Origin of the sequence: Paenibacillus campinasensis (genome assembly GCF_002272015.1) — a bacterium.
GTDB classification, from domain to species: domain Bacteria; phylum Bacillota; class Bacilli; order Paenibacillales; family Paenibacillaceae; genus Paenibacillus_AQ; species Paenibacillus_AQ campinasensis.
Genome location: NZ_NPBY01000036.1, coordinates 1 through 57,671 on the forward strand (window position 1 = coordinate 1; position 57,671 = coordinate 57,671).

Below are 57,671 nucleotides of genomic sequence, written 5' to 3' on the forward strand. Positions count from 1 at the left end.
ATACTAGATGACTCGCTATGACTCGCTGCTTATGGTGATGCCCTTCTAGCCCTCACTCCCGGCCGCTTCCCGTATAAAACGTCCAATTCGCCGGGCAGCTTCACGCAGCTTCTCCTCGTCCTGGACGAGCGCAATGCGCACATAGCCTTCACCCTCGGAGCCAAAGGCATCCCCCGGAATGACTGCGACGCCTGCGCTGAGGAGAAGCTCACGAGCAAAACGCCGGGATGTCCAGGCGTCCGCCCCCGTCCTCAATGTATCCGGGATCCTGGCCCATACAAACATCGTTGCTTTCGGTTTATGCACATGCCAGCCTTCAGCTGCAAGGGCCTCAACCAGCACGTCTCGCCGATGCTCATACAGTGTCCCTGCATACAGCGCGTCGCCAGTGGACGACATCGCCTGCTGAATTGCCGTAACCGCAGCCTTCTGAACCGGCATGAACACACCGAAATCGATGTTGTTCTTCAAATCCCGTAAAGCTCCGACCGCCTCCTCATTCCCGACCAGAAATGCGATCCGGCAGCCTGCCATGTTAAAGCTCTTCGAAAACGAATGAAATTCCACGGCGATGTCATCCGCTCCCGGCACCTGCAATATGCTGATCGGACGATAACCGTCAAAGCCCATTTCGGAATAGGCCAGATCATGCACAATAAGAACATTCCATTTCCTCGCAAGTGCGACCAGCTTCTCAAAAAAATCCAAATCGGCCGATACCGCAATCGGGTTGCCGGGAAAATTGAGCAAGATAAACGAAGCCTCTGCCCACACCTCATCCGGTATGCTGTCCAGATCCGGGAGAAAATCGTTCTCCTCCTTCAGCGGAAGATACCACGGCTTCACTCCGGCAATCGCCAATGCTCCCGCATAGATCGGGTAGCCCGGATTCGGCACGATCGCCACATCCCCGGGGTTGCACACAGCTTGAGCCAAATGCGCCAATCCGTCCTGTGAACCCATCAGCGCTAGCGTCTGGGTTGCAGGATTTACCTTGACTCCGAATCGGTGCTCCATCCAGGCGACAACATGCTGCCGGAACTCCTCACTTCCCCGCGTCCCCGGGTAGCGGTATTGATCCTCCTTCAGCACTTCGCCTGCAAGGGCCTCCCGGATGGCCAAGGACGGCCCCTGATCCGGACTGCCGATGCTGAGGTCAATCAAATCCATGCCGGCTTGTACCGACTCCGCTCTCCATTGGGCGACCTCAGCAAATATGGAAGAGCCGACATGCGATAACTTGTCTGCCCGCCATGTGCGTTTGATTCTGTTTTGCTCCACGATGCCCCACCCACTTTTTTTCTTTACATTATACATGAATTTCGCCTCTTGCCGCCTCACAGAATCCCAGGATCATACCTGCGATTGGATCATGAGGCAGCCCCCTTCAAAGTTAGGTCTTGACCTGTAAACCTTTTCAACCTGTAAAATCAACTATACCTTATAGAGATCAGGAGTAGAGACCATGTCGAGAAAAATCGAAAACCTGCTTGTGTTTGCCTTCACCTTTGCCGCCTTCATTCTGGGCACCACCGAGTATGTCATAGTGGGCCTGCTGCAGGACATCAGCACCAGCTTGAACGTTTCGCTGGCTGCAAGCGGAATACTTGTGTCCGGATTTGCTATCGCTTATGCGATGGGCACGCCGTTTGTTGTTGCCTGGCTCGGTCACATCCCGAGACATATGACCATCGCCGCCGCATATGCCGCCGTGCTGATCTTAACGGCTGTGACATCGATGGCCGCTTCTTTCCCCGTAATGTTAACGCTTCGTATCAGTACAGCCATACTTTGCGGACTGACACTTTCCCTCGCCATTGCGATGCTGAGTGAATTTATGAGCGCCGCAAGAAGAGCCGCAGCCGTTGCCTGGGTGATCGGCGGCTTCTCGATCGCCAACGTCCTCGGCGTACCGCTTGGCACGCTCATCGGACGTGCCACAAGCTGGCAAGCCTCCTTCCTGTGGACCGCGATTGTCGGCATCATCCCGCTCATCATTATGATGGCCATCATGCCCAAGAGCTTGACCCGAAGTGTCGTTCCGGTCGCCCAGCAGCTCGCGCTGTTTAAAAACCGACGCATTGTGCTCGCCTTTATGATACCGGTGCTGGGCGTAGGATCGGTGTTCATCATCTATACATATATCACTCCATTTCTCGAGGATGTGCTCGGCTTTCCTCAGCAATGGACCAGCTCCCTGCTGCTCGTATACGGAGCGCTTACGATCTTCAGCAACTGGCTTGGCGCCAAAGTCGCCCAAGGGAATTCCCGCGTCAAGCTCAAAATCATCTTCTTGATCCAGACCGCTCTAATGGCAGCACTGGCGCTTACCGTCCAGCTGTCATGGACAGCTCTCGTACTGCTGATGCTTGTGGCCTGCTTCTCCTATGCCATCAGCGCGGCGGCGCAGCTGTATCTGATTGACTTGTCCGACAATGCAGCGCCGGGTTCCAAAGACTTTGCCGCCTCGCTCATGCCCGTCGCTTCCAACCTCGGCATTGCCGGTGGTTCCTTTCTCGGCAGCTTTGTCATCGATATCGTAGGCGTCGCCTATCTGCCATGGGCCGGAGCGCTGTTCGCCGCTGGCGCTTTTGCGGTCACCGCCCGCTGTTACCAGCTGGATCAGCTGGAGGCGAAGCACAGCATGCAGCCGGCCCAGTCCGCATAACGCTCGCTCGCCTGGCTGGCTGAGGGCTTGACAGCCCGGCTTAGCTCCGCGACACCTGCAAACAACCAGCTGTTGAACGAACAAGGACTCCACATTCCCTGATGAAGCTTGATTCCGGTGTACCGGATTAAGCTTTAGGGAAGTGGAGTCCTTATTATGCTGGCGCCGCCTATGCTGTAAGGCGGCGCCGTTTACAGTAGATTCAATTATTCAACCCGGCTAGGCATTGGGGTAAACAGCAGGTTGATCGGCAGATTGCTGCCAGGCGCAGCCGTCAGCAAAATTTCTACCTTCTGCTCGAAGTTGCCTGTTCTGTGCAGCACCGCCTGCTCGGTTGGCGATACCTGTCCGAGCGAATAGATCGGTACGATCTTGCCGTTGACCATTGCGTAACCGGAGTATTTGCCGCCACGCGGATTGAAGGAGATCAGTACGTTCGGAGCCACGCGGTCCAGTGTGATTTTGTACAGAACACCGAAGTTCCCCGTATTATGCGTAATGTCTCCCACCATCGGGTCGACGCCCACGAGGTTAGGATCATCTGCATTATCTCCGAGAGCGAGCCGTTCCGGCTGACGCCCGATAAGGTCGGCGTAGCGGATGACACGGGTCGAATCCTCGTAGGTACCACGGTTATGGACGCCGTCACGGTCCAGGATAGGCAGCTGATCAAGCACCTCCAGCGGATCGGCCTGGTCATCAATCATAATGACATCGAATTGAACCGGCAAATCACTGTACATATCCGAGTAAAGGGAAATGACATGCCCCTGTCTCATCCGGATCGCGCTCAGCTCGGTCATAACCAGCTTCTGTTCACCCGGCTCAAGTGTAACCGAGGACTGCTTCGATCCATCCAGCATGGACTGGAAGTAATTCTGCACCGAGCGTTTGCCCGCTGCTGTCGCAATCGGAGATGGACCGGCAAATCCAAGGTAGTCAGTTCGCAGTGTGACCGGCGCATTGTTAATGTTGGTCGCCACAACATACATCTTCACATCTTTATTCACGTTGTTGACATGGTGGATCATAAACCGCATATCCCCGGAAGCCGTCTCGCGGTATACAATGCCTTCGCTGTTCACCGTCTCCGGACTGTTGCTCCGGATCAGCGTGCTAGGCTCATCATAGAAGCTGTAGTTCAATTTGTCTCTGCTCATCACATTGCCAATGAAGGTGTATTTCTCGCCTTCCGGGATGAACAGCATATTAAAGTTTTCCTCGCTGTACAATGTTTCCGACGTAATGTTCACCGTATGCTCATAAGTGGTGCTCAGCCCGCCTCTGTCCGTCACGGTCAGCTTGATCGTTTGAGGCCCTGGCGTGAAATAGGCATAAGCACGATTTTCCCATTTGTAAGTGAGCAGCTCTTTCGGATCACGGTCATCATAGCTGAAGTCCGTAATCGTAATCAGCTCACCCATCTTGTACTCCGGCTTGTCGGTCTCGAAGCGAGCTACCGGCGGCTGGTTCGGCTGAATGACATTCAGTGTCACGCTGTACGGGGCGCTCCATGCGCCGCTCGAATCCTGTACCGAATAAGTAACCACATATTGTCCCGGCGCGTTGAAGACATCCTGTCTTCCTTCCCAGCGCTCATTGATGATGGTGCCTTCCGCAGCCTTGGACTCCGTTATGTACACCACCGGTTCACCGACAAATATCTCCTTCGGCTCCACCGTGAATTTGGCGACCGGTTTAGCCTGCAAATTCATGATGACACGCTTGCCTTGATTATCCACCTTGTATGGAATTTCAAGCGCCTGCATAATGGCTGTTAGCGGTACCATGAACGTATTGTTCGTCTGGTATGAAGTGCCTTTCATCGTCTTAGCCACACCGTTTACCAAGTACTGGTCGCTGTCGGTTTTGAAGCGAAGCTCCGTACCGTCTTTTTGGATGAGGGTTTCCTTCGTCTTCTGATCGTAGCTGACCTTAAAGCCAACACGGTCTACAAGCGCCCGGATCGGAACATAAGAGACGCCCTTCTTGACCTGCATCGGCTGCGGCGCGTGATAGGTCGTTCCCCCGTGAACCATTTTTGTACTGTTAAAATAAAGAATGAGTTCGTTAGGATTTCCGGCTGTCTCGGATGTGGCAGGTTTCTCTGTCGTCTGATTTCCCTCGCCGTCCGGGTTGCCTGCGCTAGCGGAATCCGCTCCCCCCTGGTTCTCTGTTCCAGGCTGATTCTCTTCCCCTTCGCCTTCAACTACTTCAGATGCAACAGCTTGATCCGTTGTCGCATCGGTCTGACCGCCCTGAGGCTGTTCTTCGGTTGTTTGTACTCCTGAGGATGGATTCGCCTGCGTCGTCACCTCAGCGCCGGATACGGCTTCCTGTGATGCTGGCGTATTGCTTGACTCCGCGCTAACCGGCAGAGTCCCAGCTACTTGAGAGATAATAAGTACGGTTAGCAAAGCAGCTGTCTTCAATTTCATGCTTAAACTCCTTCTGATTCCGATTTTTATAACTCCAATAATGCCATACTATTAGACGTAATTTATGGTAAATAGTTTCTATAATTCGCCAAAATATTTTGAACTTTTTAGGCCTTTCGGCATTCTACCGCTCTTCCCCCCTTTATTCATGTGTAATCACATTCGCAAAAAAGGCAAGAAAAAACCGAAGAACACAGTCCCAACCGTGTTCTTCGGCCTTTACTTAGTTATAAATAGTCACACCACTCTTGACCAATACCGATGCTCGGCAATGGCTTCGATCAGCTCCTCCGCAAACAACGGGCTGTCCTGTTCAGCCGGAGCCACCACAACGCCGGGACTTGAAGGCTCAAGAAGCAGCTCCGCGCCCTCGGCCATCGCACCGATCGGCTTGTAATGCTGGAACGCTTCTTTGACAAAGTCCAGCGATTTCGGATTAGCCAGCAGTTCATCGACGCTTTGTCTGCCGCCGGCTACAAGAACGGCGTCGAACAGAACGGAGTCCGAGTTCAACATCGAACGCTGCACCTCCAGCTGGCTTCCGGCCTCACCGGATATGACGCCCAGTTTGGTGCTCACGATTTCGGCGATGATGCCAGACTGCTCAAGCTGCTCGAGCACGCCCGTCAGCGCTTCGCTGAAGCCGTTGTCCGCCAGAACGGCAACCTTGCGGGATCGCGGACTCTTCACTGTATTCATCATGCTGAGCGCCGGAGAGGACAATGCGGAAGCCGCGCCCTGGCCGCCAGGGGAAACCGTTCCGATCCCTTCGGAGATCCGGGAAGCCAGCTCCTTATCCACGTTCGCGAACATGTCAACGACCCGCTGGCGGATGTCCTTGCTCTTCACCTTTCCAAGTTCGAACTGGAAAGCGGACACAATATGCTCTCTCTCCACCTCCGACATGCTGTTCCAGAACATGGATGCCTGGCTGTAATGATCCTTGAAGCTGTCGCTTCGCTCCCGGATTTTGCGTCCGTCCACCTTTTCCGTATAGTGCGCGTAACCGCCTTCTTCTTCAGGCACCGGGGACGGCGAATTGCCGGCCAGCCCGTTCTTGTGATAGCTGACCTGCCCCGGATTGATGGTCATCCGGTGCATACCGTCACGCTGGTTGTTGTGCACGGGCGCGACCGGGCGGTTGATCGGAATCTCGTGGAAGTTCGGCCCGCCAAGACGCGAGAGCTGTGTATCCGTATACGAGAACAGCCTCCCCTGAAGGAGCGGGTCATTCGTAAAGTCAATCCCGGGCACCACATGACCCGGATGAAAAGCAATCTGTTCTGTCTCGGCAAAGAAGTTGTCGGTATTGCGGTTCAGCGTCAGCTTGCCGATGATCCGCACAGGCACGATTTCTTCCGGCCACAGCTTGGTCGGGTCCAGAATATCAAAATCAAAGGTAAATTCATCTTCTTCCGGAATGAGCTGAACCCCCAGCTCGTACTCCGGATAGTTTCCGGATTCGATGGCGTCCCACAGATCCCGCCGATGGTAGTCCGGGTCCTTGCCGGCCAGCTTCTGCACTTCATCCCAGACATGCGCGTGCATGCCGAGCACCGGCTTCCAGTGAAACTTGACAAAATGCGCCCGTCCCTCGTCGTTGACGAAACGGAATGTATGCACACCAAAGCCCTCCATCATGCGGAAGCTTCGCGGGAGTGAGCGGTCAGACATTTTCCACATCATCATATGTGCACTCTCGGTGTTGTTCGAGACAAAATCCCAGAAGGTATCGTGGGCCGACTGCGCCTGCGGAATCTCGTTATGCGGCTCAGGCTTCACGGCATGCACCAAGTCCGGAAATTTCATCGCATCCTGAATGAAGAAGACCGGCATATTGTTTCCAACCAGATCATAGTTGCCGGCTTCGGTATAAAATTTAACGGCAAATCCCCGGACGTCCCGGACGGTATCGGCCGATCCCCTTGAGCCTGCAACAGTTGAGAAGCGAACGAAGACCGGCGTCGTTTGTTCAGGATCCTGGAGAAATTGTGCCTTCGTATAAGCTTTCATCGACTCATATACCTGAAAATAACCGTGAGCCCCGAATCCGCGTGCATGGACGATCCTCTCCGGAATCCGCTCATGGTCAAAATGGGTCATTTTCTCCCGAAAATGAAAATCCTCCATCAGGGTGGGGCCGCGCACGCCGGCTTTCAGTGAATGCTCATCCTCCGATACCGGCACGCCCTGGTTGGTCGTCATCGGCTTGCCGTCATTGGATACGGTGAATTGCTCAAGCTGCTTCTCCTTGCTTGTTTGCTGCCTGTTGTTGCGAGATTGCTGTTCCTTCATTGTCCAAACCTCCCGATTCGCAGTTGTTGGTACTTCAAGCACGGTAAGATGGGCAACAAGTGACCTGTCAATTCGCCCCCTTATTACCCGTCAGGCCATAATGCGAATCTAGGTTCACGATTCTTTCACAATAAAACTCGCGCTCTTCCGAAATACAAAAAAAACCGCCTCGCGGCGGCGTTCCCCCTCGCAAAGCGGCTTACAATACGTTGACCCTCTGCTGTAACCCTCTCCTGTTACGGGCTTACGGTACGCTATCATTACGCAAAGGTATAGAAGGTGTCTGAGCGAAGCCCCAGACGAAGCGTTTCCAGCGAGATCGGGTCCGAGAACGGAATGTTGGCCAGATTCACGTCAGATCCGACTAGCTGGATGAAACAAGTCTGCATGCGCTTGTTCGGCGCTTCGAATATGATCCGGTCCAGACTGATGCCTGACTCGACGATATCGTTGATGATATCAAGCCGCATCTCGCCTGTGCTATGGCATATGCCGCTCGTTCCGCTCTCCCTCGCTTCGGTAATGACCTTGTAAGCCCCGGCATCCAGATCTTCCAGAATCGATTCAATCCATTCGGATGAAGTCAACGTCTCGGACACCTCGTCATCTTTATGTCCTACCTCGCTCATAATGAGAAAATCATCACTGAACTGTTTAATGTAATTCGCCTTTTCCCGGTTGGAAATCGGCAGGGTGCCGTTGGAGATTTCAATGTAGGTCGCTTTGCATCGCAGGCAGAAATCCCGGTAATCTTCCAGCTTCCGTTGGCTTAAGTATTTCTCGAACAACGTTCCGCCGAAGAAAAATTCAACCTGGTGATCCCGAAGGATGGCAATCTTCTGTTCCAGCTGCGGTGTGACCAGCGATGTGCCCCAGCCGAACTTGATAAAATCGATGTATGCTGCAGCGCTTTCCAGAGTATCGCGAAAGAACTGGAGCGGAACTCCGTTGTCAATCAGCACCGTCAAGCCCGATTGCCTTGGTTTGGACTGCCTCTCTGGCAGATGTAGCCCGGTATTCCTCATGCTTGTAGCCTCTCAATCGTTGGAATATGGTTGTCGAGACTCACGTTCATCACAAAATCCGAATTCAGTTCCTGGACACAATAGCCGATATCAGCTTCATCAAACTCTGGACGTTTCGGGTCATAAAACTTCTTCGCCGCTTCCGAAGCCCTGATCCTTGCGATGGTCTGCGCTGCCGTTTGCTCATTCGTGCCCTCGATTATGCCTTTCATATACAGCGCACATGCGAGATCATCATCACCGGTCGGATGTGAAGCCACGATAACGACAGAAGGATCGTCTCGCCTTGTCATGCACTGCTGCCTGACATACCTCGCCGTAGTTCGGGCGTTGGAGAAGCCTGTGACCAGAACCTGCTTCGCATGCAACGCCTGGAGCGTAGCCTGGACGCCGTTCGTTGTTTTCTGGATGAGATACTTCCCCGCCACATCGCTGTGATCCAATCGCTTCGGGGAGTTATCCAGATCAAAGCCCGGAATCGGAAGGCCCCCGACTTCCCCTGCCAGTAAATAATCCGGATGCTCCTGCTTATAACGGAACGCCTGCTCCAGCGACGGCGCCAGCAAGATCCCTTTCACTCCGTTCAGAAAAGCATAATGGGCCACCGTAAACGCCCGGATGACATCGATGACCACATGAATATCCGAGGACCCCGGCACGCGGCTGCTCCCTTGTATGATGCTGACCGCCATGGCTCCCTCCTTGACAAAGACTTGTGCCTAACGCATTGCTTTCTTTTGGGCTGTGAGTTCACTCCCAGTATATTCGCCTAGTTCAAATCGGTTCGGGGAAAAGTGATGCCACCCTTCATCTCCTCCGCAATCCCAATTAGCCGGCGCAGCCCTTCCTCCATTTCAGCCTCGCTGATATAGGAGTAACTCAGCCGAATCCAGGACTTCATTTCACCGAGCGGATCGCAGATTTCTCCCGGGACAAACGCCACCGATTGCTCCAGACAGCGTTCGAGCAGCAGGTCAACCGGCACCTCCTCCGGCAGGTTAATCCACAGGTTCAGACCGCCACCCGGACTTGCCCAGCGAAAGCCGGTCCCCGCCAAAATACGCTCCATCCGATCCTTGCGCAGCTCCAGCGCAATTCGAAGCTTTGCCACATGCTCCTGCAGCCTGGCCGAGAAGAAATAATGCTGGAAGATCTTCTGTGTGAGCAGCGGCGTGCCGTTATCCGCCAGTGCCTTCACCGCTATAATCGAATCCATCAGCGCCGGCCTCGCAGCCAGCAGCGAAATTCTCAGTCCCGGAGCTACAAACTTGCTGAAGCTGCAAATGTAGATCGCATACCCCTCCGTATCATAATAAAAAAGCGGCGGCGGTGGCGGATCCTCAAAGTAAATGTCGCGGTACACATCATCCTCCACCAATATGCACTTATAGCGTTCCGCCAGCTCCAGCAGCTGCTTTCGCTGCGACGCCGGGACCGTGTATCCCGTTGGATTCTGAAATGTCGGGTTCATGTAGAACAGCTGCGGCTTTTCCGTACGCATCAAATATTCGATCCGATCCAGATCATAGCCCTCCGGCGTAATTTCCACGGGAAGCAGACGGACGTTCTGCCTGAGAAACACATCGATGGCCGGGCTGTAGGTCGGTCGCTCGATCAGCACCCGGTCCCCAGCCTGGACAAGCGAGCGGGAGATCAGATCAATCGCTTGCTGCGATCCTGTCGTGACGAGCAGTTCATCCGCTGATAGAGACAGGCCGTACTTTTCCGTAAAATATCTGCTCATTTCCTCACGAAGCTCCTCGTCGCCGGATACGGAAGAATAGGTGGACAGCACTTTGGGATGCAGGTCGAACACTTCCTTCACATGCCCGGATAAAAAGGCGTTCGGCAGCAGCGCCGGATCGATGAGCGCTTCGGACATTTTGTACGCGACCTTCTTGCGATGAATTTCGAACAACCGGCTTCGCGGGGCACGCACAGGCTTGGCCTGATATTCCCAGGGCGGATCGTCCAGAAACCTTGAACCGGGTCTGGGAGCAGGCTCGCTCGATACATAATAGCCTGATTTATAACGGGCCTGAACAATCCCCTCCTCAGCAAGACGCTGGTACGCCTTGTGTACTGTCAGCCGGTTCACCTGCATGCGCTCCGCCATTGCACGAACGGATGGCAACTTCTCGTATCTCTTCCATTCGCCGCTTTGGATGCCCAAGATCACCTCATCATATACAGATTGATGCAGCGTTCCCCTTGGCCTGCCCGAACCCGGCTCCAAATAACTCATTTCTCCATCCCCTCTCCGTCCTTCTGCAATCTGTTCTACTCTTCACCATCTGTTCTATTCATAATCCATTATAGTATACAAAAAAGGAGGAGAGCCCTACATGATTCTGTTGAACTACATACTGATGTGCGCCATATTCAGCACCACCTTCCTGGCGATCAAGGTCGGTGTTGAGGCAGGCCTGCCTCCATTCTTCGCGGCAGGGTTTCGCTTCTTCACCGCAGGCCTTCTGATCATGCTGTGGATGATCGTCACCAAAAAAATCCGCCCTTCCCTGCTGCTTCGCAAGGATTGGATCCTTGTCGGTCTGACCAGCACCTTCGCTACCTTTGCGACCTTGTACTGGGCCGAGCAATACGTAGATTCCGGGGTGGCCGCCGTCCTATCGGCAACGGGACCGATGATGATCCTGATGCTGCAGACGACCATCGCAAGAAAGTCGGCCAAACGAAGCGAGTACTGGGGAGCGGCCATCGGATTTGCCGGGGTATGCGTGCTCATTATGCCGAAGATGGTGCTGGAGCAAGACACGCTGTGGATACTCAGCTGTGTCGTTATTTTGATCGGAGAGCTCGGCTATTGCATCGGCAGTCTGTTGACCCGAAAGCTTACGGTTACCTATACCGACATCTCCCCGATTGCGATAAATTCAATGCAGATGATTTACGGCGGTTTGGCCTTGTTCGTACTGTCAGTCTTTACCGAGCGGATCCATATCGACGCGGTGCTCACCTGGCCCGGAGCAGGATCCATGTTATATCTGACCCTGATCGGCTCCATGGTCGGCCACAGCCTGTATGCCTGGCTGCTGAAAGCAACGAATGCCTTTTTCCCGTCGACCTGGCTTTTCATATCCCCGATGGTTGCGGTCGGACTCGGGTTTCTGTTCTATAACGAGGCCATCACACTGTACTCCCTCCTCGGCAGTATCCTGATTGTGATCGGGATTGTCGTGATGAACCTGGGCGAGCTTACCAGACGCTTCGGCAACCGGGGCCTGCATACGACAGCCTGATCGTCACGGGCACAGCACAACTAAAAAACCGGCGGTATTCCTCAAGCTGCTACTCGCTTCAAGGAATCCTGCCGGTTCTGCTGTATGTCTATTCTGTTATGAACGCGTATATTAAACAGTCTTACTCGTCTACCTTCGCACGGTAGGCTTCCGCTGTCAGAAGACCCGCCAGCGCTTCTTCCAGATCGCCGTCTACTTCAATCTCGAACATCCAGCCGCCTTCATACGGCTCGTCGTTGACCAGCTCAGGCTTATCCTCCAGCCCATCATTGACTTTCGTGACGGTGCCGGATACCGGACAATACAGCTCGGATACCGTTTTAACCGATTCGATCGTGCCGACGCTATCGCCCGCTTCTACCGCAGCTCCAATCTCCGGCAGCTCTACAAACACGATGTCGCCCAGTTGGTTCTGCGCGTGATCGGTAATGCCGACACGCACCACATTTCCTTCTACCTTCAGCGCCCATTCATGGTCCTCGCTGTACACCAGTTGCTCTCTGATTTCACTCATTTTTGGTCTCCTCTTTTCGAATTGGAATGTTCTCTTATGCATTTTAAATGAAAAAAAGGACATGGAAAGGCCTGCGGCCTGTTCTCTGTCCTTGATACCTGAGAGTTTCCCGAATCTCCGGTATCCTCCGGACATTCGTTTCCCCTTGGGTGGCTTCCGCGCTCTCCAGAGCTGCGTCGGATGACGGTACTTTTACCTGAGAGATTGTTCGTTATGCCGGCAAGACAATAACGGCTTGCTCCTTCGGTGCCGCAGACGACATCACCTGCCTGCAGTCTCTCCCGTCCATCGTCATTCGCTTATTCGGTTGGTCGCTATATCTCCCACAGAATAAAACAGGGACGAGTCGATGTCAATATTTCTTACAAAAAATAAAATTTAAAGCGCTTTTGGGCGAAATAATGGTTGACACTTTACCAAATCGGACGTTTATAATAATCACAGGAGCTTTTTGGATATGAACAATTACATAGCGGATGATGGTAGCGGGAGAGATTACCGACAGCTCGACAGGTAGCGCCGAAGGAGTAAGCCGATGTATCGGTGAATCTCTCAGGCAAAAGGACCTTTACCGGACGCATCTCTGGAGAGAATCCTAATGAAAAAGGATCACCCAAGGGGAAACTCACACGATCATTACATGATATTGACATGGCGGTGGGGTAACTCTCAGGTACAAAGGACAGAGCAGAGGAACACGATGGGCATGCGGCAATTTTGCTGCACAGCTTCATTTTCCTTCTGCCTGTCCTTTTTTGCTGTTTCGCAGTTCCGTGTTTTACATTTCATACCACATGATGAGGTGAGAAGATGAGTTCATTAGCGCGCACACCGCTGTACCCGTTATACTCGGAATTCCCTTCCGTCCGCTGTATTGATTTTGGCGGGTGGGAGCTTCCAGTCCAATTCTCGGGCATCGTTCGCGAGCATGAAGCCGTACGTGGACAGGCAGGCCTGTTCGACGTTTCCCATATGGGAGAATTTCTGGTTACCGGTCAGGATGCGGAATCCTTCATTCAGCGGATGACCACCAATGACGTGACCCGCTTGTCTCCGGGCCAAGCGCAATACACACTGATGTGCTATGAGCATGGCGGCACGGTAGACGATCTGATCGTATACAAGCTGGCGCAAGACCGCTACATGCTTGTCGTGAATGCCTCCAACATTGACAAGGACCTCGAGTGGCTGACCGGGCATGTGTCCGGAGATGTTCTGCTGGAGAACATTTCATCCGAGACTGCTTTGATCGCCCTGCAAGGACCGGCATCGGATGCCGTAATGGCTAAAGCGGTCAAAGATCCCCTCCCTTCGCTTTCCCCATTCCATTTTATCGAGCGCGCCGAAGTGTGCGGTTGTGCCGTGCTTCTCTCACGCACCGGCTATACCGGCGAAGACGGCTACGAAATCTACTGCTCGGCAGACGATGCACCGGCGATCTGGAAAGGACTGCTCGCGGCTGGCGAAGCCGACGGACTCATTCCTGCCGGACTTGGCGCACGCGACACGCTCCGTTTCGAAGCGAGACTTCCGCTGTACGGGCAGGAACTGTCGGAAAGCATCTCCCCACTGGAAGCCGGCCTCGGATTCTTCGTGAAGCTGGACGCCGGGGAGTTTATCGGCCGTGACGCGCTGCTGAAGCAGAAGAACGAAGGCATCCCGCGCAAGCTTGTCGGGATTGAAATGATCGACCGCGGCATTCCCCGCTCGCATTACGCGGTATACGACGGCGATGGCTCGCTCATCGGCGAGGTGACCAGCGGCACGCAATCCCCGACCTTGAAACGCAACCTCGGCCTTGCGCTGATCGACGCGGAGCATGCGGCCATCGGCACAGAGGTGTGGGTTGAAATCCGCGGAAAGCGGCTGAAGGCCAATGTTGTAAAAACCCCATTCTATAAAAAAGGAGCTGCGAAATCATGAAGCATCGTTACCTGCCAATGACCGATCAGGATCAGGCTGAAATGCTGGCTGCTGTCGGTGCAGAAACTATAGAGGACCTGTTTGCCGACATTCCCGAGGCGATTCGTTACCAAGGAGTGCTGCCGATGTCATCCCGACTCGGCGAGTATGAGCTGCTCAAGCACATGCGTGCGCTGGCTGACAAAAATGCCGATTTCGACCGCTACACCAGCTTTCTTGGTGCCGGGCTGTACGACCATCACATCCCTGTCGTGCTGAATCATGTCATTTCCCGCTCGGAATTTTATACCGCTTATACCCCTTACCAGCCGGAGATCAGCCAAGGCGAGCTGCAGGCGATCTTCGAATTCCAATCGTATATTTGTGAACTGACCGGCATGAAGGTAGCCAATGCGAGCATGTATGACGGGTCCACTGCTCTTGCGGAAGCGGCAGCGCTGGCGAGCGGCGCGACGAAGCGCAAGCGGATTGTCATCTCACGCGCCGTGCACCCGGAAGCCAGAGAGATTGTGCTGACCTCTGCTCATGGCCTCGGCTTGGATGTCATCGAAGTCGGCTTCAAGGACGGGGTAACCGATCAGGAGGCGCTGGCTGCAGCCATCACGGAGGATACGGCAGCCGTGCTGATTCAGTCGCCGAACTTCTTCGGCTGCATTGAGGATGTAAGAGCCATCGAGCCGCTTGTGCATGACAAAAAAGCGATGCTCGTGCTCAGCGTGAACCCGCTCTCCCTCGGACTCTTGGAGTCTCCTGGCGAGCTTGGCGCCGACATCGTCGTCGGCGATGCCCAGCCGCTTGGCATTCCGGCTTCCCTCGGCGGTCCTACCTGCGGCTTCTTCGCAGTATCCGAGCCGCTGATGCGCCGAATTCCAGGCCGGATCGTTGGCCAAACGGTCGATAGCGAAGGCAAGCGCGGCTTCGTGCTGACGCTGCAGGCGCGCGAACAGCATATCCGCCGGGAGAAGGCAACGTCCAACATCTGCTCGAACCAGGCGTTGCTTGCGCTGTGTGCTTCCGTATATATGTCGACGCTCGGCAAGGCGGGCATGCAAGAGGCGGCGCTGCTGAACATTCGCAAATCCCACTATGCAGCTGAGCGGGTTGCCAGCGGCTCTCTGTCGCTTGCGTTCGCATCCCCGTTCTTCAATGAATTTGCGGTCAAGCTGCCTGCGGGAACTGACATGAAGCAGCTGAATGCCAAGCTGCTGGAGCGCGGGTTCATCGGCGGCTACGACCTAGGAGCGGTATATCCGGAACTTGAGAACTGCATGCTTATCGCCGTCACCGAGCGGCGGACGAAGGAAGAGATCGACCACTTTATCAGCGAACTGGAGGCGATGGTATGAAACCGGAAAAAGCGTTGATTTTCGAACTGAGCAAGCCTGGACGCACCGCCTATTCCCTGCCGGAATGCGATGTGCCGGAGAAAGAGACATCGGAGCTGATTCCTGCCCATCTGCTTCGCCAGAAGCCGGCCGAGCTGCCTGAGGTGTACGAGGTGGATGTCATTCGCCACTACACCGAGCTGTCCAGACGCAACTTCGGGATTGATAACGGCTTCTATCCGCTCGGCTCCTGCACGATGAAATACAATCCGAAAATTAATGAGGATGTCGCCCGTTTTGCCGGATTTGCCAAAATCCATCCGTATCAGCCGGAAGAGAGCATTCAGGGAGCGCTTGAGCTGCTGTTCACGCTCCAGAACGATCTGGCTGCGCTGACAGGCATGGATCAGGTAACGCTGCAGCCGGCTGCAGGCGCTCATGGGGAATGGACCGGCCTCATGCTGATCCGCGCCTACCATGAAGCGCGAGGCGAGCATCGCACCAAGGTGATTGTACCGGACTCCTCGCACGGTACAAACCCGGCCAGCGCCACCGTTGCCGGTTACGATACGGTCACCATCAAATCTAACGAACGCGGAATGGTCGATCTGGATGCGCTCCGGGCCGCTGTCGGCAGCGATACGGCAGCGCTTATGCTGACCAACCCGAGCACGCTTGGCCTGTTCGAGGAGCAGATCGTTGAAATCGCCGAGATCGTTCACGAAGCGGGCGGGCTGCTCTATTACGACGGCGCCAACTCTAATGCGATTATGGGCATCACCCGCCCTGGCGACATGGGATTTGACGTGGTGCATCTGAATCTGCACAAAACGATGAGCACGCCGCATGGCGGAGGCGGGCCTGGTGCTGGGCCTGTGGGCGTCAAAAGCAAGCTGATTCCGTTTCTGCCGAAACCGATCGTCTCGAAGCGCGAGGACGGCACCTTCTACTGGGATTATGACAGGCCGCAATCGATCGGCCGCGTGAAAGCATATTACGGCAACTTCGGCATCCTTGTTCGCGCATATACCTACATCCGCACCTATGGTCCGGAAGGGCTGCGCCGCGTATCGGAGCTGGCTGTGCTGAACGCAAACTACATGATGCACCGCCTGGCCCCTTATTATGAGGTAGCTTATCCGGGACTGTGCAAACATGAATTCGTCCTGTCCGGCAGAAAGCTGAAGCAGTACGGTGTCCGTACGCTGGATGTTGCCAAGCGCCTGCTGGATTTCGGATATCATCCGCCAACGATCTACTTCCCGCTTAACGTTGAGGAATGCATTATGATCGAGCCGACCGAAACGGAAAGCAAGGAAACGCTGGATGGCTTTATCGACACGATGATTCAAATCGCCAAGGAAGCGGAGACGACACCGGAAGTGGTCATCAACGCGCCGCATACGACGGTCGTCAAGCGTCTTGACGAAACGACCGCAGCCCGCAAGCCGGTGCTGAACTGCACCTGCGGTTAATCCAAGAGAAGCTCTTGCCCGGTCCAAAGGGCAAGAGCTTTTTTTTCGCATTGCCTTATTTTCGCACAGCAGCCTTCCCGGGCCGAAAGCGGTGAGCATTGTGATATAATAAATCCAAATGTTATGGGCAATGAACCCAGAGAGGAGAACGATGTGAATACTTCAGAGATTCTAGCTATCCTGGCCCTCCTGGTCTCCGTTTTGCTGCTGTTAAGGGTCGTCACACTGCAAGCCAAGGTGAATGAATTAAGAGATGATCTGGACCGGATATCAAGAAAGGTCAACTTCCCGACCGCGTCCGGATATAAAGCTGCCGCTCCCTCTCCTTCCCCTTCACCTGTATCTTCCCACTTGCCAACGGAACAGCAGCTGTATGTAGACGAGCGCGTGCGGCAGCTTCTGAACCAAGGAAAGAAGATCCAGGCCATTAAAGAGGTACGGGACCAGCTCAAGCTGTCTTTAAAGGATGGAAAAGATTATGTGGAAGCAATTGAACGCCAAAATGGATAAGAAAGCCGGGTGATCTGCAAATGATCCATACCAGTGAGCAATGTGATGTAGCCGCCTATTTGAACCGCATCGGTTACGAGGGTCCGCTCGAGCCGACCTTGGAAGTACTCAAGGAACTGCAGCGCCTCCATGTCCATGCCGTCCCATATGAGAATCTGGATATATTGGCAGGCATTCCGCTCTCCCTGTCGGTGCCTGAGCTGTACCACAAAATCGTCACCGCCGGGCGCGGCGGATACTGCTTCGAGCTGAACGCCCTGTTTGGCTGGCTGCTGGAGCAGGCCGGCTATGAAGTGACGAATTACTTCGGGCGCTTCTGGAAGGACGAACCTGTCACGCCAGCCAAGCGCCGGCATCATATTCTGCATGTGGTCATCGATGGCAAGCGCTACATCACGGATGTTGGCGTCGGCGGGGCCGGACCGCGAGAGCCGCTGGAGCTGATTGAGGATGCTCCGCAGACCCAGGGGGATGAGTGCTACCGATTAAGCAAATCTGCCGCCTATGGATGGATGCTGTACGAGCAAAAGGGCGAGGACTGGAACCCGGTCTTTTCCTTTACCGAGGAGCCTAATTTGACCGAGGATTTCCTGACTACGTCCTATTGGTGCGAGCATGCGCCGGACTCCCCCTTCAACAAAACAGCCAGAGTATCGATCCGAACCGCGGAAGGCCGAAACACCATCGATGACCGCGAGTTCCGCATCTACACCAAGCAAGGGGTACATGTCTTCCATCCGTCCAGCAAGCAGGAATACACCGAGGCACTGGCACGTTATTTCGGCATTCGGCTGACCGGCGAGCTGCCTTGGCTGGAATAGGGAGGCAATTCTGCCTGCCGCCGGAACGCCCCTCGCGCATCAGCCATCATCGTTATATACGTTATGTAACACAGCAACAAACCGGGTCTCCGCTGGCGGATTCCCGGTTTCTTCTTGTTTAATATTCGATTTTGCCCGTGGATGTGGTCCATGCCTGGAAAGGAAGCAGCCGTTCATCCATGTGCAGCTGCTGCATCGGAATCGAGCGTTTCTCCATCGGCAAAGCGATTTCATCGTATATAAACTTATCGTCAAAGCCGATATTGGCTGCGTCCTGCTGGGTGCATGCATAATATACGGCATCCGGCCGGGACCAGTAGATCGCTCCGATACACATCGGGCACGGCTCACAGCTGGTATAGATCGTACATCCCTCCAGCTGATAATGGTTCAGATGCTGGCAGGCTTCGCGGATCGCCTGCACCTCGGCGTGCGCGGTCGGGTCATTTCGCGAAGTGACCAGATTCCGGCCTCTCCCGATAATTTCTCCGTCCTTTACAACGATCGCGCCAAACGGGCCGCCTTCGGTGTTCAGCACATTATGATGCGCCTCCCGGATAGCTACACTCATCCAGTATTCATGATTTTTCTCCGTCATCAGCAACAAGCCCCCTTCGGATTTTGCTGGCGTCCTGATTATATTCAAGGACCCTTCATAATATAAATGTCTATTTATTATATATGATTTCAAGGCGCCATGACCTCCGGTTCTTGTATCCAGAAGTTGCTGCCTCGATCTTGGCCGCTTGGAATTATCTTAATTTCCTATATTCACCTTATACTGGTTATCATGTACGATGAAGTTAAAGCAAAGCTGCAAGCAGATGATTCGTAGAGGGGTGTGAACCTTGATGGAGCAGAAGATTGCCGTGATGATCGTTCATGGTTTGGGAAGACAGAAGGAAAATTATGCAGAACGACTCATCCGTAAATTAAGCGAAGCGTTTGCCGAAGCTTCCGGACTTTCTACCGACCAGCTTGCCATTGAAGCCGTTCACTGGGCTCATGTGTTTGCGGAGCGAGAAGAACAGTTATTCCAGGATATCGTCACATCCTACCGTCTGCGGTACCGCTGGCTGCGCCGCATTGTCATCCACTACTTGGCAGATGCGGTTGCTTACCAGCCGGTAGAGGGTGACGCACAGAACTATGAAGAGGTTCACAGCACGCTTAGCGCCGCCCTGCACCGCTTGTCGCTGGCAGCCGGTCCGACTGCACCGCTATGCGTCATTTCCCACAGCCTCGGCACGGTGATTGCCAGCAATTTCTTCTATGATTTACAGTTCTCTTCCCGCGGGAAACGTCTGGTCATCAACCCGGAGGCGCCGATTGAGAATGGGGAAACCCTCGCTTTCTTCTATTCCCTCGGCACGACACTGCCTTTATGGAGCTTGCGCTACCGGGATTTCGACCAGCCGATCCGCGTTCCTTCCGATCACCTGAAGCTGCATCATCGCAGGCTCGAAGGCGAGTGGATCAATTTCTATGATAAAGACGATATATTAGGCTATCCGCTTCAAGGGGTGGACCCTGCCTATAAAGAAACGGTGCGCAAGGACGTCGATGTCAATGCCGGCCATTGGCTGACAAGCTGGAATCCGCTGTCCCACAGAGGCTACTTCTCCAACCCGACCATTATCCGCCACATCTCCTCGACGCTGGCAGCGGCATGGAACAAGGTGAATTACAAACGTTAAGCTAAGCCTTGGAACAGCACGATAAGATGACCAGCTTGGTTGAATGCTCTTCAGCCTGGATTCATATCACAAAAAAAAGGAGGCCAAGGCCTCCCCTGCAGAATCATGATTTCATTTCATTCCAGGATATTACGTCTTCCAGCGGAAGTCTCACCGTAGGACGGGCTGGCGATGCTGCCTTTCCGACCGCAATCAGCATGACGCTGCGATAATGTTCTGGAATATTGAATTCTTCAACAAATTGCTCCTTGTTGTAGCCGCCCATCGGCACCGTATCGTAACCTCTTGCCTTCGCCGACAGCATCAGCTGCATCGAAGCCAGACCTGCATCCACATCGATGATGCTGTTCTTGACCTCATCACTCATGTTGGCATACCCATTGCTCGCGACCTGAATAAAACGCTCCTTGATCTCTTCGGTCATAAAGCCGGCTTCAAAGGACATGTTGTAGATCTTTTCCCCTTGTTCATACCATCTCAAGTCCCCGAGAACTGCAATGACAGCCGAAGCATCCAGCACTTGCTGCTGGTTGTTCGCAATCGGATGCAGCTTCTCCTTCAACGCCTGATCGTCGATGACAAGAAAACGCCAAGGCTGCAAATTGCTGGAGGACGGAGCAAGTGTTGCGTCCTTCAGAATCTCCTCCATTTCCTCTCTTGAAATCTTCACCGATGGATCATAATGGCGAACCGAGTGACGCTCGCGAACAACGGTATGAAAATCTTGAATGGCCAGCATGGACATCATCTTTCCCTCCTGCATACTTATATTTTCTATAGTCTGAAATTCCATGAAGTTAACTGTGGTGATTCATGCACAGTATAAGGCAGGCAAGAGCGATTGTCAATCCTCTTGCTGGTCCGATTTCGTTTTTTCCGCAATGTCGGCAATGGTACGGGCGCTCAGCACCTGCAGCATGCTCTCTTCCAAGTCGGATATCACATCCGAGAACGCACATTTGATTCGCTCTCCAAAGTGATGCTCTCCCGCTGCATCCAGCATGCCGGCACTGATGTGGCTGTGAATGTGCAGCGCGTTATAAACATCGGCCAGCGAGATGCTGTCGGCGCTTCGGATCAGGCGGTAGCCGCCGTCTCGGCCTTCCCTGGATTCAATGATATTCTCCTGGGCAAGCGCCTTGAGAATACGCCGGAGAACCGTCGGCTCAGACTGCAAATAAAGCGCCAGGTCGCCGCTTGAGCATTTTCCGGAATGCTTCTCAAGCGCGACCAGTGCTTGCAGCGCCAGGCTGAAGTTTTTATAACTGGATTGACAGGACGCCGCCGATTTGCCGACCGCTCCATCCTTTCCGATGTTCATGTAACCGCCCCCTTGCTTGCTCTTCCGTATTGTAACGCAAACGTCCGGAAAGCTTCAAGCATGGAAACGCGGATCCTCATTAGTGAACGGGAGTGAATCTCCAGCGTCTCCCTGTAGAACCTGTAGAATGGGATCCACGCCAACGCTTATCAGCCTCGCGGCTGGCCCATGAATTCTGAAATTTTCACTTTTCTTCCTGTTCTCGCACTCTCAAGTGCTCCAAGTACCATCGCCATGCTGTAAATGTTGTCGCTGCCGTCCGTTTCCGGCTTCGTGCCAGCCTCCAGGGAAGCAAACATATTTTCCAGACAGCCATGGTGCCCGGTCTTGCTCATCTCCGGGATGATGCCCTGCACCCGTTCCAGCTTGCGCGAAAACTGACCCGCACCCTCTTGATCTGCCACCACTTCTGCATACACCTCTTCAAAGCCGTTCCAGATCGCCGTTCCCTTCGACCCGGTGACGCGCCAGGCCGCTTCCCAGGATGTCTGCGCTCCCTCAGCGCACCAAGAACCCCGGTAGTTGAAGACGGTGCCGTCCGACATCTCAAAAATACATACGGCCATCGCATTGCCTGCATACCAGGAGCCCGGAGGGTTAAATTCCTGGCAGTACACCGTTTCCGGATTCGCCCCACTCAGAAAGCGGGCTTGATCGAAGGTATGGATCGCCATATCGAGCAAGAGCGGACTCTCCATCGCTTCCCGGAACCCGCCAAAATGTGGGCCCAGGAAAAAGTCGGCGCCTATAAAGCCCGGCTGCCCGATCGCCCCGCTCTGGATCAAGTCCTTGTAAGCGCGGATGCGTGGATCAAAGCGGCGGTTCTGCATCACCGCATGGGTTCTGCCCTCGCGGCTTGCCAGTTCCACGATCTCCAGGCATTGATCCATCGACTCGGCCAGCGGCTTTTCGCTGAATACATGACAGCCGTGAGATAATGCAGCCCGGCTAATATGGTAATGGCTTGCAGGCACCGTAATATCAAATACGATGTCCGGGCTGGTGGAAGCAAGCGCTTCCTCTATATTCGAAAATACAGGGCAGCTCAGGCCATGCCTTTCCGCCATCGCCCGGGCTGTCGCTTCATACAAGTCCACTAGTCCGATAATGTGCGCATCTTCTCTTTCTTTTACGTACTCCACCCACAGGTTAGACATGCTTCCGCAACCTGCAATCAGAATGCTGTAACGTTTCCCCATCTGCCTCGCTCCTTATCATACGAATGTATGCTCATCCCGAGTGGTTGCGCCTCACGGCCCACTCTTCACTTTGGGTTGATATCTCTCCGATATTGTCTTACTGTAGGAAGTAAGCAACTTCATTATAATTGCAGTTTCACCGTATTTCTCTACCCAACCTTGTCATTTACCACTCAAATCTTGCGCTTGAGAAAGAGGTGTTGAGATTGTCCAATCCGAAAGAGCTTCATGAGAATACAAGGCTGGATTATAAAGCCTACCCCTTTCAGCTATTCCGCAACGAGGTATACCAGGCAGCCGCCAAAGACTGCGTGCTCTACCTCCACTGGCATGAGCATGCCGAGATCATCCTGATGCGGGAAGGCCGGGCTGTGTTTCATATCGATAGCGCTCCACATACGCTGATAGCCGGAGAGATTCTGATGATTCCGGGAGGGAGCCTGCATGTCGGCTACGCACTGGATGAAGGGGCTGTCCGCTTCGACTGTGTCGTGCTGAATCCGTCGTTGTTCAATGATTATATGCATGATCCGGTTCACGCCCAGTATGTTGCCCCGTTTCTGGAGGGGCGCGTGCGTTTCCCCGCCAAGCCAGCGGATATTGACCCGGCCTGCCGCGATGCTTACGCGCTCGTTCACGAGGTGATTGAGGAGCTTGCTCATCGGCCTCCGGCTTTCCAGCTCATTGCCAAGTCCAAGCTGCATGCTTTTTTTGCCTTGATGGCACGCACATTCCTCCCCGACCAGCTGGCCGGCAAAGCAGAGGAAGCGTATTTTCCCGGACGTGAGCTGTTCAAGCAGCTGATCCGCCGGATCGAAGCGCGGCCATGCGACCGCATGTCGGTGGAAGAAGCTGCCGCTCAGGTCGGATTAAGCCCTTTTCATTTCTGCAAAATGTTCAAGCGGCTTACCGGTCGCACGTATGTGGATTATGTAAATCTGCTGCGAATGAATGAGGCGCAGCGCTTGCTTCGCGAGCAGCGCTGGACCATTACCGAAATCGCCAGCCATGTAGGCTGCGGCAACCCGAATTACTTTACCAAGCTGTACAAGCAATACAAAGGGATGACCCCCTCTCAGGCCCGTTCCGAAGCGGCCCGGAACGGTCGCTGAACATCCCGGTTCCGGTTAGAGTCCTCGTCCAATTTCGCATCTCATCTGGTGAGCGGAGCCCTTCCATTTGAACGATGGAATGGAGAAGCTAAGTACAGATTACGTGGGAAGATGATCGAAGTGACTGATATCGTCTTCCCTTTTCTATTATGAATTTTTCATATAATGATATATTCATATTCATATATATGACGATACTGCAGCTCTTTTATGCTAATGTGGCCGTCAGGCGGCGCCTTAGCTCGATCAGAGGGTTCCTTCATCCTCAGTCTTCGCGTCTCGTCTACCACCATGCAAAAAAACCTTGGAGCCCTCCAATGAAGGGAATCCAAGGTTTGTGATTATTCTCAGCAAATCGCTCTCCTCAGGCCTGGATGGGAATCGGCTGCGCTTTTGATTTCGCTTCGAGCTTTCGGATGCTCATGTAATACGCGATGCCCAGCGGGATACAGGCCCCGAGCCAGGCCAGCGGATTGGCGAGACACGCGCCCAGAAACCCAATCTGCTCGGTCAGGAAAATCGCGGCGACCACCCGCATTACCAGCTCCATAATCCCGGCTACGGTCGGAACAAAGCTCTGTCCAAGCCCCTGAAGGGTGAACCGGTAAATGAACAGCAAGGACAGAATCAGATACGTACTGCCATTGGATACGAAGTACAGCCAAGTCAGCGACAGAATCTCCTCCTCGCCGCTGCCAACGAACAGCGTCGCTGCCCCGTTGCCAAAGAGAATGAGCACCAAACCAATCACGATGCTGAATACGCCGGAGAGGATAATACATTGTCTAACCCCGAGACGAATCCGATTAATATTTCCCGCCCCGTAGTTCTGCGCCGTATAGGTGGCCATCGTCACCCCGAAAGAGTTCATCGGCATGACAGCCAGCATATCAATCTTCTGCGCCGCCGTATACGCAGCAACCGAAGCGGCGCCGAGACCGTTAAGCGTAATCTGTAAAATGATGGCCCCAATCGCAATGATGGAAGCTTGGAAGCCCATAGGCAGGCCGATGTTCATATGCTCGCGCAGACTTTTCCAGCCCGGCTTCCAATTCGCATTTTTAAACTGCAGCAACGGCACCTTTTTCTGAATATAGATCAGACACATGAAGCTGGCCAGCAGCTGAGCAAGCACAGTCGCAAGCCCAGCCCCGGCTACTCCCATGCGAAATACCAGAATAAACACCAGATCCAGCACGATGTTAACGACACTGGCAAAGATCAAAATATAGAGCGGCGTGCGGCTGTCGCCCAGCCCCCGAAGCAAATTGGACAACAGGTTGAACAGCACTGCCGCACCGAGTCCGAAGTTGATGACAATCAGGTAATCGTATGCATCATCCAAAATTTCCGCCGGCGTGTTCATCATGACCAGCACAGGCTTGGTAAAAATGACGCTAAGCACGGTCAGCACCACCGTAAAGACGAGGCTGATCAATGCGCTTGCGCCTACGCTTTTTCGGATGCCTTCAATATCTCCCGCACCAAATCGCTGGGCAGTAACGATGGACAGCCCCGCCGTCATCCCCATGACAAAACCGAGCACAAAAAACATAATGCTGCCCGTCGAGCCTACAGCCGCCAAAGCATTAACCCCGATCGTCCTTCCGACAATAAAGGTATCGGCCATGTTGTAGAACTGCTGAAACAAGTTTCCGATCAGGAGCGGCAGTGTAAAAGCAATGATCAGTTTGACCGGGCTCCCTTGGGTTAAGTCTCTCATCCGATTTCTCCTATTATGTTATTCTCTAGTGCTTGCGGTCTCTATTTACTGCTATATTATCATGAACCGTTGGATGATCAACATAAATTTTTGTTCGATTTCGCACCGAGGGCCGGAAGCCTCGTTCACAACCCCTGAGACTTCCGGCCCTACCGGATGTTTATGCCTGCTCCACTACAAGACCCGCCAGTGCCTGAGCGGCCCGCTCACGCGCTTGCTCGGTCGTCTCGCCTGTCGATAAGGCCACCGCGACCCGGCGGCCCACCTTCGTTACAGGCTTGCCAAAAATTCGCACCTGCGTGCCGGGAACGGCCAGCGCCTTGTCCACGCCACAAATCGCATAATTATCCAGCTCCTCCGGCGCCTTCAGCGGCCGGCTCGCACCTGGCGCCACGAGTTCAATCTCCGGAACCGGAAAGCCGAGAATCGCGCGAACATGCAGCGCAAATTCGGACAGATTCTGACTTGCCAGTGTCACCAGGCCCGTATCGTGCGGACGCGGAGACACTTCGCTGAAGTAGACCTTATCTTCGGCCAGAAACAGCTCAACGCCAAACAAGCCGTACCCGCCCAGCTCATCGGTAATCGCTCTTGCTATCGATTTCGCTTCTTCGAGCTGTCGTTCGCTCATCGGATGAGGCTGCCATGATTCGATGTAGTCCCCGTTTTCCTGGATATGACCTATCGGCGGACAGAAACTGGTTCCGCTCACGGAGCGGACGGTCAGCAATGTAATTTCCGACTGAAACCGAATGAATTCCTCAATGATGACACGCCCGTTCTGAACCCGGCCGCCTTCCATTGCAATTTCCCAGCATGTCCGGATATCCTTCTCGCTCCGGCAGACGCTTTGTCCTTTGCCCGAAGAGCTCATCAGCGGTTTGATAACACACGGATAGCCCATTTCACGAACGGCCTGCTCAAACTCAGCGTACGTATCGGCAAAGCGATACCCGGCCGTAGGCAGCCCCAGCTGCTCCGCCGCCAGACGGCGTATCCCTTCACGGTCCATCGTCAGCTTGGCCGCTCGCGCAGTCGGGATGACGCGGAAGCCTTCCTCCTCCAGCTTCACCAGCTCGGATGTGGCCAACGCTTCGATCTCGGGCACGATCAGATCGGGCTGCTCGCGTTCAATGACCTCCCTCAGCTTCCCGGCATCCAGCATGTCAATCACCACATGACGATGAGCTACCTGCATCGCCGGCGCACCTTCGTAACGGTCGACCGCGATCGTCTCCACACCCAATCTTTGCGCTTCAATCAACACTTCTTTGCCAAGCTCGCCAGAGCCGAGCAGCAGCAGTTTCTTCGTTTTGAACATAAGGTTGCAGCTCTCCTTCTACTATGTAGTTTCCGCTTGTTATCATGGTTAAAGAACAAAAAAAGGCAAGGGTACCCAATGTCCCTTACCTTGCCCAGGCGTACGGCTGCTCTAACCGGATGTGCTCCCTCATGGTTCCCCATGCTTCGCCAGTTACACATCGAGCTTGTCATTTGTCAGCAACATCATACTGAATATTTCATGAAATTGCAATGATTGCGAAAATTTTGCCGCCAGCCATGAACGCTTATATAATGGGGGAAGCGGAATCTTTGCCTGCAGGCTTAGCACCATTATCCCGTTTGATCAGGGGCATCCCTGAACTAAGGGAGGATAACTCCGCTAAGAGGCTGGAGAGCCACCATGCACTTATTGAGCACTCAGGTGGTCTTGATCCTAAATTTAATTCTACTTATAGATCTTTAAGGGAGGCGTACGATCCATGACTGCAACCATCGACGATTTTATGAAGCTGGATATCCGCATTGGCACAATAGTAACCGCCCAATTCTTTGCCGAGGCCATCAAGCCGGCCATCAAGCTGACCATCGACTTCGGCGAGCTTGGCATAAAGCAATCCTCAGCGCAGATTACCCGCAGATATGACCCGGAAGAGCTGATCGGACGTCAGGTCGCCGCTGTGGTGAACCTGCCGCCAAGACGAATTGCCGGCTACAAGTCCGAAGTGCTTGTACTCGGTGGCGTTCCCGAGGAAGGCGATGTCATTCTGCTCGCTCCCGACACCGCTGTCCCAAACGGCACACCCATCGCTTAATCCAGCAGATAGGCGGCGCCTAATCCTTAGGTAGGTGCAGGATCATTCTGACGATTGATGTGGACCCGGGCCGGTTGTCTCCCGCACAACGAGGCCGGCTGGGAGCACGATGCGGCGCTCGCTTAATGGCTCCCCGTCGATTTGATTCAGGAGCATGCGGACCGCCGCATGCCCCTTCTCAATAATGTTCTGCGACACCGTTGTGAGTGACGGTGACGTATATTCTGACATGAACAAATTATCAAAGCCGATCACCGAATACTCGCCTGGCACACTTTTATTTTTTTCCTTCAACCCTTTCAGAACCCCCATCGCACTGACATCCGAGAAGGAGAAGATCGCCGTCACATCAGGCAGCTCCACCAATTGGTCGGCCGCCTTATAGCCGCCTGCCAGCGAGGTCGGAAGCTTGATCATGAGTCTCGGATCATACGGGATACCAGCCTCCTCCAGCGCATCCCGGTAACCGAGCCAACGTTCATGCAGCACCCCGTAGTAGGCGATCCGCTCCATCGGAATATCTCCGATCAGCAGCGCAATGCGGCGATGACCCTGCTCGATCAGGTACGAGGTTGCACGGTAGCTGCCCTGCCGATCATCCAGATTCACCTGGTATAGTCCGCTATCCTTCAAATAGCTGTCGATGAAGACAGCTGGCACCCCGAGCCCCGTAACCCGCTGCACCGCCTGCGATCCCTCGTTCGTCCCAACGACAATCAATCCATCCAGCCTTCGCTCCTTCACAAACGAGAACGTCTCCGTCGCTTCGTCGATCCCGGTCAATATAATGTGGAAGCTGCGGTCCCGCGCCCCCTCCTCTACACCGGCAAGCAGATCCCAGTAGAACGGATTATCCTGCAACCGCCCCGGCTTCATGGTCGGAACGACAACCCCGATCAGATCCGTTCTCTTTGTTTTCAGATTGCGTGCAGGCAAGTTCGGTGTATAACCGAGCTCATCAATCACTTTCCTGACCTTCTGTATCGTCTTCGTGGATACACGGCCTTTTCCGTTCACAACATTGGATACGGTAGCGATCGATACGCCCGCTTCCCTAGCCACATCCACAATGCTGACTTCTTGTTTCATTCAGACACCGCTCTCTACATTAAACGTTTTACCATATTATAGCCCAATTCCGCCCAATCCGAAAATCAGCATCCGAACATCACTCATCCTCACTGCTCCTAAGCTGCTCGATACGTTCATCTATGCCGGACTTACAGTCACCAGCCTATATTTCCCGGGCCTCTAACAATTTGAAATGCCTGTCCGGGGTTGTGCACCGGCCCTGAACCGGTTCCGGAGATGACCACATTCGAGAACGTTCCCGAGCCGGTAACGGTGTCAAAATAGATGCCGTACGTCCCTGCCCCGTCGATGGTGACTCGATCAAACGCAATATGCTGAATCCGCTGATTATAGCTGAGCTTCACGCCTTCGTACGTGCTGTCAAGGATATCGACCTGCTCAATCAAGATCGGAGCGGTAATGCTCTGGTTCTCGGCATAGATCCACAAGCCGCCAAAGCTTGTATTCCAGTTCGGCTCATACCCGCCGGTGCGAAGCAAAGTATTGCGCTTGATTTCCGTCGTTCCGCTGAAGCTGACAGCGTTAAAGCGGGTGCTGACCGCAATCCCGGCTGATGCAGTGACGGTATCCGCTCCGAGGTTATCCCACACTTTATTGTCTTTGCCGCCATAGATCGCAAATGTATTGGCCAGCACCGGAATCTGAGCCGTGTTATAACGGAACAGGTTGTTCTCGTTCGGAACGCCATCCGACCACATGGCAAACGCATCATCACCGGTGTTGCGCACATGGAAATGACTGATCGTCGTATTTTTCACACCGCCATGAAAATTGACGCCATCAGCCCATGTATTGCGCACGCGGCCGTCCACAATATACAGCCCATCCGTGCCGCCGTTGAGCCAGATGCCCACCTTCATATGCTCGATCCAAACGCCCTGGATCAGCGATCCGGAGGCGAAGCGTCCCTCAAGGCCGGCGTGATCCTCCGCGTCATTCCGGTAGAGAGCGTCTCCGTACATAGACAAGTCCGCAATATAGACATTGCCTCCTGTGCCGTAGAAGCCCCCTTTTCCACCGGTTCCCTGCAGCGTTGTATGCCACATGCCTGCTCCCCGGATGTGCACATTCGACACATTCACCCGGTCGTTCATCCGGAACGTGCCCGCCGGGATCCAGACGCCGCTCCCCGTCGCCTCGGCATGCTGAATCGCTGCCCGGATCGCTGCCGTGTCGTCGGTATGATCATTCGCCGTCGCGCCAAAGTCGGTAATGCTGACAAAATGGTCCGGTTTCGTATATGCGGGAGCTACCATCTCCAGATTGATCAGATCGATTGTGTAATAGTCGGCATGGTCTGCCGCGTCCTTCTGAAGTCGAACCGTTGCGCCTGCCGGGATCGGGTCAACCAGATAACGACTCTCGTCATAAAAGTGATGTGCGCCTCCGTCGGCCGGATTATCGTTATACGGGTAGCTGCCGTACGTCCATGCATACCTGGAGCTCACATCCAATGTCTGACGCTTGACCCCGTTCACGTATAAGCTAAGCGTCGCGTCGATTCCGCCCCCCTGCGGGGCATCCGGCATGCTGTAGCGGACAACCAGCGCATTGGCTGCCTCCGGCGCCGTCCACTCGACGTAATGACCGGTCGATGTCAGCTTGACCGCTTGCCGACCCGAGGATTCCGCCTCGACGGTCAAGTACGTGCGGGACGGCCCAATCGTCACGGCATTCGTAGTTCCCGTCTCCGCTTCCAGCTCCTGATACGGAACCGTAGCTCCCCGCTCAGCCAGTGGCAAGCCGTCTGCAACCGTCAACGCATCCATTCTCACTCCGGCAGCTGAACGGTCAACAGCCTCATACGTGATCGTATTTAGCCCTTTGCGAAGCGGCAGCTGAGTGGCTGTTTCCGCCCAAGCTTCAGCACCGCCGGTGGAAGGAAGCTGCACCGAGCCCGCGTCAATGCCATTGACCTGGAGCTTCATGGATCCGGTTCCGGCCGTGCTTTTGGCATAACGCAGAACGACGTTCTTCTGTCCGGCAGATGACAGATTGACCGTGAATACTACCTTCGCTCCGGCAGCATCAAAATGTTCGAGCGCTCCTGACACGTGGGATACACCGCCGGTATGAAACTGCGCTTCCGCTTCATAGCGGTTCGGCGGGCCCGGGTTCGGCTCTGGTTCCGGTCCGTTGCCCGGCATGATGTCTCCGATCACGACATGATCCAGATTGACATTGCCCGAATCCTCTGCCGTGAACCGGTATTGCAGCGTATTGCTGCCGGACCGGAAGGCATACGTCTCCGTCACCGTCCTCCATTCGGACCAGGACGATGTCGGCGGCAGCGCTAGCTGCCCCATTTTCACCCCGTTCACATAAGGGCTTATCGTCATCGTAACACCTGTGCCGTTAGCATAACGAAGCGTGACCTCCCGTTCCCCGGCTGCAGATGCGTTCATGGTAAACGTGACGGCGGCTGTCCCTTTGTTATTGTCGGTGAACCCCGCAACAAACCCGCTTCCCGTATAACCGGGATGCTCGTTATCCACAAATGCCCCGCCGCTCAGCGCCGCCTGCTCCGCTTCCATCATCACGGCGGTCACGGTCGCAGCCGCCTCTCCGGAGGCCGACGGCCCCCAAAATGTCAATAGCATGCAGCAGGCCATAAACAGCGCAACCGCACGTCGTGCCAGTCCTTCCAGTCTTCTCATGCTCATCCCTCCAACAATCATGATCAGCTGGTTTCCACTTCTTTCCTCATCCTGCCCAAAGCTCTATCTGTCCCATGTCACAAGGAGTATCGCCAACACGCGCATCCGGGCAGCAACACCGCACTACCCTTTAGTTCCGCCCTCGGCCAGACCTGTAATCAGATACCGCTGCAGGAACAAGAACACGACGGCAATCGGCACCGCAATCAGAATCGCCCCGGCCGAGAAACGGGTGAAATTGTTGGCAAACTTGTCGTTAATAAAGTTAAACAGGCCAAGCGCCAGCGTGAACTTCTCTGGACTTCGCAGAATGATGCGCGGCAGCAGAAAATCCATAAACGGCGCCATGAAGTTGAACAGCGCTACAACCGCCAGGATCGGCTTGGCCAAAGGCGTCAAGATTTGAAAGAAAATCCGGAAATGGCCGGCGCCATCAATTTTGGCCGATTCATCGAGATCCCTCGGAATCGTATCCAGATAGCCTTTGACAAGAAAGGCATTCATCGGAAGTCCGCCGCCAATATATATGATAACCAGTCCCCAAAGCGAATCGAGCAGCCCCACCACGTTCAGCAGCAAATAAATCGCCACCATTCCCATCAGCACCGGGAACATCTGAAGCAGCAGGAACGAATAAATGCCGTATTTACGCCCAATGAAGTCATACCGGGAGAAGGCGTAAGCGACAAACGAGACGATGATAACCGAAGCGGCGGATGTGACAGACGCCACGAGCAGCGTGTTTTTGTACCACAGCAAATAATCGCTCTGCGGATTCGTGAACAGCCATTCATAGTGCGTTGTTGACCACCGCTCCGGCACGAGACTGGAGCTGAACATGCTCGTTCCCGGATTTAGCGAGATGCTTAACGTCCACAGCAGCGGATACGAAATGACCACAAACATAATCAGCACGACCGCATAAATCAGCGTTAATTCCAATCGGTTCTTGAGCTTCCGGTTCATCAAAACATCTTCTCCTCTCGGAACGATCGGCTGCGGCTGAATTGGAAAAATGCAAAGATCGCAACGACCAGGCCCATAATGATGGAGATCGCGGCAGCCATTTTGTAGTTGTTGTTCTCGAAAGTGAGCTTATACACCCACGAGATCAGGATGTCCGTACCGCCTGCCGTCTGGTTTCGAACCGGAGGACCGCCCTCGTTAAACAGATAGATGATGTTGAAATTGTTGAAATTGCCCGCGTACTGCATGATGAGCAGCGGCGCGGTGGCGTACAGCACATGCGGCAGTGTAATATGGCGGAATTTGTTCCAACGGCTGCCGCCGTCCACGTCGGCCGCTTCGTACCAGTCATTGGAGATGCTCTGCAGCACCCCGCTGAACAATGCGAATACAAACGGGAAGCCGAGCCATACCTGAATCATGATGATGGTGACTTTCGCCCACACCGGGTCTGACATCCACGGAATCTGCACGCCAAACGGCGCCAGCAGCTCCCGATTAATCGCGCCGAAGTCGTCATTGAACATTGCGGCAAAGATCAGGATCGTGACAAAAGACGGCACCGCCCACGGCAGGATGAAAATGGTGCGGATCAGCCGCTTGAATTTGACGCGGGCATCGTTGACCATCACCGCCAGCAGCAGCGCAACTACGATTTGCAGTGTTGTGGCCACAAACGTCCACACCACAGTCCAGGACAGAACGGACAGCAGGCTGGAGCGCCAGATCGGCTCTGTGAACAATGTGGTGAAGTTGTCGAAGCCTACCCAATCCAGCAGCTTGGCTGGCGGTGAATTGTACAGATTGTAATTCGTAAAGGCCAGGCTGATCATGAACAGTAGAGGAAAGACCACCACGAACACCAGAATGAAAAAGCCCGGCAGCACCATGTAATAAGGGAAGCCGCGATCCCATACCGCATGGAAGCTCTCCTTCATGCTTGGAATCGCATATCCGCTGCGCAGTTTCTGTCCGTCCCGGTATGCGTCCACCAAATTGTAAGCATAGAACAAAAGCAGGAACACAACCAGAATGACGGACAACAGTCCCTGCACAAGCAGCGCGCGGGAGTCATCGACCATCGGGATCGTGCCCAGCGTGTATATCCCCCAAAATCCAATGTTCAGAAAATCATACAGCGCAATCAAAAGCGCTGCCGATAACAGAAAGAACAGACTCCCCTTTATAAATCTCCGGTTGTACAGCTGCCCTATGCCGGGGATGATGGATAGCGCCGCAGCGAGAGCCGGACGATGCTGTTATTGTTGTACTAAGTTTGCTGTCAAGCAGGTTCACCTTCTTTGGACATCGGCCTATAAAATTTGGATCTTCCCGAGCCGTGTTTGTTCTCAGTCATCATGCATTTATTCTGCTCCCGCCATTTTGATTTTGTCCTGGATCTGCACCACGGCTTCATCCAGCACTGTCTGTGCATCCTCGCCTTCCGCAGCAAATTTAAGCGCGTTGGCCATCGGATCCCATACATGGGTCAGCTCCGCAACATTCGGAAACGGAATGCCATATTGAATTTGCTCCGAGAACCCGGCAACAAGTGGATTATCAACCAACACCGGATCGTTCAGCACATCCAGATGTGCCGGAATTTCGCCCGCTTGTTCATACCAGGTCATGGACGACGATGCATTGGTCAGAAATTCAGCGAGATCCGTAGCCCACTCCGGATGCTGGGAATAAGCCGACAGCATCCAGCCTTTGACCCCGATGAACGATTGCGGATGCGTCCCGTCTTCCATAAGCGGAAGCGCAGCTACCGCAAGGTGGTCGCCAAGCTGCTCCTTATGGTCGGTGATCGCCCACGGCCCGTTAATAACGGCCGCAACCTTGCCCTCATTGAACAGGCCGCCAACGATATCGCCGTTCACGCCTTTAGGCAGATAGTTCTTTTGGAACCAGCTTTGAATGAGGCTGACACCCTTGACCGTTCCCTCTTGATTGAGTCCGATGTCCGTAATATCAAAGCCGCCGTCTTTTTCGCCAAAAATGTAACCCCCGCTGCCGCCCATGAAGGCCCACGAATAATAAAAATTGGTCGCATCGTATAAGAAACCGTATTCATCCTTGGCCGCATCCGTCTGCTGCTCCGCAATCCGCTCGAGGTCCGCAATCGTCTTGGGCGCTTCCGGCATCAGTTCCTTGTTGTACAGAAGCGCATAGGTCTCTACAACAAAAGGCAAACCATACAAATTCCCGTCATAGCTAAGCGCTTCCAAAGTCTCCGGCGTGAACTGCGCGAGATGTGCTTCCGAGGCCTTCATCGGCTGCACCAGCCCTTGGACGGACAGGCTGCCGATGCCCGGCTGGTAGAATAAGTCCGGCCCCTTGCCAGAAGGCCCGTCAAGCGACAGCGTTTGCGGCTGATCGTTCATCGCGATCGGTGTGATTTTCACCGCAATCCCGCTCTGTTCTGTATATTTGTCTGTAATCGCTTGCAATACTGCGAGTTTTTCCGCATTATCATCAGCCCAGATCGTCAGCTCTGCCGGCTTCGGCGCCTCGGTGTCATCCGAAGGAGACGTTCCTGGCGTTTCCGCGGACACCCCTTCGCTCGCGGGTCCTGGTTCTACGTCTCTCTGCGGCCCGCATGCCGTCAACATCACAATCAAAACGATACATAAGACCCCAATGAATCCTTTGTTTTTGATAATCACCTAAATTCCTCCCATGTCGAAATCGTTATTGTCTATCGGTTAAATGCGCCTTTGTTGTTGTGTCCCGAACCAGCAGTTCGACAGGCAACACCACCTTTCGAGAAGTTGAGCACTTGTTGTCCATCAGTTCCATCAGCAGCTTGACCGCCACCCGCCCTTTCTGGACGATATTCTGCGATACGGTGGTCAACGCCGGAAGCGTATAGCCGGACATGAACAAATTATCAAATCCGACCAAAGACACTTGTTCGGGCACCCGCCATCCCATATCCTTGATCCCCTTCATCAAGCCCAATGCAGCGATGTCGGACATCGAGAAGATCGCGCTGACATCGTTGTGATTGGCCAGCCACGCCGCTGCGTGATAACCGCCTTGCACGGAGGTTGGCAAGCGGATCATCAAGCCGGGATCGTAAGGCAAGCCTGCTTCATCAAGCGCCTTCCGGTAGCCGCGCCAGCGCTGCTGAAGAACCGCATAACGACGCAGCTGATCCATCGGAATATCGCCAATCAGCAAAGCAATCCGGCGATGTCCCAGTGCAAGCAGATGCTTGGTCGCTGCATATCCCCCGTACTGATCATCCACACATACCTGACATAGTCTGGGATCGTTCAGATAGCTGTCAATGTATACACAAGGAATATCCAATGTGCGGAATAAAGCGTCTTCTCCCCGATGATCCGTGATCCCGACCACAAGCAGCCCATCCAGCTGACGCTGCTTCACAAAATCAAGCGTCTCCTCCGGCATGCCCATGCTTACCAAAATCATATGGAATCCGTGATCACGGGCGATTTCCTCGGCTCCCGCCAACAAATCCCAGTAGAACGGATTATCCTGGATTCGCCCCGGCTTTGTCGTCTGAACGACAAGCCCGATTAGACGAGACTGATTCGTCTTCAAATGGCGAGCCAACAAATTGGGAGCATAGCCTAACTGTTCAATCGCTTGTTGAACGCGCTTCATGGTTGTCTTCGATACGCGCCCCTTGCCGTTGACTACATTGGAAACGGTTGCAATAGATACGTTGGCCGCCTTAGCTACGTCGTGTAATATAACATCATGCTTCATAATCGCTCCTGTCCAAATTGTTAAACGTTTAACCTCCTTTCGTTTATATTGGTTAAACCTTTAACCAGAGGGTATCATGCATTCCTTCTGGTCGTCAAGACATTTTCATGAATAGGTAACAATAAAAAAACTCACTCTCTGTATCAGCAACGGATACAAAAAAGCGAGTTTTCCAGTAATCTTATTAATCTTCAAATTCCACGTTATGATAGACCTGCTGGACGTCTTCGAGGTCTTCCAACGCATCAATCAGCTTCTCGAACTGGGCCTGGCTCTCCTCCGGCAGCGTAACATAGTTCTGCGGCAGCATCGTCAGCTCGGCGACGGTAAATTCCGTAACGCCCGCTTCCTTGAACGCCTCCTGTACGGCATGGAATTGATCCGGCTCAGCGTATACGATGACCGCGTCGTCCTCTTCCAGGACGTCACGTACATCCACATCCCCCTCGAGCAGCAGTTCAATCACTTCATCTGATGTTTTACCCTCGATACCGATAACCGCTGTCGGGTCGAACATATACGAAACGGAGCCGCTAACGCCCATGTTGCCGTTGTTTTTGTTAAACGCCGCACGTACCGCAGACGCGGTGCGGTTCACATTGTTCGTGAGTGCATCTACAATGAGCATTGACCCGTTAGGCCCAAAGCCCTCATAACGCAGCTCCTCATATTTCTCATCGCCGCTGCCCTTTGCCTTCTCCAGTGCACGGTCGATGATCGCCTTCGGAACATTGTACGTTTTGGCGCGCTCCAATACAACCTTCAGCGCACGGTTGGACTCAGGGTCCGGCTCACCCTTCTTGGCTGCAACATAAATCTCTACGCCGAATTTGGCATATACTCGGCTGGTGTTAGCATCCTTGGATGCTTTCTTTTCCTTAATATTATTCCATTTACGGCCCATACTTTTCCGCTCTCTTTCGTCTTTGAATCTGGTGCAGGTATCATAGAATACCTTCGTTCATTATAGCTCTAATAGAGAACTTGAACAAGGCAAGCGATAGAGAATGGTATGGGCAATAACATTCATCACTTCCTCACCCCTATCCCTGTACCTACAGGCCGACAGGTCGCAAGGTAAATGCCAGCATATATTCACGATTCGCGTACAGAATATGCTCTGGATGCGGCTTGGCCCCCCAGCTGTCATCGCCGCCTACGCCCATTTGCTTGGCCATGACCCGGATAACGGTTTTGTCCGAAGCTCGCAGCTTGTAGGCATGGTCGCTGGCCTCTATTTCCAGCGGGGTATACGGCAGCGCACTAAATTCGAACTTCGAGCGGCCTTCAATGGCGAGGCCTGCCCCGGACCGGCTCTTCACTTGTGCCCACCGCACTTCGGTTTTGTTCCCGCATTCTTGCGGGCGAAGGTAAGGCGCCCATTGGTCCTTCACGAGACCTGCATATCTTCCGATTTTCGCCCCGCTGTTTCGGTCGGAATAATTCTCAAACGGCCCCTTGCCATACCACTCAATATGGTCAAAGGCATGTTCCATGGCGAACATCAAGCCCACTTCCGGAATCTCCGGCAGCCCTTCGCCGGGCGTGAGTCCCATCTGCACATCCATACTTCCATCGCCCTGCACGATATACTGCAATGTACTAATAGACTCGGGCTCGGTCGGCAGTGCGTAGCGTACCGTAACCTCCACCGCAGCTGGAGCCTCACGGTAAGAGAACTCCAGCAATCTCCGCTCCAGACTGGCCGTCCTCCAAATTCCGCTGCGCTGCTCCAGATGATTCCCGCGGTCATTGTCCACCAGGGCTCGCCAGAAGTTCGGACGCAGCGGTTCAGCGATCAGCTCGGAACCAGCGCTTATGTAGGAAATCAATTCCCCTGAACGGAAATCAAAAACAACCGTAAACGCCTGTCCCGCTACAGTAAGCCGATTCTCTTGCCTTTCCACTTGTACCGGCTGCCCGTGGGAAATGACATTCACCTCAGGCTGCTGCACCACTGGAAGCACAAATTGTCCAAAAGCGATCTCATGACCCTTATCAGCCCAGCTCGTGCTGTCTTTCAGCACTAGCCCGAATGTGGCAATGTACTCCACCCCGGCAGCACCAGCGGCTGCGATTTCCAGCAGGTTCGAGACATCTACCTTGACAGTCTCCCCCGGCGCAGCCTGGACAGATCCTCTTCCCGCCTTGACCTGCTCCCCGTTTGCCATCACATTCCAGACAAAATCAAATGCGGCAAGATCCGTAAATAAGTACTTATTTGTCATGATCAAGCGGCCTTCCGGCAGCTCGCTGCCGTCAAACCGGACGCTTTGGTAGCATTTTTTCACTTCCGCGATTTTCGGAGACACAGTTCGATCCGCAAAGATGAGGCCGTTGCCGCAGAAGGTGCCGTCATGCGGCGACTCGCCGAAATCACCGCCATAAGCCAGATACGCCTCGCCCTCTTCGTTGCGGGTCAGGATCGCCTGATCGATCCAATCCCAGATGAATCCACCCTGAAGGACAGGATACCGGTCGAAGAGCTCCCAATAGGCGCTTAACCCGCCGCAGGAATTGCCCATGGCATGGCTGTACTCGCACAGTATGAACGGTTTCTGCGGATCATTCCTGACATATCGCTCAATGTCATCAATCCTCGTATACATTTGACTTTCGATATCGGATGCCGCCTCCGACGGGCGATAATGGAACACACCCTCATAATGTACAATGCGGGACGGATCTGTATCTTTAAAGTAACGATGCATGTGCAGGAAATTGTCCCCGCCAAAGGATTCATTGCCGAGGGACCAGATCACGATCGATGGATGGTTCTTATCCCGCTCATACATCGATTTCGAACGATCCAGCACGTTGTCCAGCCATTCCGGCTTGCTCCCGGGAATCGCACCCTCCTCCTCTTTCTGCCCGTAGCGCCAAGTTCCGTGGGTTTCAAGATTCACCTCGTCTATGACATATAACCCATATTCATCACATAGCTCATACCATTTGGGATGATTCGGATAATGAGAGGTCCGGACAGCATTAATGTTATGCGCCTTCATCAGCTGGATATCCTTCAGCATCTCATCGATCCCGATCGCGCGCCCCTTCACCGGGGAGAACTCATGACGGTTGACACCCTTAAATTCGATTGCTTTCCCGTTGATCTTCATCAGCCCATCCTGAATTTCAAAGCGACGGAACCCCACTTTGCAGCTTACGTATTGGACGGTCTTATTCTTCTCATTACTCAAACCGACCACCAGCGTATACAAGCTCGGATCTTCCGCGCTCCACTGTCTTGGGGAATCAACCAAACCCGACAGCGTGATCATCTTCACCGGATCGGAGCCGAATTCCACCTGTTCGAGCGGAGCACGGCTCCATACTTGCTGTCGATGCTCGTCATACAGCTGCATGTCCACCGCTATGGCCCCCTGATCCTGTTCACTGTAATTATGGATTCGTATCGTGACGCTCAAGGAACCATGTTTATAGTTGCCATCCAGCTCTGGAAGCGCTTTAAAATCGTAGATGTGAGCATCGGGAGCCGTGTACAGGTATACATCCCGGAATATTCCGCTCAATCGCCAGAAATCCTGATCCTCCAGCCAGCTCGCATCGCTCCAGCGGTAAACCTCTACAGCGAGCTTGTTCTCACCCTTCACCAAGTAGGGGGTCAGATCGAACTCGGCTGGCGTAAAGGAATCCTCACTGTATCCCACCAATTCCCCGTTCAGCCAAACATAGAAGGCCGATTCCACCCCTTGGAAACTAATATAAACAGGCTGGTCGCTCCAGCTGTCGGGAACCGCAAACGAGCGGATGTAAGAACCGACCGGATTATACTTCGTTGGCGCATAAGGCGGCTGTAAATCCTCCTGCTCAATCCACGGATAGCGAACATTCGTATACTGGGGGTAATCGTAGCCTTGAAGCTGCCAATGTCCGGGGACCGCGATCTCATTCCAGTTCGAAGCATCATAGTCTCGCGCATAGAAATGCTTGATCCGCTTCTCTGGATTTTCCGCCCAGGCAAACTTCCATACGCCGTTCAAGCTCATGTAGCTCCGGGAATCTTCCAGTCTCCCTTCGAGCGCTTCCTCCACACTGTCATAGGAAATGAATGTGGCATGGGCATCCATGCGATTCAACTGGAAAACTTCAGGATTATTATTCCACTCGGGATATCCGTTAGCGGGCGGGCTGTATTTCCATTTCGTTTTCCCCAAATCCGTCACTCCATTTCTGTTATAATTATATTCACATTATAAAGTGACAGCTTCCTTGTTATCTATTAAACGATATTCATCATCATTTAAATATTTGAAATCGAGGTGCTGCGTATATGGACATTATCCATCTCTGTCATCTGAGCGAGTCAGACTTGCACCTGCCCGTATATCTGACGTCGGCAGGACAATGGAACCATCAGGACCCTGTTCACCGCCCTGACGGATTCGCTTCTTATCAATGGCTGATGATCCTGTCGGGCGAAGGCGCTGTACATGTGGATGAACGCATTTATTCCGCTAAAGCAGGACAGGCGATCTGCCTGTTCCCGAATGTTCCGCATCGTTATCACGCGATCCAGGAGCCTTGGAAACTGATGTTCATATCGATGGAAGGCAGCCTTTGTCCTACGCTGCTCGCCCAAGCAGGCATTATGAAGTCAGGGGTGTACAACATTCTGAATGCTGACAAGATGCAGGCAGACCTGGCTAACATCATTACCGGGGCGGGTTCGAATGACAATCATACCAACCTGGAATGCTCCAAGCTGCTGTATAGCCTGCTGCTGGATATCCCTTCGCATATTCATGCCACCCAGCATACCAGGCATCAGCATTTCGAGCGGCTACAGCCCGTCACGCGGTACATTAAGGAACACTGCCACCAGCCGTTAACCATCCAGCTGTTGGCGGAACAAGCCGGAATTACGCCTCAATATCTATGTCTCCTGTTCAAAAAAGCGTTTAATATAAGACCGATGGAATACGTCAATCGCGAGCGCATTCAATTCAGTAAGGAGCTTATGGTGTTAGAGCCGCAGCTCCAAATTCAAGAGATTGCCAGCAGGTCCGGATTTGAGCATACCAGCTATTATTGTACGGTATTCAAACGATTGGAGGGGATCTCCCCTGAAAAATTCAAGAAATCACACAGCTATTAGTCTAGTCCGATCACTCTGAATCCTTCGCACCGCGAACGCATCAAGCGAAAAAAACACCCTCAAGCCGTGTTCATGTCTCGCATGACATGAGAGCACTTGCTTGAAGGTGTAGAAGAAAACCTATGCGTATTTTTCCGAATTATGAATGAAATTGCCGGCCGTCCAGCACCTCTTGCACATAGCCAGCCCGGATGACAAAATCCCCGAAATGCTCGCCTTCGTGCCGATCTTTAGCATAATGGGCAATGATCGCGCGCAGGGAATCCACAATCTCCGTTTCCCCGATGTTCTCTTTATACAGCTTATTCAAGCGGTTGCCTGAGAAACCGCCGCCCAGGTACATATTGTATTTCCCCGGCGCCTTGCCGATGAAGGCAATCTCGGCCAGCATGGGTCTGGCGCAGCCGTTCGGGCAGCCGGTCATTCGGATGACGATATCTTCCTCACGCAGACCGTTCTCCTCCAGAATTTGCTCGATTTTGTCAAGAAGCGAAGGCAAATAGCGCTCCGACTCGGCCATGGCCAGCCCGCATGTAGGCAGGGCAACGCATGCCATCGAATTTCTTCGCAAAGCGGAATCATTCGCTCCATCGGTCAGACCGAATTTCTGGATCAGCTCCATCACTTTTTTCTTCTTGTGGCTTGTAATATTGGCGATAACCAAGTTCTGATTGGCCGTCAGCCGGAAGTCGCCGGTATGAATGCCTGCAATTTCACGAAGTCCGGTCATTAGCGGATAGTCAGGCTCATCCTTGATCCGTCCATTCTGGATGAAGAGTGTGAAATGCCATTTGCCGTTGCTTCCCTTCACCCAGCCATACCGGTCCCCGTTATGATCGAACTGAAACGGCCGTGCCTCCTCCAGCTTGTAGCCGAGGCGGCTGCTGAGCTCATTCACAAACCAGTCGATGCCCCGGTCATCGATCGTATATTTGAAGCGGGCGTGCTTCCGCACGGCACGATCCCCGTAATCGCGCTGGATCATCACCGTTTTCTCCGCCACTTCAATCGTCTGCTCCGGTGTGCAGAAGCCGATCACCTTCCCGACCTGCGGATAGGTTAACGGGTCGCCATGGGTCATCCCCATGCCGCCGCCAACCGTGACATTGAACCCTTTCAGCTGCCCGCCTTCGATGACCGCAATGAATCCGAGATCCTGAGAGAACACATCCACATCATTGGACGGCGGGACAGCTACCCCGATTTTGAATTTCCGAGGCAGATAGACCGGTCCGTAGATCGGTTCTTGCTCCTCATTGTCACGGCTGTCCAGCACCTTCTCGCCATCCAGCCATATTTCGTGATAAGCTCTCGTACGCGGATCAAGATGATCGCTGATCTTGCGAGCCCATTCATACACTTCGCCATGAATCTCCGATTGATACGGATTCGGGTTGCACATCACGTTCCGGTTCACGTCACCGCAAGCGGCAAGCGTGGATAGCAGCGATTCGTTGACCTCGCGGATCGTATCTTTCAGATTCCATTTCAGCACGCCATGAAGCTGGAAGGACTGCCGCGTCGTCAGCCGGATCGTGCCGTTGCCGTATTTCTGAGCAACGCGATCCATCATCAGCCACTGCTCTGGTGTCACAACACCGCCGGCAGCCCGCACGCGCAGCATGAACTGATAGGCAGGCTCCAGTTTCTGCTTCTGTCTCTCGTTACGCAGGTCCCGGTCATCCTGCATATAGCTGCCATGGAATTTCATCAACCGGTTGTCATCCTCCGGAATTGAACCGGTGATCGGGTCCTGCAGCGTCTCCTCCAGACTGCCCCGCAAATAGTTGCTTCGACGTTTAATATCCTCAACATCACTGTGAGGCGCGCTATTCGGTGAAACTAAATTATTATCTGACATTGCTCTGTACTCCTCTCGCGGCCTGGAATGATGATTTAATATACATCCCGCTGATAACGTTTCTGCTGCTGCATCAGGCTTACATACTCCGCCGCTTTCTCCGGGCTCATTCCGCCCTCCCGCTCAATGATAGCAGTTAGTGCGGCATGCACGTCGTGGGCCATTCTCTTTTCATCGCCGCATACATAGACATAAGCCCCTTCTTCCAGCCACTGATACAGCTCCTTGCTCTTCTCCAGCATCCGGTGCTGAACATATACCTTCTTGTCGGTATCCCGTGAGAAAGCAACATCCATGCGTGTCAGCACGCCATCCTTCAGCCAGCGCTGCCATTCAATCTGATACAGGAAATCCGTTGAGAAATGCTGATCTCCATAGAAGAGCCAGTTCTTCCCTTGCGCGCCGCTCTCCTCCCGCTCGCCGACAAATGCCCGGAACGGAGCCACTCCTGTCCCCGGCCCGATCATAATAATCGGCGTGTCCGGGTTAGCTGGCAGCTTGAAGTTCGAATTATGCTGCACGAATACCGGCAGCTTGTCGCCGATCTGCGCCCGCTCGGCGAGCTGGACGGAGCAGACGCCGTAACGGTTGCGGCCATGCGCCTCATATCGTACTGTACGGACAGTCAAATGCACTTCATCCGGATAAGCGGACGGACTGCTTGCAATCGAATAGAGACGGGCCGGAATTTTGCGCAGCGTGGTAACAAACTCCGATGCAGCGATTCCTTTCAGCCCGTAATCCTCAACCAGGTCAAGCAGATCCCGCTCCTGGATATAAGCTCGCAGCTCCGCTTCACGTCCGGCCGACAGAAGCTCCTGCAGACCGCTGTTTCCTGTCAGCTTCGCCACCTGCTCGATGAGCGGCTTGGTAAGCACCGTAATCTCATAATGACGAAGAAGCGCTTCACGAAGCGGACGCTCGGTTCCATTCTTGTCCGTGGCAACCGCTTCTTCCCCTCTCCAGTCCATCGCCGTGATCAGATCTTCTACAAGCTGCGGATGATTCTCCGGATAAACTCCCAGGCTGTCCCCTGGCTCATACTGCAGATTGGAGCCTTCCAGCGACAGCTCGAGATGTCGGGTTTCGCGTTCGGAACCGCGGCCGTTCAGATTCAAATTCTCCAGAATCTCCGCCTGAAACGGATGGCTTCTGGAATACTCCGATTCTGCCGACGCACTCAGGGATGCAGCGCTGATAGCGGTTGGCGCTGCTGTTCCCGGCGCTGCCGTAAGCTCTGTCAGCGATTGAAGCACGCGGTTGATCCATTCGGCAGCCGGCTCGTCAAAGTCCACATCACAATCGACGCGAGGCGTAAGCCGCTTGCCGCCCAGCTCTTCCAGCCGTTTGTCAAAGTCCTTGCCGGTTTGACAGAAAAATTCATAGGATGTATCTCCCAGCGCCAGAACGGAATACGCCAGATGATCCAGCTTCGGCGCCCGCTTGCTGTGCAGAAATTCATAGAATGAAATCGCATTGTCCGGCGGCTCCCCTTCGCCATGCGTACTGACAAGCAAGAGCAGATTTTCTACTTTTTTCAGGGCGTTCGTTTTGAAGTCACTCATTGAAGACAGCGTCACCTGAAAGCCTTGCTCTTCCAGCTGCTTCGATAATTTCTTGGCCAGTCCATGGCAATTTCCGGTCTGGGAACCGAACAACACCGTCACATCTTTAGAAACAGCAGGAGCCACAGGGGCCGGGCTGATCTGCGATGTTGGCACAGCCACCGTCGCGATCCCTGCAGCCGTTCCTTGCAGGGCAGTGATATAGCCGCACAGCCAGGTGCGCTGAGCCTCAGTCAGCGTAGGCAGCAGCCGATTCAGCAGCTCCACCTGCTCCTGATTAAAAGGGCTGTTCGTTACTTGAAGTTCCAACAGTATCCACCTCACGTAGTAAGCATAATTAATTCCAAGTAATACGATACACTTTATAATATTGCTCTCTTGAACCTATCATAGCTGGAGAAATCGGTCAATTCGAATGTTTTTATAGCTTTTATCAGTTCTGCTGATAAATAGAGCAGGCCTGAAAAAAGGAGCTGTTTCCGGCAAACATCTGCCAGAGACAACTCCTTCCACATCCCACAATAATAGAGATGATTGTATTGCAATGTTAATCTTCAAATGAATAAGTCCAGAAGCGCTCAGTTCCAAAGCGACGAACAATTTCTTGCTGCTGCAGCTTCTTCGGCCCGAGCAGTTCGGCAGCCTGGAACTGGGACTTATGAGCCTGGATCGACTGCATCTTTTGCTCCAAAAATGATTTGACATCCACCAGCACATCCGGTTTCCCGAGCTCTTCCTCACAGTTGTTGGAGAAGGCGATGCCGTATACGGTCGGTCTCCGGTCTTTCGGCAAGCGCTGAATCGTCCGGACGACCGCCGCGCCGGTAGCATCATGGTCCGGATGCACGCTATAGCCTGGATAGAATGTAACGACCAAGGAGGGCTTAATCTCCTCCAGCAGCGAATGAATGACGCCATCGAGCTTGTCTTGATCTTCAAACTCGATCGTTTTGTCGTGAAAGCCGAGCATTCGCAGATCCTGAATGCCGATCGCCCGGCATGACGCTTCCAGCTCCGCCTTGCGGATGGTCGGCAGCGTAACCCGATTCGCAAACGGCGGCACGCCCATGTTGCGGCCCATTTCTCCCAAGGTCAGGCAGGCGTATGTCACCTTCGCCCCTTCGCTTACGTATTTAGCCAACGTTCCCGACAACCCGAACGCTTCATCATCCGGGTGGGGCAGAACTACCAATATATTTTGTGTCATGATTTCATCTCCTCTTTACTCAGAAAGGCTCCCGGCTAAGTTGCAGGGCGACTACGAGCTTGCCTTGGGTATCGTGACCGGCCATGATCAGCCTTTCCTTGTCGTTCTGCTCATAATGTGTAAGTCCCTCTGCATAGATCCATCCCTTCTCCATCTTCAGACCGACTCGGTACGGACCGTTGCCGGAAATGGAGCCGTGGGCGTAGCGGATCACGGCGTTGGTGATGAAGTTGGCGGCCGGATGCTTGCTGCTGTCATAATGGGCTGCATAAGCGCCAGTGGTCATCTCCAGATGCACATATACATCCTGATTTTTAAGTTTATCAATCATCTGTTGGACGTCGTCCACATGAATAATCTCCATAAGTCCCCTCCGTATATCATGAGCTGATTGCCATCAGACTTGCCGCCGGGCATCCGCACAACTAAACAGTGCAAGGACTAAAAAGCCATACAGCGGACCGGCAACACCTTCGACTAGAACAAGCCCATTCGTAATGCTAAGTATCCTTATCTTAGTATCGGCAATTGCAGGACGAATGTCAACGCAACCTTGCGTACACTACTATATAAGCTGCATCTTGTGCAACATGAAAAAGCGCCTCTGCAAGATCAACGATCTTGCAGAGGCGCACCCTTGGATGCCTTGCATGTATGCAATATTACAGTTCCGGAATTTCGATCTCCACTTCCTTCTTCGCCAGCGAGGAACGCAGAATGCCGTCCAGTATCGCCTGATTCCGCAAAATTTGCTCGCCCGGAATCGGGGCGGGCTTTCCTTCGCGCACCGCGTCCACAAAATCCTTGATCTTCTCTTCGAATACGTTCACCTGATGCTGAATGAGCGGAATTCCGCTTTCCGTATGGTGGCCCTGGATGTCATGGAACAGGGAAATGGAGCCCACTCTTCCATCCCAAACACCGCTCCAAGGCCCCGTCCCGGCCGGCGTGATCTTCATACCGGCGTCCGTACCGAGAAACATCGTTGCGCCCAGCGTATCCATATGCATCGCCCAGGCTGTTTTGAAGTTGAGCACCAGATCCCCTTCAAATCGGATGATGGCAACGCCGAAATCTTCCACATCAAATGCACTGGCTTCTTTATGATATTTCGGATTCGTACCAAAATAATTGGAAGTGTAAGCCGATACGGTCAGCGGCTTAGGGTAGCCTAGCGCATTCAGCGCCAGATCAAGCGAGTAGCAGCCGATATCCGCCATAGCGCCTGCACCGGCAATTTCCTGGCGAACGAACGTGCCGCCCGGCATGCCGCGGCGGCGTCCGCCCCCGGTTTCGACGTAGTATACTTTTCCAAGCTCACCGTTCTGGATCAGCTGCTGGATGATGCCCATGTTCGGGTCATAGCGCGGCTGAAAACCGACGTTCAGCATTTTGCCGGTCTGCTTGGAGACCTGCACCATCTCAATCGCCTCGTCCAGCGTGACAGACATCGGCTTCTCCAGCATGACATGCTTGCCGGCAGACAGCGCATCCTTCGTTGTCGTGTAGTGAGCGACGTTCGGCGTACAGATGCTGACCCCATCCAGATCCAGTTCCAGCAGCTTGCGATGATCGTCAAAGCCTACCGTTCCTTCCAGGCCCCAGCGCTCAATGAACTGTTCCGCCCGGCCCGGCATAATATCAGCGACCCCTACAATTTCAACTTCTTCAATCTTTTTGTAGTGCTTGACATGCTCTCCGGCAATACCGCCGCTTCCAATAATTCCAATACGAATTGTCTTGCCCATCTCTATGGTTTCCTCCTATGCTCTGGCATTCATTTTTCGGTAGGTGGACGGTGTGAATCCATACCGCTTGCGGAAGACCGTATGCAAATAGCTTCCACTTGAAAAGCCTTCATGCAGCGCAATCTTGTCAATCGGCCAGTTCGTCTCCACAAGTCGGCGGCATACGGCTTCAAGGCGCACATTCTCCAGCACTTCGCTGAAGGAATGGCCCCCGGCCTGTTCCTTAAATATTCGCTGCAGCTGTCTGGAGCTGATATGCAGCTTCTCTGCAACATCCTCAAGCACGACCTCGCCCGAAGAATTGGCATGGATATATTCCAACGCCAATTGATACCGGTATGCCTTCATATCCCGGGAAGGCAGCTCAGCCTCCATCGGCTCCGATGCATAGGCGCGCACAGCACGGAGCAGTATTTGAATGATGCAGTGCTTGATCGTGGTGTACAGACCGGCGAATTTATGCTGGGAGGCCTGATAGGCCTCAAGGAAATAGGGCATCGCCCGATGCGTATCCATCGTCGGCTTCAGCGGAAGCGAACCCAGCTGTTCCATGCAATCCTTCGCTTCGGATGCCTCCCACGGATCAACAAGCGGCAGCCCCTTCCCCTGATCCGTCTCCTGCTCGGCCAGATTAATAATGTCAACATGCAGACATAATTCTTCCATCGGTTCCTTCAGGTCCGCCTCCTGATAGTGCAAGACATTCGGACCGGTCAGGTAGAACATGCCTTCCCGCAGGGCATAGGGCTCATCCTCGATAATTACCGTGCCTTTGCCCCGGGGGATGAAATGAAATTCAAATTCGGCATGCTTATGAAACGATACGATCTTCCCTGGAGGAAAGGTCGTCAGATGAAACCGGAGGACACGGATTTCATATTGGCCCCAATGCACCCGCAAATCCAAACGCTCCAGCGCATCCTGACGCTCCTGCATTACCTCATAAGGAAAATTGTTCATGCAGTAACCATCCTTATCTAAATGAAAAGCTGTTAACCCTTTAGTTCATCCAGGCGGACATTCCGATGTCCGCTCGCGGAAAGGTTGGCGGCCTCCATCAGCTTGGTCAGCTCGACGGCATGCGCGATATTCTCTTCCGCTACTGTATTATCCTGAATATGAGCGATCCATTGCTCAAATGCGCTCAGACGGTTGTCCGGAACCGGCAGCTCTACCCAGCTGCTGCTGTACTCCTCTTTCTCCGATGTGCGAATCAACAGCTTGCTGTCCGGCGTACCGTACAGGATAGTTCCCTTCGTACCATGAATCTCAATAGCGAACGGAGAGAAGTTGTTCACGAATCCCGCTTCGACAATACCTACCGCGCCGGATGCCGTAGTGAGCGTAGCAACCGCGTTGTCCTCTACTTCCTTACCGGTCACGTAACCGAAAGAAGCGTTCACCTCAACAGGGGATTCACCCAGGAACAGACGCGTCAGATACATCGGATGACAACCGAGATCGATCAGCGCGCCCCCGCCGCATTCCGCCAGTCCGAAGAAATGCTCCGGCAGCCATCCGGCTGTAGCGCCGTTGTGAGACAAGCGCGAGCGAACAAGCGTCACCTTGCCAAGCAGTCCTTCCTTCAGAATATCCTGAATGGCCAGTGTATAACCGTCGTTCAGTCTCGGCAGTGAAACCGTCAGCTTCACCTGGTTTTTCTGTACGGCTTCTATAATTTCATTAACCTCAGCCAGCGTCGGAGCGATCACTTTCTCTGTGAAAATATGTTTGCCTGCATTCGCAGCCTTCACCATCACTTCACGGTGCATCGATGTCGGCGCATCCACGATCACCCCGTCGATATCTTCACGGGCCAGCATTTCGTCTAGCGATTCAAAGAAAGGAACGCCCTGCTTATCCGCAGCTTCCTTGCCGCGCGCCGGGTTCTCATCCCATACCGCCACGATTTGCGCATCCGGATGTGCCTCCGCCTGCTTCGTATAATCCCATGCATGAACATGCCAATAACTAATCTTTCCGATTCTAATCATTACAGTCACCTCAGTATTCAATATTAAGACATCTTGCCCTTAATCTATCACACGAATAACTGATTTTACAGTATAACATTGCGACAGATTTATTAGATATGGCGACAATAGGATTCAGAACAAGCTAGAAAGCCTTATAGAATCAGGCATGTTACTTGGGCTTGCACAGGATAAACCAAGCCGGAAAACGGGCAAGTCCAGCCTCCGTTCCCCGGCCCTAGATTTCAGATTATGGCTTGATATGCAGGACAGACGAAATGGTAGATCCAGACTCTAAATGCCCAGCCGATTGCGAAGAGAAGCGATATGCGCGATATGATGATTGCCATGCCAGGCGTACATGCCGGTTGTATAATCCAGCGTGACAGCTTGCTCTGTCTCCGGGTGATAGAAGGTTCGTTTGAAATCGTCGTCGGACATCGAGTGAAGCATCGTCACCCATCGCTGATGAATCCCTTCCATTAGCGCCAGGGACGTGCCGATCTCCCCGGTCCTGGAATCCGGAAGTTCAGCCCACTTCTGCTCCAGATACGGCTTAATGACCGGCTGATCCTCCGTCAGCGCCAATTTAAAACGAATGTACGCATTCATATGGCTGTCTGCCATATGATGGACAACCTGACGAACGGTCCAGCCGCCTTCCCGGTACGGGGTATCCAGCAGCTCCGGGCTCAAACCGGCGACAGTTGCCGCAAGCTTGGCCGGCGTATCCTCAATTTCGCGAATCCATATTTGCCTTTGGGATGCCGTAATCTCGCCATTCACCCGAAATGTACCAATCGGATATCTTACATCCATTGTGGACAGCTCCTTTGCACCTCTTGTTATCCATGATCTGGTGTACACGCTGTACTCTTATTCTATTATATCGCTCGCCCTTTTTGAACCATGTATCCGGTGCTATCCGCCCGCAGCCTCGGATTTTTTCTTGCGCTTCTGCTTTCGCAGCCGATTGTGCAGAAACAAGGCGACGAGCAAGAAAGCGATGGCGATAAAGAACGCCTTCAGATAAAATTCAATCAGATTCAATATGTACTGCCACTGCTCCCCGAAAATGTAACCGAGACCGAAAAAAAATGCGACCCATGACAGGACGCCCGCATATCCGTATAGCATAACCGTGCGGTATGGCACTCGGATGATCCCGATAAAGTAGCCGATAAACTGCCTCACACCCGGGATAAAAAAACTGATAAGCAGCAGCTTGTTGCCGTACTTATCGTAGTAAAGCTGCGTCTTCTGGATAAGGGACGGCTTCAGGAACAGCCATTTGCCATAGCGCTCAATGAGCGGCATGCCCAGCTTATACCCTAACAAATAAGTGACCGTCAGCCCGGCGACTGCCCCGAACACGGCGCTGAGAAACGCGGGTGCAGGACCCATAATCCCTTTATAAGCCAAGAAACCGGTATAGGTTAACGTGCTGTTTCCCGGCGGGATAGGAAGTGCAATAAAATCTAGCGGGAGCCCGATCAAGAGCACCAGATAACCGTACTGCTCGAACAGACCTTCCACCACTTCGAACAAATTCATTCCGGATAAACCCCTTCTATTCAAGACCAGCTGTCTCTGTTAATGGTTCATATATTGGCTGGAATAAGCCTCCCTGTTTAACGCTTCATAGCTCGGCGCAACGGCTCCCGTCCATTGTGCGGACCGCCGGAAACTATGCTGGATCGCCAGCAACCGTCTCAATACGGACAGTGCGGATTCCTTATGTGTAAAGACTGCCGCTTTCCTCTCCATATCACCCAGCGCCCTCGGATTCATAATCAATCGGAGCAACTGCTGCTGCAGCTCTCCTTCCATCGCCTGCCGCGCTACGCCAATGCCGACCAAGTAATCGGCATTGTCCTGCTCCTGACCGGGCAGCGGCTTGAACAGCAGCATCGGGCGCTCCATCGTCAGCGCCTCCGACACGGTCAATCCGCCCGCCTTCGTCACGATCAGATCGGCTACGGCCATCAGCTCGTGCATGCGATCCACATAGCCCATAATCCGGGTCTGCGGATGCTCCCCAAGCTCCTCCTGGAGCAAATGATACAGCTTCACATTGCGCCCGCATATGATGATGAACCGGATATCAGGCGAATAGGCACCTGAATTGATCAGCTCGGTAACCTCTTTATCGATCATGCCCTCGCCCCCGCCCATGATCAGAACGACCCGATGGCGGGAAGTCAGCCCATATTGACGGCGAAGCGCGTGCCGATTAACAGGCTGGCTGAATACGGGATGGACCGGTATGCCGGTCACCGATATTTTGGAAGCCGGGATGCCTTTGTTCAGCAGTGCCTTCTGCACCACCTCAGAGCCGACCATATAGTGATCGGTATGCGAATGAATCCAGTAGCTATGATCCGTATGATCCGTAATGACCGTCGCGGTCGGCACCGAGGTCAGCCCCATCGCTTTCAGCATCGCAACGGCCGCGGCAGCCGGCGGGAAAGTGCTTACGATCACCGCAGGCTTCACCTCTTCGAGCAAGTCGCTGATTTTGTGCACATTAAAGGAAGAGAGGCGTCTCAGCAGCTGTATCAGTCCGCTGTCATCACGCGTCTTTTGAAACAAATAACCGTACACGGAAGGGAAGTGCTTCATCCATTGGACAAAAAAGTATTGGCCTGCCGTATGCAGCTTCGGGTGCGTCAGTTCCATATAATCGACGACTTTAACGCTGAGATGAGGGTAATTTCTTTTGGCTGACTCCACAATGGCCTTCGATGCCTGGTTATGTCCCTCTCCCAGACTTCCGGTCAATATTAAAATATCGTGCTCATTCATGGATTTCATAAATAACTCCTTATCCAACGTTATAATATTTCTTAATTTGCACCGAACCAAAATTCCACAAGCCGTCTTGAATGGCGCTTATCCCGGCACAATTTATTCGCCTGCCGAAACATCCGCACCTACGGCCGTTTCCTGCACACCCTTAGCTTCAGCTCCCGTACGTTTCTGTCTGTGCTTCTTCACCAGCCGCACCGTGAACCATATGCCCCCGATCAATACACCAAGCCCCAGCATAATGAAGGTCAGGACGTGATCGACCATATTCTCTGCTGCTCTTCCATATACGTAGAATAAACCGCCCACCGCATAAAATTTTGCCGCACGGCCGAGCGCCGCATAGGCAATCAGCTTCCACAGCGGGTATTTCAGACAGCCGGACAAAATGGTGAAAATTTTAAACGGGATCGGCGTAAACGCACCGACCAGGATCGCGGCCTCGCCATGCTTGGTAAACAGTGCGGTCGCAGAATCATGCCATTTCTTCTTCATCATCTTGCTCAGTACAAGCGTCCCCGACGCTCTGCCGATTCCATAGCCGATGGGCGTTCCGATAATACAGCCGATAAATCCGATGGTCGCCAGCCATATCGCCCGTTCCGGTGACAATGTGCTTAATGAAATCTGGGAGAACAAGGCCGGAATCGGGAAAATGATCGCATCGATCATCGCATGAATAAACAGTCCAATATCCCCTAAATTACGTAGAAAATCCATCGGTTGGCAACCCCTCTTTGGCAGTTCCTTCTGTCCTCTATTTGACCCATCCCCCACTGTTCCTCTCTTTTGTCCGTCATCACTAATGCAAGGATACCATGACATCAAGAGCATGGCTTCCGACTTCGGACGATAATCATCCTGGACTTAGGTCTAGCTGTCAACCCGCCTCATATGCATAAACGAGCAATAGAGCAATTAAGTTTGAAATTGGTTCTAACCAAAATACAGCTCGGTCTCATTCGCAGGACCAAGCTGTACATGCCTCATCATATAAAATTGAGAATAGCGCCAACCTCGCTTACCGATTTCACGATATGGTCAGCCTGGGACAAGTCCTGGTTGCCGGAATTCGGGTTGACGAACCCGATGCACGTCATCCCGGCAGCCTTCGCGGCAGCCACACCGTGACGTGCATCCTCCAGCACCATGCAGTGCTGAGGCTCTACCCCGAGCAGCTCCGCCGCCTTCAGATATACATCCGGCGCTGGCTTGCCCTTCTCCACCTCTTCTCCGCTGACAACGGCATCAAAATGATCCTGAAGGCCAAACTTGCGCAGCACAGCCTCAATAAATACCGGCGGTGACGATGACGCAATCGCGGCGGGAATTCCGTTTGCCTTCAGCGCATCCAGCAGCTCGCGAATCCCCTCGATCGGCTCCATCTCCTTGGAGGTAAGAATGCTAATTTTGTTTGATAATTGATATTCAATAATTTCCGATACCGATTGCGTCAACCGGTATTCATCCTTAATGGAAGCCCACATCTCGGGATTGGTCATGCCCACGTATTGCTCCAGCTTTTCGCGGGTAATGCTGGTCCCAAAATCATTCATCACCTGGATGTCCACCTCAAAATGCAGCGGTTCGCTGTCAATAATGACCCCGTCCATATCAAAAATAAAAGCTTTCAGCATAGTTAATCTCTCCCTCTCTCCTATGTCTCTACGCCCTGGAAGGGCTTGTATTGCCTTGCGAATGCGTCGCTCCCGCCAGAATCGGAACAAGCTCTTCCAGCCGCTGAATCTCATACGTTGGCTGAACGTCGGAATGATTCGGCTTGCGCCCGGGATTATACCAGCAAGTGTCGATGCCGTACCGGCTGCCTCCCGCGATATCCGATGTCAAGGAGTCTCCTACGATCAACACCTCTTGCCGATCCGGAAACCCCAGCTTGTCAAAAGCAAAATCAAATATGGCCGGGTGCGGCTTCTGAGAACCCGCGTCTTCGGAGACGACAATGCATTCAAACGCATCGCACAGTTCAGATCTTCCGATACGGCTCAGCTGCACCTCCTTGATCCCGTTCGTAATGATTGCCATTCGCTGTCCGCCCGCTTGCAGCTGGCTGCACAATTCAGCCGCCCCGTCTATCAGAAAGGCGCCTTCGCCTAAATACTTGATATAGGCCTGGCTAAACGCTTCTGCATCGATAGCTTCCGACAACCGGTGCTCGGCCACCAGCCGCTCGAACCGCGCTGTTCGCAGCTGCTGCTGCGTGATGCTCCCCTGCTCGAATGCCTTCCACAGCTCCTGATTAATCCGTCTGTAGCTGTCTACAAGCAGCGGCGTGCATTCCAGCTTCATCTCCTGAAAAGCCGAAGTCAGCGCATGAGCCTCTGCTTTAGTATAATCAAACAATGTTTCGTCTGCGTCAAATAAAACTACGTTGTAACGCAAAGCTCCGCTCCCCCCTGCCAATTCGCTTCCCTAATCAGCTTACTATATTCCATGATATGAAAAAAGCCATTGCATTAGCCCAGGTAATGCAATAGCTTGTAGAAAGTCCGGAATTATCCGATACGTAGCAGTTCTTCAATATCGGCAAATTGCTCCTGATCCAACCGCTGCTTGTGAAGCCCGCGATCGTCTGAATATAAGCGATAGGCTCCGGCGTGCGGGGCGCTTCGGATCACCTTGAACTCGGTGCCGCGAACAACCAGAGCACAGTGATTATCCAGCCCGATGCCGATGGACGGTTCTCCTCCGCTCAGCATCCACTGATCAAACCGGCTGCGATATTCCTCTTCATTATAGTGAGGACAGAATGCGGCAGGGATAAGGCCAAGCCCTTGAAGGCACTGCCGCTCCTGCTGTTCTTGCGCATCTTCAGTGTTCATTTCAGAACCGTACGCTTCGCTAAACCAGCAGATCGCGCCAGCACTAAGGCCTGACAGCACAACCCCCGCTTCATACGCCTCTTTCAAAGCCTGGTCCACGCCATGTTCACGCCAGACGCTGAGCATCATCTTGGTGACGCCGCCCCCGACATAGACCAGGTCGGATGACATGATCTTGCTCTGCATCTCCGCAGGCGTTGTTGCGCCGTCCAGCAAATACAAAATATCGGTCTGACAACCAAGCTGCTCACCGTACACCCGCTGAAATGCTTCAATATATCCCTGCGCTTCATAGCTGGCCGTCGGAATGAAGAGCGCCTTCGGCTCCTTTTTGCCCGCTGACTGGACAATATATTGGTCTATCGCCAATGTTTCAGACTTGTTCAGCTCTCCTCCGCCAATCGCAATCATTGTGCCCATCCTGATTGTCCTCACTTTCATAATGCAATATGTAATGTTCACCCGGGGACACGCCGAATCGATCCGAAACCGAACGCACCCCCATAGCCATAGTATGTAGCCAGTCCCATCAACTGACAAGATAAAATCTGTTATACTGAGTTCGGCAACATCTAAAATCACGAACAGGCGGGGGATATTCATGAAATTGGAGCGTCTGATCTCCATCATCTACAAGCTGCTCAACCACGATGTTTTGTCTGCCTCCAAGCTGGCCGAGGAGTTCCAGGTTTCCCAGCGGACCATCTATCGCGATATCGATGCGATCTGTGCTGCGGGATTCCCGGTGGTGTCGTATCAGGGAACGAACGGCGGCTACGGCATGATCGACGGATATAAAATGGACCGGACCTTACTCGGCTCCTACGATGTCAACACCCTGATCACTGTGCTCCAAGGCCTCTCCACCGTGTTCGAAGACGAACGGGTGAATGGAACGATTGAGCGGCTGCAGACGATCGGGCCGGAGCACCGGACAATGAATCTGTCCGTCGATTTCGAGAATCTCCAGACCGACCCGGAGGCACTCCGCCAATTGCGCGAGGCCATTACGGAGCGTCATGTCGTCCGGTTTGATTATATTAATGCGAACAATGAGCGCCTAACCCGTCACATCGAACCGCTCAGGCTCCACTTCAAACACCGGAACTGGTACGTTTACGGTTATTGCCGAGTGCGGCAGGATTACCGCGAATTTCGTCTATCCCGCATGCTGAACTTCACACGCACCCAGGACATATTCGAGCCGCATCCCGAGATGCTGAATGAGGCAGCTGAGGCTGCTGTCTCTGAACAGCAACAACAAGATCAATGGAAAGAGGTTGTGCTCCAGGTCAAGCCGGATGCACTGGCAGAAGTGATGGATCAGTTTCGCCAAGGAGACAAGCAATTTCATCCCGATGGCAGCATGACCATCCGGATTCCGGTGCATGAGCCTCTGAAAGCACGCTGGCTGCGCAGCATTCTGCTCAGCTTCGGCAGCGGAGTCGAAGTGCTGGAGCCCACCGAGCTGCGCGGCGTCCTGAGAGAGGCGCTGCACAATACACTCAAACTTTATGAAGAAGTATGACGGTCCGTTGTCATACTTCTTTTTATATGATGGCATAGCAACGACCCATTTGATGGACAAAGAAAAGGAGACGATTACGATGATTAATCCATCCGCAGAAATGTTCGAGTATCACAGCTGGGCTAACCGCACCATTCTAGGCAGAATCCATGAGCTTCCCTCCACTGTGCTGCACCAAGAGGTGAACAGCTCATTCCCGACCATCGCCCACGCCCTTAGCCATATCTACGCGGTAGACACGATGTGGTATATGGTGTTAACAGGGACGGAGATGCCCGAGGCGCTGCAAGCCTGCATTCCTCTGAACAGTCAGGTTCTCGATTCTGTAGAGGAATATGGAAGTGCTTATGATGCATTGACCGCCCAGTACCGGGAGTGGCTGCAAAGCGAGCCTGAATGGGAGCAGACGCTATTGCTAAACAATCCGTTCGCGGCCCCTCGGCATACCCGCCTCTCGGAAATTATGCTGCATGTGGTCAATCACGGGACATATCACCGGGGCAATGTCTCTACCATGCTGCGGCAGCTCGGCCATGCTTCCATCCAGAACGATTATTCGCTTTTCTGGTATCAGGAGAATACGCAAACCCTTCAACCATGATGAATGCTCATCCCCTCTTAACGGTAACAACGAGGGAAGCGCTGCGAGCATGGCTGCAGCAACATTGCAGAACAGAAACTTGCTGCTGGGTCCTGGTCAGCATGAAGCCAACACCGGATACGATCTTATACTTGGATGCGGTTGAGGAAGCGTTATGCTATGGATGGATCGATGGAACCAAGAAGAAAATCTCTGAAACAGCGCTGGCCCAAAGGCTGTCCCCGCGCAGCAAAAACAGCTCATGGACCGAGCTGAATAAAGAGCGGGTGCGGCGGCTGGAAAAGCTGGGACTGATGACAGACGCGGGCAGAGACGTTCTGCCTGATATGCGCCCCGAGGCTTTCACCATCGACGAGGATATCCAGCGAAGGCTGAAAGAGGACATGCAGGTGTATACAAACTTTATGGCATTTCCGGATCTGTACAAGCGAGTTCGAATCGATACGATTCAGAGTTATAAACACCAGCCGGAGCTATTCGAGCGCAGACTGGACAAGTTCATCACCAACACAAGAGACAACCGCATGTACGGACAGTGGCATGACGATGGACGACTGCTCGGG

49 protein-coding genes and 5 riboswitches (1 of these 54 running past the window's edge) are annotated in these 57,671 nt (G+C 53.4%); of the genes, 14 read left to right on the forward strand and 35 right to left on the reverse strand.

Annotated elements, in window-relative coordinates; genetic code table 11:
* Positions 1–45 precede the first annotated feature (45 nt).
* Positions 46–1,281 carry an aminotransferase class I/II-fold pyridoxal phosphate-dependent enzyme gene (locus tag CHH67_RS11560; RefSeq protein WP_244908168.1) on the reverse strand — a complete coding sequence of 412 codons (1,236 nt, stop codon included), beginning with the start codon at positions 1,279–1,281 and terminating at the stop codon, positions 46–48.
* Positions 1,282–1,465: 184 nt separating this feature from the next.
* Between CHH67_RS11560 and CHH67_RS11565 the strand changes: the two genes are divergently transcribed.
* On the forward strand, positions 1,466–2,668 hold the full coding sequence (locus tag CHH67_RS11565; RefSeq protein ID WP_095265341.1) for an MFS transporter: 1,203 nt from the start codon (positions 1,466–1,468) through the stop codon (positions 2,666–2,668).
* A 206-nt stretch (positions 2,669–2,874) separates the two neighbouring features.
* Here CHH67_RS11565 and CHH67_RS11570 read toward each other — a convergent pair whose 3' ends face one another.
* From CHH67_RS11570 to CHH67_RS11590, 5 genes are all read right to left on the reverse strand, one after another.
* The gene (locus CHH67_RS11570) at positions 2,875–5,106 is read right to left on the reverse strand and encodes a stalk domain-containing protein (protein WP_095265342.1); all 2,232 of its coding nucleotides are present in this window, start codon (positions 5,104–5,106) and stop codon (positions 2,875–2,877) included.
* A gap of 237 nt (positions 5,107–5,343) precedes the next feature.
* Positions 5,344–7,401: a catalase gene (locus CHH67_RS11575; RefSeq protein WP_095265343.1), complete on the reverse strand. Its 2,058-nt coding sequence runs from the start codon at positions 7,399–7,401 to the stop codon at positions 5,344–5,346.
* A gap of 260 nt (positions 7,402–7,661) precedes the next feature.
* The gene (locus CHH67_RS11580) at positions 7,662–8,426 is read right to left on the reverse strand and encodes a phosphosulfolactate synthase (RefSeq protein ID WP_095265344.1); all 765 of its coding nucleotides are present in this window, start codon (positions 8,424–8,426) and stop codon (positions 7,662–7,664) included.
* A complete protein-coding gene (locus CHH67_RS11585) occupies positions 8,423–9,118 on the reverse strand; it encodes a 2-phosphosulfolactate phosphatase (RefSeq protein ID WP_095265345.1) in 696 nt (231 codons plus the stop codon). The genes CHH67_RS11580 and CHH67_RS11585 overlap by 4 nt, the downstream gene beginning before the upstream one ends.
* A 77-nt stretch (positions 9,119–9,195) precedes the next feature.
* The gene (locus tag CHH67_RS11590; RefSeq protein WP_095265346.1) at positions 9,196–10,671 is read right to left on the reverse strand and encodes an aminotransferase-like domain-containing protein; all 1,476 of its coding nucleotides are present in this window, start codon (positions 10,669–10,671) and stop codon (positions 9,196–9,198) included.
* A 100-nt stretch (positions 10,672–10,771) separates the two neighbouring features.
* On the opposite strand from CHH67_RS11590, the gene CHH67_RS11595 reads away from it, so the two are divergent.
* On the forward strand, positions 10,772–11,686 hold the full coding sequence (locus CHH67_RS11595; protein ID WP_095265347.1) for a DMT family transporter: 915 nt from the start codon (positions 10,772–10,774) through the stop codon (positions 11,684–11,686).
* Positions 11,687–11,807: 121 nt separating this feature from the next.
* On the opposite strand, the gene gcvH is transcribed toward CHH67_RS11595, so the two are convergent.
* On the reverse strand, positions 11,808–12,200 hold the full coding sequence (gene gcvH, locus CHH67_RS11600; protein ID WP_095265348.1) for a glycine cleavage system protein GcvH: 393 nt from the start codon (positions 12,198–12,200) through the stop codon (positions 11,808–11,810).
* A gap of 83 nt (positions 12,201–12,283) precedes the next feature.
* A riboswitch (glycine riboswitch) is annotated at positions 12,284–12,371 on the reverse strand.
* A 3-nt stretch (positions 12,372–12,374) separates the two neighbouring features.
* Positions 12,375–12,495, reverse strand: a riboswitch (glycine riboswitch).
* A gap of 181 nt (positions 12,496–12,676) precedes the next feature.
* Positions 12,677–12,778, forward strand: a riboswitch (glycine riboswitch).
* 3 nt (positions 12,779–12,781) lie between these two features.
* Positions 12,782–12,888, forward strand: a riboswitch (glycine riboswitch).
* Positions 12,889–13,010: 122 nt separating this feature from the next.
* Between gcvH and gcvT the strand changes: the two genes are divergently transcribed.
* The 5 genes from gcvT to CHH67_RS11625 all read left to right on the forward strand — a co-directional run bounded on the left by gcvT (position 13,011) and on the right by CHH67_RS11625 (position 18,254).
* A complete protein-coding gene (gene gcvT, locus CHH67_RS11605; RefSeq protein ID WP_095265349.1) occupies positions 13,011–14,123 on the forward strand; it encodes a glycine cleavage system aminomethyltransferase GcvT in 1,113 nt (370 codons plus the stop codon).
* Positions 14,120–15,469: an aminomethyl-transferring glycine dehydrogenase subunit GcvPA gene (gene gcvPA / locus CHH67_RS11610; protein ID WP_095265350.1), complete on the forward strand. Its 1,350-nt coding sequence runs from the start codon at positions 14,120–14,122 to the stop codon at positions 15,467–15,469. Before gcvT ends, gcvPA begins: the two co-directional genes overlap by 4 nt.
* The gene (gene gcvPB / locus CHH67_RS11615; protein WP_095265351.1) at positions 15,466–16,923 is read left to right on the forward strand and encodes an aminomethyl-transferring glycine dehydrogenase subunit GcvPB; all 1,458 of its coding nucleotides are present in this window, start codon (positions 15,466–15,468) and stop codon (positions 16,921–16,923) included. Before gcvPA ends, gcvPB begins: the two co-directional genes overlap by 4 nt.
* 123 nt (positions 16,924–17,046) lie before the next feature.
* Positions 17,047–17,433 (forward strand): hypothetical protein, encoded by a 387-nt coding sequence (locus tag CHH67_RS11620; protein WP_141235801.1) that lies wholly within the window; start codon positions 17,047–17,049, stop codon positions 17,431–17,433.
* A gap of 20 nt (positions 17,434–17,453) precedes the next feature.
* The gene (locus tag CHH67_RS11625; protein WP_095265353.1) at positions 17,454–18,254 is read left to right on the forward strand and encodes an arylamine N-acetyltransferase family protein; all 801 of its coding nucleotides are present in this window, start codon (positions 17,454–17,456) and stop codon (positions 18,252–18,254) included.
* Positions 18,255–18,372: 118 nt separating this feature from the next.
* Here the strand turns inward: CHH67_RS11625 and CHH67_RS11630 are convergent, their stop codons facing one another.
* Entirely contained in the window at positions 18,373–18,852 is a 480-nt protein-coding gene (locus CHH67_RS11630; RefSeq protein ID WP_095265354.1) for a nucleoside deaminase, read from the reverse strand.
* A gap of 253 nt (positions 18,853–19,105) precedes the next feature.
* On the opposite strand from CHH67_RS11630, the gene CHH67_RS11635 reads away from it, so the two are divergent.
* Positions 19,106–19,951 carry a chemotaxis protein gene (locus CHH67_RS11635; protein WP_095265355.1) on the forward strand — a complete coding sequence of 282 codons (846 nt, stop codon included), beginning with the start codon at positions 19,106–19,108 and terminating at the stop codon, positions 19,949–19,951.
* A 103-nt stretch (positions 19,952–20,054) separates the two neighbouring features.
* Here CHH67_RS11635 and CHH67_RS11640 read toward each other — a convergent pair whose 3' ends face one another.
* The 3 genes from CHH67_RS11640 to CHH67_RS11650 form a co-directional block, all read right to left on the reverse strand.
* Positions 20,055–20,699, reverse strand: coding sequence for a nitroreductase family protein (locus CHH67_RS11640; RefSeq protein ID WP_095265356.1), 645 nt, complete (start codon positions 20,697–20,699; stop codon positions 20,055–20,057).
* 96 nt (positions 20,700–20,795) lie between these two features.
* Entirely contained in the window at positions 20,796–21,272 is a 477-nt protein-coding gene (locus CHH67_RS11645; protein WP_095265357.1) for an RrF2 family transcriptional regulator, read from the reverse strand.
* A gap of 149 nt (positions 21,273–21,421) precedes the next feature.
* Positions 21,422–22,471 (reverse strand): Gfo/Idh/MocA family protein, encoded by a 1,050-nt coding sequence (locus tag CHH67_RS11650; RefSeq protein ID WP_095265358.1) that lies wholly within the window; start codon positions 22,469–22,471, stop codon positions 21,422–21,424.
* Positions 22,472–22,677: 206 nt separating this feature from the next.
* On the opposite strand from CHH67_RS11650, the gene CHH67_RS11655 reads away from it, so the two are divergent.
* Positions 22,678–23,583 carry a helix-turn-helix transcriptional regulator gene (locus CHH67_RS11655; RefSeq protein WP_095265359.1) on the forward strand — a complete coding sequence of 302 codons (906 nt, stop codon included), beginning with the start codon at positions 22,678–22,680 and terminating at the stop codon, positions 23,581–23,583.
* Positions 23,584–23,947: 364 nt separating this feature from the next.
* Here CHH67_RS11655 and CHH67_RS11660 read toward each other — a convergent pair whose 3' ends face one another.
* Together CHH67_RS11660 and purT are read right to left on the reverse strand one after the other, a co-directional pair.
* Positions 23,948–25,306, reverse strand: a complete 1,359-nt coding sequence (locus CHH67_RS11660; RefSeq protein ID WP_095265360.1) for an MATE family efflux transporter — start codon at positions 25,304–25,306, stop codon at positions 23,948–23,950.
* A gap of 160 nt (positions 25,307–25,466) precedes the next feature.
* Positions 25,467–26,627, reverse strand: a complete 1,161-nt coding sequence (gene purT, locus CHH67_RS11665) for a formate-dependent phosphoribosylglycinamide formyltransferase (protein ID WP_095265361.1) — start codon at positions 26,625–26,627, stop codon at positions 25,467–25,469.
* Between the two features lie 85 nt (positions 26,628–26,712).
* A riboswitch (ZMP/ZTP riboswitch) is annotated at positions 26,713–26,794 on the reverse strand.
* Between the two features lie 275 nt (positions 26,795–27,069).
* Here purT and csaA point away from each other — a divergent pair.
* A complete protein-coding gene (gene csaA, locus CHH67_RS11670) occupies positions 27,070–27,402 on the forward strand; it encodes a chaperone CsaA (protein WP_095265362.1) in 333 nt (110 codons plus the stop codon).
* A 42-nt stretch (positions 27,403–27,444) separates the two neighbouring features.
* Here the strand turns inward: csaA and CHH67_RS11675 are convergent, their stop codons facing one another.
* The 8 genes from CHH67_RS11675 to lacZ form a co-directional block, all read right to left on the reverse strand.
* Positions 27,445–28,491, reverse strand: a complete 1,047-nt coding sequence (locus tag CHH67_RS11675) for a LacI family DNA-binding transcriptional regulator (protein ID WP_095265363.1) — start codon at positions 28,489–28,491, stop codon at positions 27,445–27,447.
* Between the two features lie 137 nt (positions 28,492–28,628).
* Positions 28,629–31,151, reverse strand: a complete 2,523-nt coding sequence (locus tag CHH67_RS11680; RefSeq protein ID WP_179292104.1) for a carbohydrate-binding protein — start codon at positions 31,149–31,151, stop codon at positions 28,629–28,631.
* Positions 31,152–31,274: 123 nt separating this feature from the next.
* On the reverse strand, positions 31,275–32,117 hold the full coding sequence (locus CHH67_RS11685; RefSeq protein WP_095265365.1) for a sugar ABC transporter permease: 843 nt from the start codon (positions 32,115–32,117) through the stop codon (positions 31,275–31,277).
* The gene (locus CHH67_RS11690; RefSeq protein ID WP_095265366.1) at positions 32,117–33,343 is read right to left on the reverse strand and encodes a carbohydrate ABC transporter permease; all 1,227 of its coding nucleotides are present in this window, start codon (positions 33,341–33,343) and stop codon (positions 32,117–32,119) included. The genes CHH67_RS11685 and CHH67_RS11690 overlap by 1 nt, the downstream gene beginning before the upstream one ends.
* A gap of 138 nt (positions 33,344–33,481) precedes the next feature.
* Positions 33,482–34,786, reverse strand: a complete 1,305-nt coding sequence (locus CHH67_RS11695; protein WP_244908169.1) for an extracellular solute-binding protein — start codon at positions 34,784–34,786, stop codon at positions 33,482–33,484.
* A 25-nt stretch (positions 34,787–34,811) separates the two neighbouring features.
* Entirely contained in the window at positions 34,812–35,858 is a 1,047-nt protein-coding gene (locus CHH67_RS11700) for a LacI family DNA-binding transcriptional regulator (RefSeq protein WP_095265367.1), read from the reverse strand.
* A gap of 184 nt (positions 35,859–36,042) precedes the next feature.
* Positions 36,043–36,762 (reverse strand): YebC/PmpR family DNA-binding transcriptional regulator, encoded by a 720-nt coding sequence (locus CHH67_RS11705; RefSeq protein WP_095265368.1) that lies wholly within the window; start codon positions 36,760–36,762, stop codon positions 36,043–36,045.
* Between the two features lie 151 nt (positions 36,763–36,913).
* On the reverse strand, positions 36,914–40,045 hold the full coding sequence (gene lacZ / locus CHH67_RS11710) for a beta-galactosidase, LacZ type (protein WP_095265369.1): 3,132 nt from the start codon (positions 40,043–40,045) through the stop codon (positions 36,914–36,916).
* Between the two features lie 107 nt (positions 40,046–40,152).
* On the opposite strand from lacZ, the gene CHH67_RS11715 reads away from it, so the two are divergent.
* On the forward strand, positions 40,153–40,977 hold the full coding sequence (locus CHH67_RS11715) for an AraC family transcriptional regulator (protein WP_095265370.1): 825 nt from the start codon (positions 40,153–40,155) through the stop codon (positions 40,975–40,977).
* A gap of 139 nt (positions 40,978–41,116) precedes the next feature.
* On the opposite strand, the gene cysI is transcribed toward CHH67_RS11715, so the two are convergent.
* The 14 genes from cysI to CHH67_RS11785 form a co-directional block, all read right to left on the reverse strand.
* The gene (gene cysI / locus CHH67_RS11720; RefSeq protein ID WP_095265371.1) at positions 41,117–42,838 is read right to left on the reverse strand and encodes an assimilatory sulfite reductase (NADPH) hemoprotein subunit; all 1,722 of its coding nucleotides are present in this window, start codon (positions 42,836–42,838) and stop codon (positions 41,117–41,119) included.
* A gap of 35 nt (positions 42,839–42,873) precedes the next feature.
* On the reverse strand, positions 42,874–44,712 hold the full coding sequence (locus tag CHH67_RS11725; protein WP_095265372.1) for an assimilatory sulfite reductase (NADPH) flavoprotein subunit: 1,839 nt from the start codon (positions 44,710–44,712) through the stop codon (positions 42,874–42,876).
* Positions 44,713–44,950: 238 nt separating this feature from the next.
* Positions 44,951–45,610, reverse strand: coding sequence for a bacillithiol biosynthesis deacetylase BshB2 (gene bshB2, locus CHH67_RS11730; RefSeq protein ID WP_095265373.1), 660 nt, complete (start codon positions 45,608–45,610; stop codon positions 44,951–44,953).
* A 19-nt stretch (positions 45,611–45,629) separates the two neighbouring features.
* On the reverse strand, positions 45,630–45,974 hold the full coding sequence (locus tag CHH67_RS11735; protein WP_095265374.1) for a YojF family protein: 345 nt from the start codon (positions 45,972–45,974) through the stop codon (positions 45,630–45,632).
* Between the two features lie 298 nt (positions 45,975–46,272).
* On the reverse strand, positions 46,273–47,358 hold the full coding sequence (locus CHH67_RS11740) for a Gfo/Idh/MocA family protein (RefSeq protein ID WP_095265375.1): 1,086 nt from the start codon (positions 47,356–47,358) through the stop codon (positions 46,273–46,275).
* Between the two features lie 15 nt (positions 47,359–47,373).
* Positions 47,374–48,318: an AraC family transcriptional regulator gene (locus tag CHH67_RS11745; protein ID WP_095265376.1), complete on the reverse strand. Its 945-nt coding sequence runs from the start codon at positions 48,316–48,318 to the stop codon at positions 47,374–47,376.
* Positions 48,319–48,350: 32 nt separating this feature from the next.
* The gene (locus CHH67_RS11750; protein WP_095265377.1) at positions 48,351–49,352 is read right to left on the reverse strand and encodes a Gfo/Idh/MocA family protein; all 1,002 of its coding nucleotides are present in this window, start codon (positions 49,350–49,352) and stop codon (positions 48,351–48,353) included.
* Between the two features lie 273 nt (positions 49,353–49,625).
* Complete coding sequence (locus CHH67_RS11755) at positions 49,626–50,150, reverse strand: YfiT family bacillithiol transferase (protein WP_095265378.1); 525 nt, start codon at positions 50,148–50,150, stop codon at positions 49,626–49,628.
* A 102-nt stretch (positions 50,151–50,252) separates the two neighbouring features.
* A complete protein-coding gene (locus tag CHH67_RS11760; RefSeq protein WP_095265379.1) occupies positions 50,253–50,885 on the reverse strand; it encodes a DedA family protein in 633 nt (210 codons plus the stop codon).
* Positions 50,886–50,924: 39 nt separating this feature from the next.
* Positions 50,925–52,145: an MGDG synthase family glycosyltransferase gene (locus CHH67_RS11765; RefSeq protein ID WP_095265380.1), complete on the reverse strand. Its 1,221-nt coding sequence runs from the start codon at positions 52,143–52,145 to the stop codon at positions 50,925–50,927.
* Between the two features lie 93 nt (positions 52,146–52,238).
* On the reverse strand, positions 52,239–52,859 hold the full coding sequence (locus tag CHH67_RS11770) for a YqaA family protein (protein ID WP_095265381.1): 621 nt from the start codon (positions 52,857–52,859) through the stop codon (positions 52,239–52,241).
* Between the two features lie 269 nt (positions 52,860–53,128).
* Entirely contained in the window at positions 53,129–53,776 is a 648-nt protein-coding gene (locus tag CHH67_RS11775) for an HAD family hydrolase (RefSeq protein ID WP_095265382.1), read from the reverse strand.
* A gap of 28 nt (positions 53,777–53,804) precedes the next feature.
* Positions 53,805–54,539, reverse strand: coding sequence for a YjjG family noncanonical pyrimidine nucleotidase (locus tag CHH67_RS11780; RefSeq protein ID WP_095265383.1), 735 nt, complete (start codon positions 54,537–54,539; stop codon positions 53,805–53,807).
* A 113-nt stretch (positions 54,540–54,652) separates the two neighbouring features.
* Entirely contained in the window at positions 54,653–55,399 is a 747-nt protein-coding gene (locus CHH67_RS11785; protein WP_179292105.1) for a Type 1 glutamine amidotransferase-like domain-containing protein, read from the reverse strand.
* A gap of 181 nt (positions 55,400–55,580) precedes the next feature.
* Here CHH67_RS11785 and CHH67_RS11790 point away from each other — a divergent pair, with 181 nt between their 5' ends.
* The 3 genes from CHH67_RS11790 to CHH67_RS11800 all read left to right on the forward strand — a co-directional run.
* Positions 55,581–56,507, forward strand: a complete 927-nt coding sequence (locus CHH67_RS11790) for a helix-turn-helix transcriptional regulator (RefSeq protein ID WP_095265385.1) — start codon at positions 55,581–55,583, stop codon at positions 56,505–56,507.
* Positions 56,508–56,589: 82 nt separating this feature from the next.
* Positions 56,590–57,108: a DinB family protein gene (locus tag CHH67_RS11795; RefSeq protein WP_095265423.1), complete on the forward strand. Its 519-nt coding sequence runs from the start codon at positions 56,590–56,592 to the stop codon at positions 57,106–57,108.
* A protein-coding gene (locus CHH67_RS11800) for a YdeI/OmpD-associated family protein (RefSeq protein ID WP_095265424.1) crosses the window boundary here: on the forward strand, positions 57,108–57,671 show its 5' portion. Its footprint extends 27 nt past the window's final position; 564 of the gene's 591 nt are visible here — the first part of the coding sequence; it begins with the start codon at positions 57,108–57,110; its stop codon lies off the right edge, out of view. Before CHH67_RS11795 ends, CHH67_RS11800 begins: the two co-directional genes overlap by 1 nt.

What these genes read in the sequence shown, in the direction of transcription:
- CHH67_RS11565 (WP_095265341.1), top strand. Translation starts at nt 1,466, where the DNA reads ATGTCGAGAAAAATCGAAAACCTGCTTGTGTTTGCCTTCACCTTTGCC.
- CHH67_RS11570 (WP_095265342.1), bottom strand. Translation starts at nt 5,106, where the DNA reads ATGAAATTGAAGACAGCTGCTTTGCTAACCGTACTTATTATCTCTCAA.
- CHH67_RS11575 (WP_095265343.1), bottom strand. Translation starts at nt 7,401, where the DNA reads ATGAAGGAACAGCAATCTCGCAACAACAGGCAGCAAACAAGCAAGGAG.
- CHH67_RS11580 (WP_095265344.1), bottom strand. Translation starts at nt 8,426, where the DNA reads ATGAGGAATACCGGGCTACATCTGCCAGAGAGGCAGTCCAAACCAAGG.
- CHH67_RS11585 (WP_095265345.1), bottom strand. Translation starts at nt 9,118, where the DNA reads ATGGCGGTCAGCATCATACAAGGGAGCAGCCGCGTGCCGGGGTCCTCG.
- CHH67_RS11590 (WP_095265346.1), bottom strand. Translation starts at nt 10,671, where the DNA reads ATGAGTTATTTGGAGCCGGGTTCGGGCAGGCCAAGGGGAACGCTGCAT.
- CHH67_RS11595 (WP_095265347.1), top strand. Translation starts at nt 10,772, where the DNA reads ATGATTCTGTTGAACTACATACTGATGTGCGCCATATTCAGCACCACC.
- gcvH (WP_095265348.1), bottom strand. Translation starts at nt 12,200, where the DNA reads ATGAGTGAAATCAGAGAGCAACTGGTGTACAGCGAGGACCATGAATGG.
- gcvT (WP_095265349.1), top strand. Translation starts at nt 13,011, where the DNA reads ATGAGTTCATTAGCGCGCACACCGCTGTACCCGTTATACTCGGAATTC.
- gcvPA (WP_095265350.1), top strand. Translation starts at nt 14,120, where the DNA reads ATGAAGCATCGTTACCTGCCAATGACCGATCAGGATCAGGCTGAAATG.
- gcvPB (WP_095265351.1), top strand. Translation starts at nt 15,466, where the DNA reads ATGAAACCGGAAAAAGCGTTGATTTTCGAACTGAGCAAGCCTGGACGC.
- CHH67_RS11620 (WP_141235801.1), top strand. Translation starts at nt 17,047, where the DNA reads ATGGGCAATGAACCCAGAGAGGAGAACGATGTGAATACTTCAGAGATT.
- CHH67_RS11625 (WP_095265353.1), top strand. Translation starts at nt 17,454, where the DNA reads ATGATCCATACCAGTGAGCAATGTGATGTAGCCGCCTATTTGAACCGC.
- CHH67_RS11630 (WP_095265354.1), bottom strand. Translation starts at nt 18,852, where the DNA reads ATGACGGAGAAAAATCATGAATACTGGATGAGTGTAGCTATCCGGGAG.
- CHH67_RS11635 (WP_095265355.1), top strand. Translation starts at nt 19,106, where the DNA reads ATGGAGCAGAAGATTGCCGTGATGATCGTTCATGGTTTGGGAAGACAG.
- CHH67_RS11640 (WP_095265356.1), bottom strand. Translation starts at nt 20,699, where the DNA reads ATGATGTCCATGCTGGCCATTCAAGATTTTCATACCGTTGTTCGCGAG.
- CHH67_RS11645 (WP_095265357.1), bottom strand. Translation starts at nt 21,272, where the DNA reads ATGAACATCGGAAAGGATGGAGCGGTCGGCAAATCGGCGGCGTCCTGT.
- CHH67_RS11650 (WP_095265358.1), bottom strand. Translation starts at nt 22,471, where the DNA reads ATGGGGAAACGTTACAGCATTCTGATTGCAGGTTGCGGAAGCATGTCT.
- CHH67_RS11660 (WP_095265360.1), bottom strand. Translation starts at nt 25,306, where the DNA reads ATGAGAGACTTAACCCAAGGGAGCCCGGTCAAACTGATCATTGCTTTT.
- purT (WP_095265361.1), bottom strand. Translation starts at nt 26,627, where the DNA reads ATGTTCAAAACGAAGAAACTGCTGCTGCTCGGCTCTGGCGAGCTTGGC.
- csaA (WP_095265362.1), top strand. Translation starts at nt 27,070, where the DNA reads ATGACTGCAACCATCGACGATTTTATGAAGCTGGATATCCGCATTGGC.
- CHH67_RS11675 (WP_095265363.1), bottom strand. Translation starts at nt 28,491, where the DNA reads ATGAAACAAGAAGTCAGCATTGTGGATGTGGCTAGGGAAGCGGGCGTA.
- CHH67_RS11680 (WP_179292104.1), bottom strand. Translation starts at nt 31,151, where the DNA reads ATGAGAAGACTGGAAGGACTGGCACGACGTGCGGTTGCGCTGTTTATG.
- CHH67_RS11685 (WP_095265365.1), bottom strand. Translation starts at nt 32,117, where the DNA reads ATGAACCGGAAGCTCAAGAACCGATTGGAATTAACGCTGATTTATGCG.
- CHH67_RS11700 (WP_095265367.1), bottom strand. Translation starts at nt 35,858, where the DNA reads ATGAAGCATGATGTTATATTACACGACGTAGCTAAGGCGGCCAACGTA.
- CHH67_RS11705 (WP_095265368.1), bottom strand. Translation starts at nt 36,762, where the DNA reads ATGGGCCGTAAATGGAATAATATTAAGGAAAAGAAAGCATCCAAGGAT.
- CHH67_RS11715 (WP_095265370.1), top strand. Translation starts at nt 40,153, where the DNA reads ATGGACATTATCCATCTCTGTCATCTGAGCGAGTCAGACTTGCACCTG.
- cysI (WP_095265371.1), bottom strand. Translation starts at nt 42,838, where the DNA reads ATGTCAGATAATAATTTAGTTTCACCGAATAGCGCGCCTCACAGTGAT.
- bshB2 (WP_095265373.1), bottom strand. Translation starts at nt 45,610, where the DNA reads ATGACACAAAATATATTGGTAGTTCTGCCCCACCCGGATGATGAAGCG.
- CHH67_RS11735 (WP_095265374.1), bottom strand. Translation starts at nt 45,974, where the DNA reads ATGGAGATTATTCATGTGGACGACGTCCAACAGATGATTGATAAACTT.
- CHH67_RS11740 (WP_095265375.1), bottom strand. Translation starts at nt 47,358, where the DNA reads ATGGGCAAGACAATTCGTATTGGAATTATTGGAAGCGGCGGTATTGCC.
- CHH67_RS11745 (WP_095265376.1), bottom strand. Translation starts at nt 48,318, where the DNA reads ATGAACAATTTTCCTTATGAGGTAATGCAGGAGCGTCAGGATGCGCTG.
- CHH67_RS11750 (WP_095265377.1), bottom strand. Translation starts at nt 49,352, where the DNA reads ATGATTAGAATCGGAAAGATTAGTTATTGGCATGTTCATGCATGGGAT.
- CHH67_RS11755 (WP_095265378.1), bottom strand. Translation starts at nt 50,150, where the DNA reads ATGGATGTAAGATATCCGATTGGTACATTTCGGGTGAATGGCGAGATT.
- CHH67_RS11760 (WP_095265379.1), bottom strand. Translation starts at nt 50,885, where the DNA reads ATGAATTTGTTCGAAGTGGTGGAAGGTCTGTTCGAGCAGTACGGTTAT.
- CHH67_RS11765 (WP_095265380.1), bottom strand. Translation starts at nt 52,145, where the DNA reads ATGAAATCCATGAATGAGCACGATATTTTAATATTGACCGGAAGTCTG.
- CHH67_RS11770 (WP_095265381.1), bottom strand. Translation starts at nt 52,859, where the DNA reads ATGGATTTTCTACGTAATTTAGGGGATATTGGACTGTTTATTCATGCG.
- CHH67_RS11775 (WP_095265382.1), bottom strand. Translation starts at nt 53,776, where the DNA reads ATGCTGAAAGCTTTTATTTTTGATATGGACGGGGTCATTATTGACAGC.
- CHH67_RS11785 (WP_179292105.1), bottom strand. Translation starts at nt 55,399, where the DNA reads ATGGGCACAATGATTGCGATTGGCGGAGGAGAGCTGAACAAGTCTGAA.
- CHH67_RS11790 (WP_095265385.1), top strand. Translation starts at nt 55,581, where the DNA reads ATGAAATTGGAGCGTCTGATCTCCATCATCTACAAGCTGCTCAACCAC.